The following is a 57,086-nucleotide window of genomic DNA, read 5'->3' on the forward strand; positions in this document are numbered from 1 at the left end:
TGCTCGGCCCTCAAGCGCCACTACCGCGACCACATCGCCCGCGAGGCGCGCGGTCCCGTCACCTTCGTCCACCTTTCCGGCAGCAGGGACCTGATCGCCGCCCGCATGTCGGCCCGCGCCGGCCATTTCATGCCGACGAGCCTCATCGACAGCCAGTTCGCCGCCCTCGAACCGCCGGCGCAAGACGAGAATGCCATGACCGTCGATATCGACGACACGCTCGAAAGCATCGTCGACCGTATCGCCGCGAAACTGGAGGAGACCCCATCATGACGAACACCGTCGCGCTGATCGGCGCGGGCGCCATGGGCGGCGCCATCGGCACGCGGCTTGCCGAAACCGGCAACCGCCTGACCGTCTTCGATCCGAACCCGGAAAAGGTGCACGCACTGGTCGGCAAGGGCGCGGCCGCGGCGCCCACGGCCGCCGCGGCCGCCGCCGCCAGCGACTATGTGATCCTCAGCCTCAATTCGCCGGCCATCGTGCGCCGCGCCGTCTTCGGCGAGGCCGGCATCGCCGCCGGCGCGCGGGCCGGCACGCTCATCATCGACATGTCCTCGATCGACCCGGACGCCACGAAGCAGCTGGCCGCCGATGCGGCGGAAAAGGGCCTGCGCTGGGTGGACAGCCCGCTGTCCGGCGGGGCACCGAAGGCGCTGCTCGGCCAGCTCACGCTGATGGCCGGCGGAACGGCGGACGACGTGGCGGATGCGCATAAGGTCCTGCGACATGTCGCCAGCAACTACACCCATATGGGCCCGGTCGGCGCCGGCCAGACGACCAAGCTGATCAACCAGGTCCTGTGCGGCCTCGGCTTCCTTGCCGTCGCCGAGGCGACGCAACTGGCGCTCGATGCCGGCGTCGACGCGGCAAAGATCCCCGAGGCGCTGAAGGGCGGGCGGGCCGACAGCGCCATCCTGCAGGAATACATGCCGCGCTTCGTGGCGAAGGACTACCGCCGCACGGGCCGCATCGACAACATGGTGAAGGACCTTTCCGGCGCACAGGACCTTGCCCGCCGCACCAACACCGCCATGCCGCTGACGGCGGCCTGTGCCGAGATCCACCGCATGCTGACGGCCGCCGGCCTCGGCGGCGAGGACCAGGCGGCGCTGATGGAATTCTTCCGGGGCCCGAACAAGGAGAACTTCGAATGATCACCCGCTACGCGCTGTTCGAGGGCAAGGTGAAGGAGGGCCGGACCGACGCCTTCCGCAAGGCCGTCATCGAGCGCATCCTGCCGAAATGGCGGCAGTTTCCACATGCCACCGACGTGCGCGTCTCGTTTGCCGAGGCCCGCGACGAGGGTGCGCCGGAACTGCCGATGATCCTCGCCATCAACTATCCGAGCCTTGCGGCCGTCGAGGAGGCGTTGGCAAGCCCGGTGCGCGCCGAAGCCCGCGCGGCGACCGAGTCGGTTCTGGCCGAATTCTTCGAAGGCCGCATCCACCACCATGTGACGCTCGCCAGCGAATACAGGCTCTGAGCCCCGCCTCCCTCGCATCCGGAATGTTTTCGGCCGAAGTGGAATCGCGTCGGCGCCGGACCTGCCCTAACCCTTTTCCCCGTCCCTTTTTCCGTCCTCACGCTCGCCCGCAAGGGTGAGCATGTCGGCGAACAGGGCCGCCCACTGGGCCTCGGTGATATCGATGAGGCCGAAGGCCTTCAGCAGGAAGGCGCCTTCGCCGGCGAGGAAGGCGAGCGCGGCCTGCCTGTCCTCCGCCTTATCCATGTCCAGCCCCGCCAGGCGATGCGTGTACCAGACGCGGCTCGCCGCAACCTGTTCGGGGCTTTGCAAGAGCGCCGTCATCATCACGGCGGAGCGTGAATATTCCGCCTCGTCGCTGTCGCGGGTCGCCAGCAGGTGCCCGCGGATGACGGATTGCGGCGAGCGGTCGTTTCCCGCATGCGCCATCACTTCCGCCTCGAACGTGCTGCCCCAGCGTTCGATCATCGAGCGGATCAGGTTCTCCTTCGTGCCGAAGCAATATTGCACGCCGCCCTTCGTGATGCCGGCGGCGCGCGCAACGGCATCGAAGGTCAGCCCCGCCGCGCCGTCGGCGGCCACGATGGCCTCGGCGGCGTCCAGAACGCGGTCGCGATCTATGCTGCGCGGTCGTCCTGCCATCTCACCTCTTCCATTTCAATACGAATGTATTTATATAGCGCCCCACGCGCATGCAACCGCGAAACACCATGCCCAAGGATCATACCGATGTCCCGTGGTAAACGCTGGCTCGTCCTCGCCGTCGTCTCCAGCGCGCTCTTCCTGATCGTCATCGACATGACGGTGCTCTATACGGCCCTGCCCAAACTGACGCACGCGCTTTCCGCCACCGCGGCCGAGAAGCTCTGGATCGTCAACGCCTATCCCCTCGTCGTTGCCGGCCTCCTGCCGGGCCTCGGCACGCTGGGCGACCGGCTGGGCCACAAGCAGATGTTCATGGCCGGCCTCATCGTGTTCGGCCTCGCCTCCCTCGGTGCGGCCTTCGCCCCCTCGCCCGCCTTGCTGATTGCCGCGCGCGTCGCCCTGGCGGCCGGGGCGGCGATGATGATGCCTGCCACGCTGTCGCTCATCCGCCTCACCTTCACGGATGAGAAGGAACGGGCCTTTGCGATCGGCATCTGGGCCGCGGTCGCTTCGGGCGGGGCGGCGCTCGGCCCGGTCGTCGGCGGGCTGCTGCTTGAATATTTCTGGTGGGGCTCCGTCTTCCTGATCAACGTTCCGGTCGTGCTCGTCGCGCTGGCGGCGAGCGCCGTGCTGCTCACCCGTGGTGCGGGAGACCGCAGCCGCCCCTGGGATCTCCTCGGTTCCGTGCAGGTGATGTTCGGCCTCGTCGGCCTCACCTATGCCGTAAAGGAAGCGGGAAAGCGCGATCCCTCCTGGGAAAGCGCGGTCATCGCGCTTGTCATCGGCCTTGCGGCCATGGCGGTGTTCATTCGCCGCCAGCGCCGCAGCGCGGCGCCGTTGATCGATTTCGCGCTCTTTGCCGATCCACGCTTTACCGCGGGCGTCGCCACAGCGCTCGTCGCCTCCGCCGCCCTTATCGGCGTGGAGCTGGTCTTCAGCCAGCGGCTGCAGCTCGTGCTCGGCTATTCCCCGCTGGAGGCCGGCGTGCTCATCCTGCCGATCCCTGCGGCCGCCTTCTTCGCCGGGCCGCTCACCGGGCTCGCCTTGCCGCGCCTTGGCGGCGAACGGGTGCTCTGGGCCGCGCTGCTGCTGTCCGGCCTTGCGCTCGCCGCCTTCCTCGCCACCCACCAGGGTCCGACAGTCTACTGGATCGCGGCGCTCGCGGCGATGGGCTTCGGCGCCGGCGCCTCCATGACGGCGGCGTCGACCGTCATCATGCTCTCGGCGCCCGAAGAGCAGGCCGGCATGGCCGCCTCGGTGGAGGAAGTCTCGTTCGAACTGGGCGGGGCACTCGGCATCGCGCTGCTCGGAAGCCTGATGTCCGCCCTCTATTCAAAGGCGATGGTCGTGCCGCAGGGCATGGCGCTCGCCGACGAGGCCCGCGACAGCCTCGACGAGGCGCTGGTGCTTGCCGATGGCCTCAAGCCGGACCAGGCGCAGCAGGTCATCGCCCTCGCCCAGTCCGCCTTCGACCACGCCTTCGTCGGCGTCGTCGGCGCCGCCGTGGCGATGCTGATTGCGGTCGCCTTCACGCTCTACTGGAAACTGAGCCCGCGCTGAGCCTCGAAAAGGAGGCCGTGCAGACGTTGCATGGCCTCACGCCACCCAGGTGCCGTCGCGCGCGACGATGCGGCCGCGCTTGACCACCAGGCTGCGCTTCGGCCGGTCGACGAGGATCTGCGCCCGGTTTTCGCCCTCGATCAGCACGAGGCTGCCCTCGCAGCCGACATTGAGGCCGTGGCCTTCGAGCGCGAGAAGGTCCGCGCCCCGCCCGGTGCCCATGTCGAGCGCGGCGACCAGCTCCTCGTCCGTGCGGCAATAGGAACGGTAGGACAATAGCCAGCAGCGCTCCAGCATGTCGCCGTTGCCATGCGGGTTCCAGGTGTCGCGCAGGGAATCCGAGGCGACGGCGCATTTGACGCCGCGGCGCGCCAGCTCGAACATCGGCGGGAAATCGATCTCGCCCGGCACCGCCGAGATGATGCCGATGCCGTTTTCCGCGAGGATATCGATCATTGCGTCCACCGCATCGGCAGGCCCATCACCGAGACAGAAGGCATGGCTGACGACGACGCGGCCTTGCATGCCGTTCGCCCTGGTGCGCTCGGCGATCATCTTCAAGGCGGACAGGCCGAGTTCGCCCGCCTCGTGCAGATGGATGTCGATCTTCGCGCCCTTGCGGCTGGCGATGTCGAAGATCGTGTCGAGGTGTCCCTTGGGGTCGCCGTCGATATCGGTCGGGTCGATGCCGCCGATGACGGAAGCGCCCTCGTCGAGCGCCGCCTCCATCAGGTCCGCCGTGCCGGGATCGATCATCATGCCGAGCTGCGGGAAGGCGACGAGTTCGAGGCCGACGGCGTGGCACGTCTTTTCATGGGCGCGCAGCACCGCATGGAGGTTGTCGAGCCTGTAGCCGCTGGAGATATCGACATGGCTGCGGATATGGGTGGAGCCCATGGCGACGCACTGGCGCATCAGGTTGCCGGCCCGTTCCTCCGTGTCCCAGGGCAGGTTCTTGCGGATCTCCACCTCGTTGTCGATCATCGCGCGCAGCGAGGGCGGCACGTTGATGCTGTGCCACGGCAGGCCCCAGAGGATCTTGTCGAGATGCACATGCGGCTCGACGAAGGGGGCGATGGCGACGGCATTGCCGCCGTCATGCACGGGAACGCCCGCTTCGCGCGGCAGGTTCGCGCCGATGGCGGCGATCCTGCCGCCCTTGATCAGGATGTCGGCGGTCTCGCCGCCATCGGGCCGGACATTGGTCACGAGCAGGTCGGTCATTTCTGAGAATCCTGAAATCAGCACGGATGCGGGCGGAGAACAGCATTCTTTCCCCGCTTTGCCAACCTCCGCTCTCACGCTATCCGCCCGGCAACCGATGACGGCATCAGCCCTCAATCGACCTGGGCGACGAGACCCGCTGCCTCGATGCCGGCGACCGCGCAGATCTCGTCATTGTCGGAGGTATCCCCGGTCACGCCGACCGCGCCGAGCAGCGTTCCGGCCGCATCGCGGATCAGCACGCCGCCGGGAACGGCGACGATCCTGCCGCCCGAGACGGCAGTCAGGCCCTCGATAAAATGCGGGCGTTCCTTCGCATTCTTGTCCAGCCAGCGCGAGCCCATGCCGACGGCGAGCGAGCCATAGGCTTTGCCGAAGGCGATCTCGTAGCGCAGCATGGAGGCGCCGTCCTGCTTCTGGAAGGCCTTCAGGTGGCCTCCGGCATCGAGCACGGCCACGGTGAGCGGCTTGAAGCCGGCCTTTGCACCAGCCTCAAGGGCGGCGGCGATGATGGTGTTGGCGGCAACAAGGGTGAGTTCGGCCATGTCTGTCCTCGTAGGGTTGCGGTTTTCCATGAGGTCCCGGCAGCCTGCCGCCGGGACCTGAATTATCGAAAGATTCGTCGTTCTTCTATCAGGCGGCGATGGCGCAGTCTGCCGCCATCTCGCCGGCAATCGTGTCCGTCACCATCTGCGCGGTCGCCGCCGAAAGCGTCCAGCCGAGATGGCCGTGCCCGGTATTGTAGAACACGCCGGGCTGGCGCCCCCTGCCGACCCGCGGCATCATGTTGGGCATCATCGGGCGCAGGCCCGCCCAGGGCACGACACGATTGGTGTCGACCTCGGGAAACAGCATGCGCGTCCAGTCGACGAGCGGCTTGACGCGGTCGTGGCGGATGTCGCGGTTCATGCCGTTGAATTCGGCCGTGCCGGCGACGCGGAAGCGGCCCGGGCCGAGGCGGCTGGTCACGATCTTCGCCCGGTCGTCGAGCAGGCTCACCCAGGGCGCCGCCGCCTGGCTGCGCTCGTCATCGAGATGCACGGTGATCGAATAGCCCTTCACGGGATAGATGTTGACCCGGTCGCCGAGCATGGCGGCGATCTGACGGCTGGCCGTGCCGGCGCAGACGACGACGCCATCCGCCTCGACCTGGTGCGCCGCGCCCTCTCCCGTCGCATAGCCGATGCGGAACGCGCCGTTCCTGCCGATGGCCGTGACGCGGGCATCGAAGAGGAAACGGGCGCCCCGGCGCTGGCAGGCCTTCGCAAGGCCCGAGGTGAACTTGTGGATGTCGCCGGTAGAATCCGAGGGCGTGTAGAAGCCGCCGTGGAAGGCCCCGTGCAGCGTCGGCTCGATCGACTTGACCTCTTCGGCCGTCACCGCCCGGCGGTCGAGCCCGCCCTCGGTCAGCAGGGCATTGACCTTCGCCGCATGGTCGAAGCTCGCCTTGTCCCAGTAGATGTGCAGGATGCCGCGGCGCACATGGTCGAAATCGATGTTCTCGCGCTCGGCGATGGAGAAGAGATGCTGCCGGGCGGCGATCGCCAGCCGCGTCGTCTCCACCGTGTTGTCGCGATAGCGCATGATGTTCGAGACGAATTCGGCGAGCCAGGAATATTTGTGCCAGGTCGGCCGCGGGTTCATCAGCAGCGGTGCGTCGTTCCGCATCATCCATTTGACGCCCTTGAACAGGGTGGACCAATGGTTCCAGACCTCGGCATTGCTGGCGGAAAGCTGGCCGCCATTGGCAAAGGAGGTTTCCATGGCGGCGTAACGCTGGCTTTCGAGCACGGTCACGTCGAAGCCGCGTTCCAGAAGGGCATAGGCAGTGGTGACGCCGGTGATACCGGCGCCGATAACGGCGATATGGGGCATATTAAGTCTCTCGCTCCGTATGACATCAGGGTACGGGCCGGAGCCCGCGTTTTCCCCAATCTGTCACGGTACCTGAGAGTTTACCCGCCACAGCGGCTTTCCCCTTCGGTGGGCGCCCGCAGCGCCTCTCTCCAGATCGTTCAACTGCACGGTCACTGGTGCCTGAGAGTTTCCTGGGGGGTTGCTCCGTCGGCGCCGGCCTTACGGCCGATCTCTCCCATGCAGTCTTGTCGAACGCGCGCAGGCTACCGCAATCTTGAAGAGAATCAAGAGGGACGGCGGCGATGTCCCGAAACTTCCGCCCCGGCGCCGGCCGGCAGCGCGAGGAAACGCAGGGCCGAGACGAGGCCGATGGCGGCGATGCACAGGAAGGCGGCACGGATGTCCGTCAGCATGCTGCCGCCGGCGGCCTCGGGGAAAAGGGCGGCCGAGAGGCGGATGACGGCGGCGGCCACGGCGACGCCGAGAAGCTGCGCGAGCTGCTGCAGCATGGCCGAGATCGTCGTCGCCGCGCTTCGCTGGGCGGGCGTGACATCGGCAAAGGCGATCGTCGTCAGCGCGGTGAACTGCATCGAGCGGGACAATCCGCAGGCGATCAGCAGCGCAAACAGCAGGAGGCGCGGCGTATCGCCGTCGACAAGGGCAAAGGCGCCGATCGTCAGCGCGGCGACGAGGCCGTTGACGACGAGCAGCGTGCGGAAACCGAAAAGGCGCAGCGCCGGCGTCGTCACGCTCTTCATCAACAGGTTGCCGAGGAAATAGACGAGCACGAGCGAGCCGGTCTCGACGGCATCGAGGCCGAGGCCGACCTGGAACAGGAGCGGCAGCAGGAAGGGCGTGGCATTGACCGCAAGCCGGCCGGCGGTGCCGGCCGAGAGCGTCGCGAAGGCGAAGGTCGGCACCTTGAGCACCGCCATGTCGAGCAGAGCATGCGGCGCGCGCCTCAGATGACGGATGGCGACCCAGCCGGCGGCAAGGCCGAGGGCGAGAACGGCAAGCGTACCGGCACCGCCCGTCGGCGCGCTGGAGAGCTCCAGACCGGCAAGCGTCAGCGCGAGCGCGCTTCCCGTCAAGAGGAAGCCCTTCAGGTCGAAAGGTCGCGCGCCTTCGGCCGGCGCCTGCGGTACGAAGAACAGGACGAGCAGCACGCCGACCAGGCCGAGCGGCAGGTTGATGAAGAAATTCCATTCCCAGCCGGCATGGGTGGTGACCCAGGCGCCGATCAGCGGCCCGACCACCGGCGCGATCAGCGCCGGCCAGGTGATGGTGGCGATCGCCCGCACCAGTTCCGCCTTCGGCGCGCCGCGCAGCACGAGCTGGCGCCCGACGGGCGTCATCAGCGCGGCGGATGCGCCCTGGAGGAGCCGCGCCGCGGTGAATTCGGCAAGCGAGCCGGAAAAGCCGCAGGCGACGGAGGAAAGCGTGAAAAGAACGATCGCCGTCAGGAAAACCTCGCGTGCGCCGAACCGGTCGGCAAGCCAGCCGGCCGGCGGTATGAACACGGCCATGGCGAGCAGATAGGCCGTGAAACCGATGTTGAGCGCCACGACATCCGTCGAGAAGGCCTGCGCCATCGCCGGCAGCGACGTCGCGATGATCGTGCTGTCGAGCATCTGCATGAAGAAGGCCACGGCGACGACGGCCGGGACGATGCGGGTACGGTGAAGCGGTATCGGCGGAGAGGGAATGGAGGACATCGCAATCGCAAAACGGGCGACGACGTTCGAACGCCGCCGTCCCGTCCTATAGAGCAATTCCGGCGAAAGCGCGAAGCGGTTTCGCCGGAATGACGCTGAGATGAAAGAATAAAACGTTTCCGCAATCGGGAGAATGCGGAAACGCCCGAAAATCAGTTGCTGGCATCCACCTTCTTGACGGCTGCGTCGTAGAAGGAGCGGTCGATCCAGGTGTCGTAGTTCACCTTGCCCTTCAGGAGGCCGGCATCGGCCATGAAGGCCTCCTCGCCCTGAAGCGCGCGCACCGCCTCTTCGGTGATCTGGGGATCCTGGAAGAACTTGCCGTCCGGATAGGTCGCGCGCACCGCATTGTCGCTGTTGCCGGTTTCCTTGACGAAGATCGCGATCGTCTCTTCCGGGTTGGCATCGGCCCAGCGCGCCGCCGCGATATCGACGGCCAAAAGGCGCGTCACGATGTCGGGATACTTGCGGGCGAAATCGCCGTTGACGCTGAGGAGATGCGGCACGGCCCATTCCGGGCTGCCGGAAACGCCGGCATCGAAGATCACCCGGGCCTCGCCTTCCTCGACCAGCTTCTGCACGGGGCCGGTGCTCTCGACCACCGCATCGACATCACCGCGCGAAAGGGCCGGGCCGGAGCTCTCGATGCCGAGGTTGAGGCTTTCCACGTCATTGATCGAGAGACCCACCGTCTTCAGCGCCTTGGCGAAGGTCGAGTGGCGCACCGTGCCGGCGAGATAGGCGACCTTCCTGCCCTTGAGATCCTCGATCTTCTGGATCGGCGAATCCGGCTTTACGACGATCTGCGTCTCGTTGGAACGGTTCCAGCTCGACAGGCCGACGAGCTTCACATCGGCGCCGGTGGCCGCAAGGCGCAGCGACGGGTTGTTGCCGATATAGGTGAAGTCGATTGCGCCCGAACCAAGGGCGACAGTCGCCGCCGAGCCCCCGTCGAAGGTTGTCAACTCGATCTTGATGCCGTCCTTGGCGAACTCGTCCTCCAGCAGCTTCTTGTTGCGGTAGAGAATGAACTTCAGGTGGCCCGGCGCAGTGGAGCCGATGCGGATGACGTCGGGCTTCGCCTCGTCGGCCAAGGCCGGCGCAAGGCCTGCAACGGGCAGGATCGACAGCGCGAGCGCGATTTTCAGGAGCGTCCGGCGCAGCGGACGGATGGAAAACGATGTCATGGATGGGTCCTTTCGGAACAGGCCGTTGATTGAGGAAGCAATGCGATCGGGATCAGTTCGGGCCGCTTTCGCCGCTGCCGCGCCAGTGCGTCGCACGCCGTTCGCCGGCGACGAGCAGGTAGTTGAGCAGGAGTCCGATGATCGTCAGCGTCAGGATGCCGGCATACATGCGGTCGGTTTCCAGCATCAGCGACGAATTCTGGATGAGGTAGCCGATACCGGACTGGGCGGCGAGCATCTCGGCGGCGATCACCGAGAAGAGCGAGGTCTTCACCCCGAGCCGGGCGCCGGCGACGATCGAGGGTATGGCGGAGGGGAAGATCACCTTCTTGAAGAGGTCCCAGTCCGAGGTGCCCATGGAGCGCGCCGCCTTGACGAGCAGCGGATCGACGGACTTCACCCCGACGATCGTGTTGATCAGCAGGAAGAACACCGCGGCATAGAAGGTGATGGCGATCTTGGAGGCCTCGCCGATGCCGAGAACGAGGATGAAGACCGGCAGCAGCGCGAATTGCGAGGTGTTGCGCAGCGTCTGGACGAGGAAGTCGGAGGCCTTCTCGAACAGCGAATAGCGGCCCATCAGGAAGCCGAGCGGCACGGCGGTGACGACGGCGAGCAGGAAGCCGATCGCGGCACGCTGCAGGCTGATGCCGATATGGTCGGCAAGCTGGCCGGAGACGATCATCTCCCAGAGCACCGCGAGCACCTGGCTCAGCGGCGGGAAGAACAGCGCGTTGATCCAGCCGGCGCGCGGCGCGATCTCCCAGAGCAGCGCGAAGGCGACGAGCGCCGGCAGGCCGAGCGTGATGGTGGAGACGGTCTCGCTGAAAGCGCTCGGCGCCTTGGAAGGGGTGCGCTTGCGGCGCAATGAAAAGGTGTTGCGGAGCGGCAGGTTGCGGTCGACGATGAGGCTCATCGGATCCTCCCTCAATTGGCGTAGGTGGAAGCAAGGGTCCAGTCGCGCTGGGCCTTGCCGACTTCGTCGCGCAGGCTTTCCCAGACGCGGCCGCGATAGGCGTTGAAGGCCTCGCTGTTGCGGATTTCGAGATCGCGCGGGCGCGGCAGGTCGATCGTGACGATCTCCTTCACGCTCGCCGGCCGGGCGGTCATCACCACGACGCGGTCGGCAAGATAGATCGCCTCGTCGATGGAGTGGGTGACGAAGACCACCGTCGTCTTGATCTGCTCCCAGATGCGCAGGAGCTCGCTTTGCAGGATGTCGCGGGTCTGCGCGTCGAGCGCGGCGAAGGGCTCGTCCATCAGGAGGACCTGCGGATCGGTGGAAAGCGCCCGGGCGATCGCCACGCGCTGCTGCATGCCGCCGGAAAGCTGCGAGGGGAAACGGTCCTCGAAGCCCTTGAGGCCGAAAAGATGCAGGAAATCTTTCGCCCGCTCGCGCCGCTCGGCCGCGGGAACGCCTCGCACTTCCAGCGCGTATTCGACATTCTGCAGCGCCGTGCGCCAAGGAAAGAGCGCATATTGCTGGAAGACATAGGCCGTGCGGGCGTGGGGCTTGGTGACTTCGACGCCGTCGATGCGGGCGACACCCGAGGTCGCCTCGGTCAGCCCGGCGATCACGTCGAGCAGCACCGACTTGCCGCTGCCCGACGGGCCGACCAGCGTGATGAACTCGCCGCTGTCGATGGTGAGATCGACGCCGTCCAGCACCGCGATGCGGCTGGACGTGACGCCGTCGACGGTCACGGTCTGGCCGGGCTTCAGGTTGAACGATTTGCGCACGGCGCTGACGGCGATGCGTTCCATGGATATCTCCTTTTCAGACCTGCGCCACGCGGATGTGGCGGGTCGGGTCATTCCGTGTTCCCCCGGCGCGCCCGCGATTCCAGCCGAGCGCGCGGGCATAGGCACCGAAGAGGTCGCGCTCGAGGACGTCGGGCTCTGTGATGCCTGTCGGTCCATCCGCCTGTTCGGCGACATAGAGGGCATCGGTCGGGCAGTAGATTTCGCAGAGGAAGCAGGTCTGGCAGTCGTCCTGCCGGGCGATGACGGGAAGCCCCGTCTCGTCCCGGTCGAAGACGAAGGCCGGACAGATGCGCTCGCAGATGTCGCAGCGGATGCAGCGGTCGGCCGAGACGACTTCGATCATGCTTAGCCCTCCTGCGCTGTTTCGAGGGCAAGGGTCTCCCGCACCGCCGTCACCCGGTCGAGGCCGGAAACGATTATGCGGCTCGCCTGCACCTCGCTCTCTCCCGGAAAATCGCGCCGGCGGTGCACGCCGCGGCTCTCGGTGCGCAATGTCGCTGCGGCGACCGTCCAGCGGGCGCTGGCGGTGACGGCGGCGACCTCGCGGGCCTGCAGGCGTTCGATGCCCGTCGCCGGCCGCGCCCGGTTCAGCCGGGACCAGATGTCCTCCAGCGTCCTCTCACTCGCTTCAAGCGTTGCCGACGTGCGCCAATAACTCTTGTCGAGCGGGGCGATCTCGTCGTGCACCGTGCGGGCGGCCGCGGCAAGGTCGATGGCAGGCCCGGCCATACCGCCGCGAAGAGCCGTCGTGCCGAGCGGGCGCAGGCGGCTTCCATCGCGCCCCTGCCGGCGGTGGGCGTGCCGGGCCGCGCCGTGGCCGGCCCACCAGCCGCTGGCGATCGCCCAGGAGGCGTTGATCGCACCGCCGCCGGAAATGCCGCCCGTCACGTTCTCGCGGCTCGCCGCGTCACCGGCGGCATAAAGGCCGGCAATGCCGGTGCCGCAATCGGAGGAGACGATGCGGATGCCGCCGGTGCCGCGCACCGTGCCCTCGTATTTGAGATCGACACGGAAGAGGTCTGTGAAGGGATTGATGCCCATGCGCTCATAGGGCTGGAAGCAGTTGGGCTGGCCGCGCCGCAGCCAGTCCTGCATGGCGGGCTCGGCAAGGTCGAGCCGGGCATAGACCGGGCCGGCCAGCAGCGCTTCCGCCACCTGCCGCTCGCCGCCGCCGATGCCGTTCGTCAACGGCTCGCCGCGCGCGTTGCGCAGCACCTCGCCGTCCGCGCCGTAGAAGGTGGCCCAGCGGAACGGCAGGCCCTTGTTCAGCGACGAGCCATGGGGAGCGAGCGTATATTTGCCGGTGAATTCCATGCCGGACAACGATGCACCGGCCTCCGCGGCGAAGAGGTAGCCGTCGCCCGTCAGCCCCGTGCCGCCGAGGATGCGCTCGAAAAAGGCGCAGCCGCCCGTGGCCAGAACCACGGCCCCCGCCAGGACCTGGAAGCTCGCCCCGTTGCGGCGCGCAAGGCCCGCGGCGCCAGCGACGTGATTGTCGTCGCCGAGCAGTTCGAGGATCGGATGATGATCGAGGATCGTAACGCCGGCCTTCTGCACGCGCTGGCGCAGGAAGCGCATGTAGTCCGGCCCGCGCAGATTGGCGATATAGAGGCTGCCGTCCTCCTCGCTCGGGAAAGGATAGCCCCATTCCACCAGCTTCTGGAGGTTCTCGTAGGCCTGGTCGGCGGCGCGCAGCATCCAGCGACGGTCGGCAAGGCCGGCCGTGCGCTTGAAACGCTGCTCGACGGAAGCCGCCCGCCCCTCGCCCGGCGGCACGCACCAGGTTCCCGTGTTCGACGGCGCCGTGGCGCCGCTCGTGCCATGATAGCCCTTGTCGGCCAGGACGACGCGGGCGCCGGCCTCGGCGGCCGACAGCGCCGCCCAGCCGGCGGCGGGACCGCCACCGACGACAAGCACGTCCGTTTCGATGAGGCGCCCCTCTTCGGGGGACTGTTCCTTGCGACGCGATGCCATGATGCTCCGGTTTCGTGCGAGGGATGCGGGTATCGGTTCAGGCGGCGGTGGAGAACCAGGAGGGCTCGTTGCCGGCGGTCCACTTGATGTTGCAGCCGATGGAAGGAACCTGGGTCGCCTGAGCGGGGCCGCCCTTCAGCACGGCCTCCACGGCCGCCCGCAGGTCCGCACCGGTCACATCCTTGCCGTTGCCGGGGCGGGCATCGTCGAACTGGCCGTGATAGGCGAGCCGGCGCTCGCCGTCGTAGAGGAAGAAGTCCGGTGTGCAGGCCGCGCCATAGGCCTTGGCCACCGCCTGCGTTTCGTCCTTCAGGTAGGGGAAATCGTAGCCGTAGGTCTTCGCCTCGATGCCGAGCCGTTCGAGCGTTTCTTCCGGATGCGCCTCCGCGTCGTTGCTGTTGATCGCGACGACGGCAAGTTCCTGCCCGCCATGGTCGCGAGCGAACTGCGCCAGCGCCTCGCGGATCAGCACCACGAAGGGGCAGCGGTTCGAGATGAAGGCGACCAGCAAGGCCGGGCTGTCCGCGAAGTCCTTGAGGTTGAACTCGGCACCGCTCGCATCGGGCAGAACGAAGTCCGGAGCGCGGGTTCCAAGCGTGATGGGATTGGATTCGGTCTTGGGCATGATATCCTCCTGGCAAGTCAACGGGATCATTAAAAGATATAATCCATAGATTTTATAGGCAATAGATTGCCACAAACCCCTGTGCGCGGAGTTATTGTTCGCGCCCTATCCCCGGCATCGGGGAATTTTTTCCGCCTGGCTGGCCATTCCTGCCTGCCCGGCGCCAAGCAGCCGCCAAGGAGAGTCCGGGCCTGTCATTTCCGCGAACAGAGCCGGCCGGCCGGTCGAATTTCTACGCAACACACCGATCCGCACCGGCGAGGCGGTCCATGCCGCGCATCAACCGATGCAAAGGCTGCCGGCCTCGAAAATGAGCGATGCCTCAAAGCCTGCCGTGCACCGCCTATTTTTTGTGCAATCCGCCCCTTCTTTCAGCGGCATCGCCGCCTTGCCCGAAGGCAGCCGCAGGCCGGGCGGATGAATTTCTCGCGAATATCGGCGCCCGCTTCGATCTGGCACGGTTGATGCATTTCATTCGCTATCCGGCTGCCGGCTGCCCAAGCGTCCGGCGGTCTTGCAAAACCAGCGTCAGTGAGAGACCGAAATGACAAAGTACAAGCTCGAATACATCTGGCTCGACGGGTACAAGCCCACCCCGAACCTGCGCGGCAAGACCCTCATCAAGGAATTCGACGCTTTCCCGACGCTGGAACAGCTTCCGCTCTGGGGTTTTGACGGCTCCTCGACGTTGCAGGCCGAAGGCTCGAGCTCGGACTGCGTGCTGAAGCCGGTCGCCAGCTATCCCGATCCCGAGCGCAAGAACGGCGTGCTCGTCCTCTGCGAAGTCATGATGCCGGACGCCAAGACGCCGCATCCGTCCAACACCCGCGCTTCCATCCTCGACGACGAAAGCGCCTGGTTCGGCTTCGAGCAGGAATACTTCTTCTACCAGAACGGCCGGCCGCTCGGCTTCCCGGACGCCGGCTTCCCGGCTCCGCAGGGCCCGTACTACTGCGGCGTCGGCTACAGCAATGTCGGCGCCGTCGCCCGCAAGATCGTCGAGGAACATCTCGACATCTGCCTCGCCGCCGGCATCAACCATGAAGGCATCAATGCCGAGGTCGCCAAGGGCCAGTGGGAATTCCAGGTCTTCGGCAAGGGCTCGCGCAAGGCGGCCGACGAGATCTGGCTTGCCCGCTACCTGCTGCAGCGCCTGACCGAAAAGTACGGCATCGACGTCGAATACCACTGCAAGCCGCTTGGCGACACCGACTGGAACGGCTCGGGCATGCACGCCAACTTCTCGACCGCCTACATGCGCGAAGTCGGCGGCAGGGACTATTTCGAAGCCCTCATGGGTGCTTTCGCCGAGGCCCGCGCCGATCACATCGCCGTCTACGGCCCGGACAATCACATGCGCCTGACCGGCAAGCATGAAACGGCCTCGATCCACCAGTTCAGCTATGGCGTGGCAGACCGCGGCGCCTCGATCCGCGTGCCGCACTCCTTCGTCAACAACGGCTATCGCGGCTACCTCGAAGACCGCCGCCCGAACTCCCAGGGCGACCCCTACCAGATCGCTTCGCAGATCCTGAAGACGATCTCCACGGTCCCGACCGATATCGAGAACCGCGAAGCAGCCTGACCGGCCTTTCGCGACACAAGACGCAACGCCCCGTTTTCACGGGGCGTTTTTTTGTCCGCCGCGTGCCGATAAGCGGCGCTCATGTCTCCATCATACCTACTTATTTGCGCCGCAGCATGGCGCAACATAGGCTTTCCTCACAGCCCGCGATCAAGACGGGCGGCGCGACGGGCATTTGAATCTGTCTCCAGAGAGGAATTTCCATGTTCAGAAAACCCATGTTTCTGGCAGCGACGACGCTCGCCTCCTGCTTGCTCCTCGGTGCGGCGAACGCCGCCGATCCGCTTTCCGTCATGAGCTTCGGCGGCGCCTATCAGGACGCCCAGCGCAAGGCCGTGTTCAGCGCCTATGCCGAGGAAACCGGCCGGGCGGTGTCCGAGCAGGAATACGGCGGCGAGATCGCCAAGATCAAGGCGATGATCGACAGCGGCAACACGACGATAGACGTGGTCGATGTCGACGCGCCGACCCTGCTGCAGGGCTGCGACGAAGGCATTTTCGAAACGATCGACTGGGAGAAGATCGGACCGAAATCCGAATGGCTCGCCGGCACGACCTCGGATTGCGGCGTCGGCACGATCGTCTATGCGACGGTGCTCTCCTATGACGAGGACAAGCTCGAAAAGGCCCCGACGAAGCTTGCCGACCTCTTCGACCTCGCCACCTTCCCCGGCAAGCGGGGGCTTTGGAAGAACCCGGCGACCAACCTCGAATTCGCGCTCCTGGCCGACGGCGTGCCGTCGCAGGACGTCTATGCGACGCTCGCGACGCCCGATGGCCTCGACCGCGCCTTCGCCAAGCTCGACACGATCAAGGACCAGATCGTCTGGTGGGAGGCGGGTGCGCAGGCCCCGCAATTGCTCGCCTCCGGCGAGGTGACGATGACGACGGCGTGGAACGGCCGCATCTTCAACGCCAACAAGGAAGGCCGCAATTTCGGCATCGTCTGGGACAACCAGATCCTCGATTCCAATTACTGGGTCATTCCCAAGGGCGCGAAGGACGTCGAGGGCTCGCTCGCCTTCATCCGCTTCGCCGTCGAGCCGAAGGTGCTGGCCGGCATCGCGAAATATATCCCCTACGGCCCCGTGCGCTCGACGGCGGCCGCCGAGGTGGCGCCGGAAGACGCCAGGAACCTGCCGACGAGCCCGGCCAACCTGACGACTTCGCTCACGCTCGACAACGCCTTCTGGGCAGACCACGGCGACGAGATCCGCAAGCGCTTTACCACCTGGCTTTCCAACTGAGGGGCGGGCGGATGAACACGATGACGCTGGAAAGGAGGCGGCTCGGCGACGAGCCGCCGCCAACCCCTGCCGCCAGTCCGATGGTCGTCTTCGAGCGGGTGCAGAAGACCTATGACGGGCGCACGCTCGTGGTGGAGGACCTGAACCTTGCCGTGCGGCGCGGCGAATTCCTCACCATGCTCGGCCCTTCCGGCTCAGGCAAGACGACGACGCTGATGATGCTCGGCGGCTTCGAGCAGCCGACGAACGGGCGCATCCTGCTGGAAGGACAGGCGGTGGAACGCCTGCCGCCGGAGCGGCGGGACATCGGCTTCGTCTTCCAGAACTATGCGCTCTTCCCGCATATGACGGTGGCCGACAATGTCGGCTTTCCGCTGCGCTACCGCGGCATCCGCGGCGCGGAGGCGGCAAGGCGGGTTGCAGAGGCGCTCGCCATGGTCAGGCTCGACGGGCTTGGCGAACGCCGCCCGGCGCAGCTTTCCGGCGGGCAGCAGCAGCGCGTGGCGCTCGCCCGCGCCATGGTGTTCAAGCCGAAGCTCATCCTGATGGACGAACCGCTCGGGGCGCTCGACAAGCAGTTGCGCGAGCACATGCAGATCGAGATCCGCAGGATCCAGCAGCAGCTCGGCATCACCATGGTCTACGTGACGCACGACCAGTCGGAGGCGCTGACCATGTCCGACCGGATCGCCGTCTTCAACGACGGCCGCATCCAGCAGCTTTCCGATCCGGTGACGCTCTACGACCGCCCGGAGAACCGCTTCGTCGCCGGCTTCATCGGCGACAACAACACGCTCCCGTGCGAATTCCTCGGCAGCGAGAACGGCCTGGCGTTCGTGCGGATGAAGGATGGAACGCGCCTTGCGGCGAGCGGGCCGGCGCACCCTGCGCGAAGCGATCTCACCGTCTCGCTGCGCCCCGAACGGCTCGGTCTCGACGACGCGGGAAGCGCGGAAAACCGCATAAAGGCCCGGGTGCTCGACAAGACCTTCCTCGGCGATCGGGTGCGCCTCACCCTCGAAGCCTTCGGCAACGAACGCCTTGTCGCCAGCCTGCCGGCGGCCGAAGGGGCTGCGGTCTTGCCGGGATGCGATGTCGGCATGGCGTTTTCCGCCGCCGATTGCAGATTGCTGGCGAGGTGACCATGACGCAGACCCTTTCCCTCACCTCCCCCGCCTCGGCCCCGAACCTGCGCGCCGCGCTCCGGCGGGCCGAACGGCCGGGCCGGCTCGGCGCGCTGGCGCTGGCGCTGCCGGCGCTCCTCTTCCTCATCGTCACCTTCGCCGCGCCGATCGGGCTCTTCCTCACGACGGCCGTGCGCAACCCGGAGGTGCGCGATACCCTGCCGCAGACCGCCGCGGCCCTTGCCGGCTGGGACGGGCCGGCTGCACCGGGCGAGGCAGCCTTCGCGGCGCTGCTTGCCGATCTCACCCGTGCGAAGGAAGACAACACCGCCGCCGCGCTCGGCAAGCGATTGAACTACGAGAGCGCCGGCATGCGCAGCCGCATCATGTCCGTCGTGCGCCATCTCGGTAATTTCAAGGACGGCGCCCTCGCCCCGCAATTCGCCGCGCTCGATCCCGTCTGGGCAAGCCCGGACCTCTGGGCGATCATCAAGCGCAATGCCGCGCCCGTGACGCCCTACTACCTGCTGACGGCGGTCGACCTGCAGCAGGATGCGTCCGGCGACGTCACCCGCGTGGCAGAAGACCAGGCCGTCTTTCTCGGCATCCTCGGGCGCACCCTCTGGATCGCCGGCCTCGTGACCGGGGCGACGCTCCTCCTCGGCTTCCCGACGGCCTATGTCATTTCGCTGGCGCCCGCGCGCATTGCCGGCTTCATGCTGCTGATGGTGCTGCTGCCGCTCTGGACCTCGCTTCTGGTGCGCACCACCGCCTGGGTCGTGCTTCTGCAGACGGACGGCGTCATCAACCAGGTGCTCCTGGCGCTCGGCCTCACCACGGAGAAGCTGCAGCTGATGCTGACGCGCTTCGGCACGGTGACGGCGATGACCCATATCCAGCTTCCCTTCACCATCCTGCCGATCCTCAGCGTCATGAAGTCGATTCCCGAGGGGCAGATGCGGGCGGCGCGTTCGCTCGGCGCCCCGCCCTTCTTCGCCTTCTGGCGGGTCTATGCGCCGCAGACGCTTCCCGGCGTCGCCGCCGGCTGCCTGATGACCTTCATCCTCTCGCTCGGTTACTACATCACGCCCGCGCTGGTCGGCGGCCCGCGCGACCAGATGCTCTCGAACTTCATCGCCACCTATATTAACCGCGACCTGAACTGGGGCATGGCGGCGGCGCTGGCCGGCCTGCTTCTCGTCATGACGCTTTCCATCTACCTCCTGTTCCTGCGCCTCGTCGGCGCGGAGCGCATCAAGCTCGGATAGAACCATGTGGCTTCCCGCTTACGCGACCCGCAGCGAACGGCTCTGCCGCCTCGCCGTCGTCCTCTTCGCCTTTGCCGTGCTCGCCTTCCTGATCGGGCCGCTCTTCGTCGTCTTCCCGCTCTCGGTTTCGAAGGATCCGTTCTTCACCTTCCCGATCCGGGAATATTCGTGGCGCTGGTATGCGGATTTCTTCCAGAACGCGCGCTGGATGCACAGCCTCGCCAACAGCCTCGTCGCTGCCGCCGCCAGCACCCTTCTTGCGACCTTTCTCGGCACGCTCGCCGCCCTGGGCATCAGCCGCCCCGGCTTTCCCGCCCGCAAGGCCGTTATGGCGCTGATGATCTCGCCGATGATCATGCCGGTCGTCATCGTCGCCGTCGGGGCCTACATGTTCTTCGGTTCGCTGGGACTGACCAACACGCGCACCGGCCTCGTTCTGGCCCATGCGGCCCTTGCCATCCCCTTCGTGGTCGTCACCGTGCTCTCGGCGCTGTCGACCTATGACAGCAATCTCAGCCGGGCGGGCGCGAGCCTCGGGGCCGGGCCGGTCAGCGTGTTCTTCGCCGTCACGCTGCCGCTCATTCTGCCCGGCATCGTCTCGGGTGCGCTGCTCGCCTTCGCGGTGTCCTTCGACGAGGTGATCGTCGCCCTGTTCCTCACAGGCGCCGACCAGCGCACCCTGCCGGTGCAGATGTTCTCGGGCATCCGCGACCAGATCAACCCGACGATCATGGCGGCGGCCAGCCTGCTGACCACCGTCTCAATCGCGCTCTTCGTTGTGCTGAACCTGATCGGGCGGGCACGCCGCGCCTGATCAGCCGTCCCGGTTGCTCGCAAGGAATGCATCGGCGAAATGCGCCGCGAAGCTTTCGGCGACCGGCGAGCGCTTGCGATCCGAGCTCAGATAGATGCCGACCACGACATCGGCGAGGCGCGGCAGGCCGAGCGCCTCGTCGAGCGTCGTCAGCTTGTGCGGCACGATGCGGCGGGCAAGCACTGTGTTGCCGAAGCCGGAGCCGACCGCGGCCTCCAGCCCGGCAAGGCTGGGGCTGGTATAGACGAGATCGTAGCCCCGCCCGTCGCGCTGCAGCGCCGTCAGCATCGCACGGCGATAAAGGCAGCCTTCCGGATAGCAGACGATGCGCAGGTTGGCGTTCCCGTCCGTCACGACGGATGTCGGCGTATCGCCGACCCAGGCGAGCGGTTCCTTCCAGGTCATGAACGCGCCCTCCGCCGGCCCGTCCGGCGTCATCGCCACGACGAGGTCGTAGAGCCCGTTGCGCAGGCCTTGCAGCAGGACATGCGAGAGATCGCACACCACCTCGAAGCGGAAGTCATGGCCGCTGCGGGCGAGGCGCGGCATCAGCTTCGGCAGGAAATGGTCGGCATAGTCGTTGGGAATGCCGAGGCGGATCTTGCCGTGCTGGTCGCGCCTCGACAGGCGCAGCACCATCTCGTCGTTGAGCGTCAGCATCTGCCGCGCATAGCTTGCCACGAGCTCGCCCGCCTCGGTCGGCTGGGCGCTGGCATCCTTTGCGAAGAGGGAAACGTTGAGCAGTTCCTGGAGCTTTTTCATCTGCAGGCTGATGGCCGGCTGGGTGCGGCCGAGCTGCTCGGCGGCGCGCGTATGGCTGCGCAGGTCGATGACCGCGAGAAAGGTGCGAAGGAGATCGGTCGGAATGTTTCTCACGGGATCGGCACCGCTCCAAAAGGAAACGGGCCGATCGGGCGGCCCGTTCCAAGTTGCCCGCGGACGGGTCAGGCGGGGAGGATATTATGCTCCGGACCGAAGGGGAAGCCCGTGAGGTTCTCGCTGCCGGTCTCGGTCATCACGAGGATGTCGTGCTCGCGGTAGCCGCCGGCGCCGGGCATGCCGTCCGGGATGGTCAGCATCGGCTCCATCGACACGACCATGCCCGGCTGCAGCACGGTGTTGATGTCCTCGCGCAGCTCCACGCCCGCCTCGCGGCCGTAGTAGTGCGAGAGCACGCCGAAGGAATGACCGTAGCCGAAGGAGCGATAGCCGAGCAGGCCGTGCGCGCGGTAGATCTCGTTGAGTTCCGTCGCGATGTCGCCGCAGCGCGCGCCGGGCTTCAGCAGCTCGAGGCCGCGGCGATGGACGGCGCAGTTGATTTCCCAGATGCGCAGGTGCTCGTCGCTGGCATGGTCGAGGAACAGCGTGCGCTCCAGCGCGGTATAGTAACCCGAGATCATCGGGAAGCAGTTGAGCGAGAGGATATCGCCCTTCTCCACCCGGCGCGAGGTCACCGGATTGTGCGCGCCGTCCGTGTTGATGCCCGACTGGAACCAGACCCAGGTGTCCATCAGCTCGGCATGGGGAAAGCGGTTCGCGATGTGGCGGACCATGGCCTGCGTGCCCGCCAGCGCCACCTCGTATTCCGGAATGCCCTCGCCAACGGCGTTTGCCACCGCCGCCCCGCCGATATCGGCCGTCGCGGCGCCCTCCTTGATGAGCGCGATCTCCTCGGCCGACTTGATCGTCCGAAGCCACATGGTCGGCGCGCCGATATCGACGAATTCGACATGCGGGAACGCCTCTTCCAGCAGCCGGCGCAGGTCGAGATTGACCTGGTCGAACTCGATGCCGATGCGCGAGACCTTGGGCAGCAGGGTCTGCAGGGCATGGAAGAAGTTGTCGCGCTGCCAGTCGGTATAGGTGATGTTGTCGCCGAAGGTGCGGCGCCAGGGCTGGCCCGCATCGATGCCGGCGGAAACCGAGGTCGCCTTTTCCGGCGTGATGACGAAGGCGTAGCGGCGGCCGAAGGAGCAGTAGAGGAAGTCGGAGAAATAGCAGATGTTGTGGTAGGAGGTGAGGATCGCCGCGTCGAGCTTCAGCTCCTCCAGAATGCGCCGCATGGCGTTCTGCCGCCGCTCCATCTCGCCCGCCGAAAATGTCGGCCGGACCTTCTCGCCATTGTGCATCTCCTGCAGCCGCAGCAGCTGGTTCGGCATCCCTCGCGCAAACATGTTCATTCGAAAAACTCCCTTGACCGCGGCCAATCGCGCCGTTTGACGGGTTCAAGGTAGAAATCTTCGCTGCCGCTGGAAAATTAGAAGTTCCAATGGAGCCATAAGGGGATCGCTCTGGTCGAAAAAGAAAGGGCGGCGCCAGCGGCACCGCCCCCCTCCTTCCGTCAAGGGCCGTCGCTCAGGCCGCCCTTGCGGCCGTCACGAAGGCCTTGATCCTGTCGATGTCCTTGCGGAAGCCGCCTTCGGGCAGCGGCTTGTTGGTGTGGGTCAGCGAATCCACCGCCCAGGGCTTCACCGCGGCGATGGCGGCCGCGACATTGTCCGGACCGAGCCCGCCGGCGAGGATGACCGGCAGCCTGCTGCGCTCGACGATCGCGCGGCTCAGCGACCAGTCATGGGTGACGCCCGCCGCGCCGATGCCGCCGATATGGGCGGCGACGGAATCGAGGATGAAGCTGTCGCAATAGGGCTCGAAGGCGGCGGCGTGATCGAGTGCTTCCGGTCCGGTCATCGGAATGGCCTGCAGGATGCCGAGGTCCGGATAGAGCGGCAGCAGGGTTTCGCGCAGCTGGCGCACATGATCCGGCGTCACCAGCGTGATGTCGCCGCACAGATGCAGCACGTCCGGCCGGACGGCGGCGACCATGTCGGCGATGGCAGCAAGATCGCTCTCCACCGACAGCGCGACGCGCGAGGCCTTGCCCTTCAGCGCATCGGCGATCTCGCGCGCCGTCGCGAAGCTGATTTCGCCCGGCAGGCCGCGATTGGAAGGCGTCAGGCCGAGATAGTCGACGCCCGCTTCTGCCGCGGCGATCGCCTCGGAAACGGTCTGCATGGTGTAAATCTGGATCTTCACGGCAATACCTGTCTTGATGCTAGATGGACTTGGGAAGGATGGCGTTGACCATCCGCTCCTCGGTGAGCTGGGCCCGCTCGGCATTGCGCGCGACGAGGGCCGAATAGAGCGCGTCGATCAGCGCCATCTGGGCGATCTGCGCGGCCATCGGCTCACTGCCCTGCTCGTGGGAGACGCTGACGAGAACGACATCTGCGAGACGCGCGAGCGGCGAGGCGCTGTTGCCGGTGATGCAGAGCGTCTTCGCCCCGCGCGACTTTGCCTCCTGGAGCACGAGCACGGGGTCGCTGGTGATGCCGGAATAGGAGATGACGACGACGAGGTCTTCCGGCCCGGTGAGCGCCGAATGCATGATCTGCAACTGCGAATCCACCGGCGCATCGCAGCGCAGCCCCAAGCGGATGCAGCGCTGGTAGAAGGCCTGCGCGACGATGCCCGACCCGCCGACGCCGCCGACGAGGATATGCCGCGCCCCGGCGATGAGATCGAGCGCGCGGGCGAAGGTCGCCTCGGAAAGCACCCCTTGCGTATCGCTGATCGCCTGCGCCACGGCGCGGAACAACCGGCCGGCCGCCTGGAGATCGCTGGCATGCGGCTCGCTGGAGATGGTTTCCTGGCTCTGGCGTGGCTCCTGCGCCAAGGCCAGCTTGAGGTCGGTAAAACCCTCGAAGCCGGCGGTGCGACACATGCGCAGCACGGTCGTGTCGCTGACATCCACCGCCTGGGCGATGGCCGACATCGAGTTGCGGATGGTCGCCTCGGCATTGTCCAGCACCCAGAGCGCGACGCGGCGCTCGGAGTCCGAGAGTTTCGGCAGCACGCTGCGCAGCCGGCTGCTCGCGGGATTGGACGGACCACGCAGGTCAACGGTCATGGCGGCTCTTTCGCGGTCTGACGCTGTCGATTGAAGCGGACGCTAGCATGGGCATGTTGTGGTGTCACTATGGACAGCATGTTTTTGTTGTGGCATCACTGCATACGGCGGCGGAGGGCGCTGCCCAACCGTTTCGGGAGGATATCGTGAAGCTGAAACGTCTTCTCATCGCCGGCGCCGCGCTTGCGCTCACCGCATTTCCGGCCGCGGCCGGCGCGCTTTCCTTCTGGCATGCCTATGCCGGCCAGCAGGACAAAATCGATTTCATCACCTTCGCGCTCGACGAATTCGCCAAGAAGCATCCGGATATCACGCTGGATGTCGTCGCCGCAGAACAGTCGGCCTACAAGACCAAGCTCAACACCGCCATGGCCTCCGGCAATCCGCCCGACGTGTTCTACACCCTGCCGGGCGGCTTCCTGAACGCCTTCGTTAAGGGCGGCCAGATGTATGCGCTCGACGCGGACCTCGCCAAGGACGGCTGGCGCGAGAGCTTTTTGGAAAGCGCCATCGCCCAGACCATGAAGGACGGCAAGACCTATGCCGTGCCGGTCGACGTCGACTCGGTGGTCTTCTGGTACGATAAGGCGCTGTTCGCCGAAAAGGGCTGGACCGTTCCGAAGACTTATGACGAGCTGATGGCGCTGGCCGAAAAGGCCAAGGAAGAGGGCCTTGTGCCCTTCTCGCTCGGCAACAAGGATTCCTGGCCGGCCACCTTCTGGTTCCAGTACATGGAAATGCGCCTGAAGGGCTCCGGTGTCGTCGCATCCTTCGTCAATGGCGATGCCGGCGCGACGCTCGGCGCGGAGGGCGAGAAGGCCTTCCAGACCATCGCCGAGATCGCGCAGAAAGACTATTTCCCCATCGGCTTCAACGGCATGAGCGACCAGGAAGCCAACATGCTCTTCCTCAACGGCCAGGCCGCCATGCTGCTCAACGGCACCTGGCAGATCGGTGCCTCGGCCGATGCGCCGGAAGGTTTCGAGCTCGGCTATTTCGCCTTCCCGAGCGTTTCGGGCGGGGCCGGCGACCAGAGCGACGTTCTGGCCGGCGTCGCCGCCTCCTTCGGCATTTCGGAGAAGGCGGAGAACAAGGCCGACGCCGTGACGCTCCTCAAGTTCCTCACCTCGCCCGAGGTGATGACCAAATATGTCGAGCTGCGCAAGACGATGGTGACCGTCAAGGGCGCCACCACCGAGGCCGCCGCCGGCCCCGTGCTCTACGGCATCAGCAACGAGCTGATGAACGCCGCCGGCCATCTCGACTCCTTCTACGACACCGCGATGCCGCCGGCCGCGACCAATATCTACTACACCACCCTGCAGGGCGTTCTCGACGGCTCCGTCGCGCCGGCGGATGGCGCCAAGCGCCTCGAAGACGCGCTGAAGGCCAACAAGTAGGAAGAAGCCCGCCGGCGCTTCTTCGGCGGCGGGCAAATACCTCCAGGAAACGGCGGGATGATGCGCGCGGACATCGGCTTTGCGAAGAGACACAATCGGGCGGCGCTGATTTTCCTCGCGCCGGCCCTCCTCTTCGTCTTCGCCTTCGTCGCCTATCCCGTCGTCTATGCCGGCTGGCTGTCGATGTTCCAGTGGGACGGCGCGTCCGCCCCGGTCTTCGTCGGCGTGGGCAACGTGCTGCGGCTTGCAGGCGACCCGATCTTCTGGGCCTCGCTCGGCCGCAACCTGCTCGTCGCGCTCTCGGCCATCGTCTTCCAGGTCTTCCTGGCGCTGGTCATCGCCTACTGCCTGGTGCGCATCGTGCCGGCCTTCAGCCGCATCTTCCTGTTCTTCTATCTCGTGCCCGTCATGGTCAGCGAGATTTGCATCGGCCTGCTCTGGCGCTTCATGTACAATCCCTATTTCGGGCTGGTGAACGCCGCCCTGAAAGCCGTCGGACTGGACAGCCTGAAGCGCGGCTGGCTCGGCGAATCCGACACTGCCTTCCTTGCCGTCGTCGTGGTGATGAGCTTTACCTATCTCGGCCTCTACGTGCTGCTCTTCACCGCCGCCGTGCGTTCCGTGCCGGAAAGCGTCTACGAGGCGGCCGAGATCGACGGCGCGGGCCATGGGCGCAAATTCGTCTCGATCACCGTCCCCATGGTCTGGGACGCCGTGCGCGCCAATTCGCTGCTCGCCATCATCGGCTCGCTGAAAACCTTCTCGCTGGTCTTCGTGCTCACCAATGGCGGGCCGAACCATGCCAGCGAGGTGGTCTCCACCTATCTCTACAAGATGGGCTTCGGCAGCTTCGAGATGGGCTATGCGGCGACCATCGGCTTCGCGCAGATGGTGCTGACGGCGCTCGCCGCCTGGATCGTCTTCCGCTACATGAAGCGCAAGGGGGACGCATGACGCCAACCGTCGTCCACCGCTGGAACCGCACGAACAGCATCGTGCTGGCCTTCCTCACCCTGCATGTGCTGATGGTGATCTTCCCCTTCGTCTGGATGATCTACAGCACCTTCAAGACCAACAGGGAATTCATGCGCTCCGTCTGGTCCTTCCCGACGAGCCTCAATTTCGACGCCTATATCGGCGCCTGGAGCGGCGGGGCGCTCGGCGGCTATGCGGTCAATTCGCTGATCGTCATGGCCGGCGCGACGCTGATCACCGTGCTCGTTTCGACGCTCGCCGGCTACGCGCTCGCCATCTACCGCCCACGCTGGATGCCGGCGGTCGAACTCTCCCTCACCGCCGCCATGGCGATCCCCGCCTATGTGGCGCTGGTGCCGCTCGTCGTCATGCTGCGCGGCGCGGGCCTGCTCGATACCCATCTCGGCGTCATCCTGCCGACGGCCGCCTTCAACGTGCCGGTGTCGATCTTCATCATGCAGGCCTTCTTCAACACGTTGCCGCGCGAGCTTTTCGACGCCGGCCGCGTCGACGGCGCCTCCGAATGGCAGATCTTCCGCAAGGTCGCCCTGCCCATTGCAAGGCCGGCCATGTTCACCGTCGCCATCGTCAACATGATCTGGGTGTGGAACGACTTCCTCTTCCCGGTCGTCTTCATCAACAACCCAGCGCGGAAAACCCTGCCCGTCGGCCTCACCGATTTCGTCGGCGAGCACATCACCAACTATCCGGTGATGCTGGCGGCCATCCTCATCGCCGCCATCGCCCCGCTTATCCTCTTCATCTATTTCGAACGCCAGATCACGGCCGCCCTCATCGGCGGGGCCGTGAAGGAATGATTTTCCAGGAGTAAAACCATGTCTGCCAAGGACTACCAGTTCGCCAGCCGCGCCGTCTTCTACGAGCCGGAGGAACATTCCCAATCGATCAGCTATCCGATCTACATGTCGGCGAACTTCCAGTATGCCGGCGACATCTACGACCAGATCGTGGCAGGCGCCCGCAAGGAAGTGAACATCTACTCGCGCTGCGGCAACCCGACCGAATACAAGCTGGAGGAGCATATCGCACAGCTGACCGGCGGCACCGCCTGCCTTGCCACCGCCTCCGGCATGGCGGCCATCTCGCACGCGCTCTTCGGCATCATGAAGGCGGGCGACCATATCGTCGCCGACCTCACCACCTATTCCTCGACGCATGAATTCTTCGACCACCGCGCGAAGGATTTCGGCCTGAAGGTCAGCCTCGTCGACTGCACCGACGTGCGCGCCGTCGAGAACGCCTTCACCGACGAGACCAAGGTCTTGTATGTCGAGGCCATCGCCAACCCGACGATGAAGGTGCCGCCGCTCAAGGAACTGGTCGAGATCGCGCACGCCCGCGGCATCGTCGTCATCTGCGACAACACCTTCGCCTCTCCCGCCGTCTGCCGCCCGCATGAATTCGGCGTCGACGTCGTGGTGGAAAGCGCCACGAAATTCATCGGCGGCCACAACGATGCCGTCGGCGGCGTCATCACGCTGAAATCCGACATCCTGCCGGCCGACTGGCTGGAGGACGTGCGCTGGAACACGCTGAACAAGCTCGGCGCGCCGCTCTCGCCCTTCAATGCCTGGCTCCTGCTGCGCGGCGCGCAGACGCTTTCGCTGCGCCTCGAAAAACAGTGCGCCAACGCGCTGGCGCTGGCAAAGCACCTCGAAGCCCATCCGCGCGTCAAGCGCGTCTTCTACCCCGGCCTGCCCTCGCACCCGAACTATGCTTCGGCGAGCGAGCAATTGCAGGGCGGCGGGGCGATGCTGTCCTTCCAGGTCGCCGACGAAGCCTCCGGCGCGCGCCTGCTCAAGCGGCTGAAGCTGTGCTCCTTCGCCGCCAGCCTCGGCGGCCTTCGTACCACCACGCAGGTTCCCGCCACCATGGCCTTCCTCGATATTCCGAGCCAGGAGCGCGAGGCGATGGGCGTGGTCGACGGCCTGGTGCGCTTCTCGGTCGGCATCGAGCATATCGACGACATCATCGCCGACGTGGACCAGGCCATCGAGCAGATGCACATCGATCTGTGAGGCCGGTCCGATGGCCGCGGTCGTCCTGCTCGGCGATGTCAATATCGACCTCGTGCTCGATATTCCCTTCTACCCGCCGGAGGGCGGGGAAGGCATCGCCACGCGCCAGACGGTGGCCCTCGGCGGCTCGGCGACCAACACTGCCATCGCCCTTGCCCGCTCTGGCCACGAGGCACGCCTGATCGGCCGCATCGGCGCGGATGCCTGGGGCCGGCAGGCGCTTTCGGACCTTGCCGGGGCCGGCGTCACCACCCGCTACATCGGCGAGGACCCGGCGGAGCCAACGCAGATCAACGTGGTGACGGTAAGCGCCGGCGGCGAGCGCACTATGTTCGCCTATCGCGGCGCCAATGCGCAGCTGGCGCCTAACGGCGTGGCGGAGGCGGCGTTCGAGGGCGCCGCGCTGTTCCATCTCTCCGGCTACGCGCTGCTGCAGACCCCGCAATCGCAGGCGGCACGCCGCGCCATCGACATCGCGGCGGCGCGGGACATCCCCGTCAGCCTCGACGTGCCCGGCGGCGTCGCCTCGACGATCGCCGGCACGGTGCTGAACCTTCTGCCGAAGCTGGACACGATCCTGCTCGACGGCGCCGACCTTCCCCGCCTCCTGCATCGGCCGCAGGGGAGCGACCTTGAGCCGATGCTCGCCGCGCTGCTGGCGGGTGGCGTGCGACGCATCGCGCTCAAGGGGGACGGTGCAGTATCGAGGCTCTGCCAGCGCGGGGGCGCCGAAAGCGCCCCCTGGTTCCCCGTCGCCGTGGTGGACACGACCGGCGCGGGCGACGCCTTCGCCGCCGGCCACATCCATGGCCGCCTGACGGGCATCGGCGGCCACGACTGCTGCCGGCTTGCCAATGCCTTCGGCGCCGTCACCGTCACGCGCAAGGGTGCAGGCACCGCCATGCCGGGCCTTCCCGATGCCCTGCGGCTGATGAACGATTAAATCCGGACGCGCCTGCCCGCCGCCGCCAAGTCTCATCGAAGAGCGTGACGCGACGGTGATGGCGAGGATATCCGCGTCGCCGTCGATGCATCGCAGCACGAAACATTGCCGGCGGGCACCCAGCAGCACCGTACCCTTGACTGTGCAGTATACTGCTCATAAACTCCTTGCAGCATAGCAGCCTTCATCATTCGACAGATTTCCACCGCGCGTTCCCGGCCGGGACATCAAAGGAGTTGCCCATGAAAATTCGCGATTTCGGCGTTGAAATCTGGATGAACCGCTACGAGAACAACTGCGAGCTGAACATCGCCGAGACCTGCGTCGAATCCCTCACCGTCGCCGAACTCCTGGAGATGGCGGGCAAGACCGACACGATCCTCTCCGAGCTTCTGCCGATGAAGCTGACCTATGGCGCGATCGAAGGCAGCGAGCGCCTGCGCAAGCTGGTCGCCGGCCTCTACGAGAAGCAGGCGATGGAAAACGTCGTCATCACGCATGGCGCGATCGGCGCGAACGCGCTGGTGCACGGCACGCTCGTCGAGCCGGGCGACCGCGTCATCTCGGTGCTGCCGACCTACCAGCAGCACTATTCCATCCCCGAAAGCATCGGCGCCGACGTGCAGATCCTCCGGCTGACGGAAGCGACCGGCTTCCTGCCCGACCTGGAAGAGCTGAGGCGGTTGGCGACAGCGGGCACGAAGCTCATCGCCATCAACAACCCCAACAACCCGACCGGCGCGCTGATGGACCGCGCCTATCTGGAGAAGATCGTCGAGATCGCCCGCGGCGCCGGCGCCTGGATCCTCTGCGACGAGGTCTACCGCGGCACGGACCAGGAGGGCGACGGCATGACCGCCTCGATCGCCGACCTCTACGAGAAGGGCATCAGCACCGCCAGCATGTCGAAAACCTTCGCGCTCGCCGGCCTGCGCCTCGGCTGGATCGCCGGCCCGGTCGAGCTGCTGCACGCGGTCTCGATCCATCGCGACTACAACACGATCAGCGTCGGCATGCTGGACGACCACTTCGCCGCCATCGCGCTGGAGAACCGCGACAAGATCCTCGCCCGCAGCCGTGCCATCACCCGCACCAACCTTGCCACGCTCTCGGCCTGGGTCGACGGCGAGCCGCTGATCTCCTGGATCAAGCCGAAATCCGGCACAACCGCGCTCTTGAAATACCATCTGCCGATGTCCTCCGTGGCGTTCTGCGAAGACCTGCTGGCGCGCACCGGCGTGATGCTGACGCCCGGCAGCGCCATGGACATGGAGGGTTATGTGCGGATCGGCTTCACCAACAACGGCACCGTGCTGGAGGAAGGGTTGAAGCGCATCTCGGCCTTCCTCAAGGACCAGCAGGCGGCCGCCGCCTGACCGACAGGGCGGATGAGCCTATCCCAGCCGCGACGGAATGGCATGATGCATCCCGCTCAGGACGCCGCCGTCGCCTTCCGGTCGCCCGCAGCGGCGATCGTGGCCAGCGCCGAGCGGATGGCCGATGGTGACGACGCCTTGGCGAGGGCGCAGGTGGCCGTGGCGAGCGAACCGACGCGGATCGACTGGCCGCCACGGGCATTGGCCAGCGCGAACATGGTCTCGTCCGTCAGGTCGTCGCCGATCGCGATCGGCAGGCGTCCCGCAAAGGCGGGCTGCTCCAGATAGGTGGCGACGGCCTCTCCCTTGTCGGCGCGCGCGGGGCGGATCTCGAAGACCATCTTGCCGGGCTGCAGCACCCAGGCGGGGCCTGCCTCCTCGGCAAAGTCCCGCATGATCTTCTCGAGCGCCGTGTCATAGGCGGGCGCCAGCCGGTAATGGGCTGCGACGGCGGCGCCCTTGTCCTCGATCAGCACGCCCTCCATCCAGGCCGTCCGCTCGGCCAGGCGCTGCTTCAGCGCGGCGAAGGCGGGCGTCACCGAGACAACCGAGGTCGCTCCGTCCGTCCCCCTGAATTCCGCGCCGTGCAGGCCGGCGATGGGAAAGCGGAAAGGCGCGAACAACCCGTCTGCGAAGGGAAGGCTGCGCCCCGTGACCAGTGCCAGCGCACCGCCAAGGCGGGCGGAAACCGCATCGAGGGTCGCCGGAAGCGAAAGGGGGACCTGGATGGCATCCGGCGTCGCCGCAAGGTCGAGCAACGTTCCGTCGATGTCGAGGAAGAGCGCCCAGCGCTCCGGTTCGTCGACAAGTCGCCGGACGAGATGGCGGGTTGCGGCGTCCGACGGCCGCAATTTGTCCTGTTTGTTCATCGGCAAGCAAGTAGTTCGCTCCGGCCGGGCGGCAAGGGCTGACGGCGAAGTCTCGCCAGGAACAAGTTTTTCTCCGGCGCATTGTGTCCTCGCATCGGGCAGAGGAGACGACATGGGCAAGCAGCAGAAGAAGGCGCAGCGAACGGAAGAGAACAACGCCCCCGTCACTCACGGGGCCGATGATCTGCCGGCCGTCGAGGTGACCAGCTACAATCTCGAATTGCGCGACAAGGAAGGCTTCATTGGCGACAAGGCCAACAAATCCGCCTTCCGCGATGCCATCGAGGCGTGGCGGAAACGGGTTCGCGCGGGCGGACCGGATCCTCTCGGCGACGTGCCGACGGACGGGCTCTCCAAGAAGGAGGTCGATGCGCTGCTCAAGGAACAGGAGACGGAGGCCGCATCCCTGGTGCGCGCGGCGGTCGACGACTTCGCAGCGGATTTCACGGACATTCTTGCCCGCTACCTCAAGGAGGAAACCTGGAAGGGCACGGAACGGATCGTGGTCGGCGGCGGCTTCAAGGATAGCCAGGCGGGCCTCATGGCGATCGCCCGTGCCCAGATCCGGCTCAAGGCCGAGGGCCTGAAGGTGGAGATCGTGCCGATCGCCCATCATCCGGACGAGGCCGGGCTGCTCGGCGCCGTGCACCTCATTCCCTCCTGGATGCTGAAGGGCCACGACGCGATCCTCGCCGTCGACATCGGCGGCACCAACATCCGCGCGGGCGTCATCAAGCTCAACCTCGACGACAAGCCGGATTTTTCCAAGGCCAGGGTGTGGAAATCGGAGCTATGGCGCCATGCCGACGACGAGCCCCGCCGCACCGCGACCATCGAATATCTCGTGCGCATGATCGAAACGCTCATCGCCAAGGCGAAGAAGGCCGAGCTCGCGCTGGCGCCCGTCATCGGCATCGGCTGCCCAGGCGTCATCGCTGCCGACGGATCGATCGCGCGGGGCGGACAGAACCTGCCGGGCGGCAACTGGGAAAGCACGCACTTCAATCTTCCCGAAGCCCTGCGCAAGGCAATCCCCGAGATCGCCGACCAGCCGACCTTCGTCATCATGCACAACGACGCGGTGGTGCAGGGCCTGTCGGAGGTGCCGCGCATGGCGGATGTGAAGCGGTGGGCCGCCGTGACGATCGGCACCGGCCTCGGCAATGCCAGCTTTGTCCGCAAGGAGACATGACTGCCGGGTGGATGCGGCTCGCCACGCCCGGTTCCGCTCGGGAGCCAGATAGACCAAGCGGCATCCGCCGCCATCAGTTTTCGAACAGCACGAAGGCGGCCCAGACAAGCGGATCCCGGGCCGCGGGGATGCGGCCTTCGATAGCGTCGCGACGGGTGCTGCGCAGCGCTTCGGCATAGGCCTGCCCGTCCTTCAGGTGCTCGTAGAAGCGCACCATGAAATCGGCGGTGCCATCGTCGGCGACGGGCCAGAGCGTCAGGAGGGAGCGCCTGGCGCCGGCAAGGTTCGCCGCGGTCGGCAGGCCGCGCAGTCCCCCCACGAAGGCCTCGTCGCCGCGGCCGGTTTCGCAGGCCGACAGCACCAGCAGGTCGAGACCGGAGAGATCCCAGCCCATCAGCTCGAAGGCGTAGAGCCGCCCGTCCTTCTCGTCGCGGCGCATGGCGTGCGTATCGCCCGACCGGGCGAGGATGACCTCGCTCTGCCACAGCGTATCGACATTGCTGGCCCCGCCGTTCTTCGCGCTGCCATAGGCGCCGTGCGTCGCCAGATGGGCGACGGTCGCCCCCGCCATGCGCTCGCGCAGCGCCGCCTCGCCGACGGCCTCACCGGAAAGGGTCTCGATCTTCAGGCCCGGACCGGACAGGATCTTGCCGATCGCCTCCACCTCGCGCAGCGTTCCCGGCAGCGGCATGGCGCCCGCCTCCTCGCCCTTCGCATAGTCGATGCCGCCCGCCAGCACGATCCGGCCGTCGGACGGCAGCGCACGATCCTCCACGGCCCGGTAGAGCGCTTCCGGCTCGGTCAGGAGCCTGAGCGTGAAACGCTCTTCGAGCAGCGTGCCGGCCCGGTCCTCGAGAAGGGAGAAGGGCAAGGCGAACAATTGCCCGTCCGGCACGATGAAGACGGTCCCGGCGCCGGCGATGTCGGCATCGATCGGCGTAATCAGCGCGTCATGCAGCCGCGCGAAGGCGCGCTTGCTCGCCTGGACCAGCAGCCCCCTGCCCTCGTCAGCACTGCGGTCACGCGTCTGGAGCGCCGCCACCATGTCATCGCCGCCCGCCAGCAGCCTGCGCGGATCGCCGAGCGCCCGCAGGATCGGCGCCGCGTCCTTGCGCCAGACGATGGCGTAGAGCCGCGCATCCGCGACCGGATCGGCGCTCTCTCGGTCCACCCGCCATTTGCGGGTCGTGAAATACTGGACGAGCGCCTGGTCCGCGCCCAAGAGGTCCCCCGGGGTCGGCAACGGCTGGTTCAGGATCGTCTCGCGATCCAGCCGATAGCGCGCGACGATGCGCTCGTGCAGCTGCTGCTCCAGCGCCTTGGTGTCGGAGAGATAGGCATAGGCGAGATCCTGCTCGACATCGGCGGCGAAGATCTCGCGGGCGATGCGCGACAGGCGTGTGATGCGGTCGAGCAGGCGGGCGGTCTCGCTATCCGAGCGATCGATCAAACGGGCAAGTTTCAGCGCGTTGTCCGCATCGGCGGTGGCAAGCGAGGGCCAGCGCCGGGCGGCATCCGCAAAGGCCGGCACGGCGGACGGGTGTTGTTCGGCAAAGCGCGCATAGTCATAGAGCATGCCGTCGGCCATGGCGCGCACCGCCTCGCCGACCTCCCGCCCGCCGGCCACCGAGACCTGCAGATGCACCCAGCGCAGCATGTCCTGGTCGATGCCGGCGAATTCCCCGGCGGCCGTGGCCGCATCCGTCGCGGCCTTCGCATTGGCGATGGCGATGCGCCCGGCAAAGGCGAGCGGATGACCGGTGCTCATCTCGCCCGCGGCGATGCTGTAGGCCTGCTGCAGATGCTTGATCTGCCGTTCCGCATTGCCCGCCCTGGCGAAATGATCCGCCAGCAGATAGGCCGCCTTCATGCTGAGGATCGCCGGATAGTTGGAATCGGTGACGAGCGCCTCGACGCGCCCGACCGCCGCCGCATCCATCGGCCGGGCGCCCGAGATCAGGTCGGTATAGGCGAGCCAGGCCTCCATGCCGGCAATCGTCACGGGATCGCCGAGTGCCCGGGATATTTCCAGGCACAGCGCGAAATAGCGGCGTGCCTCGGCATAGTTGCCGAGATCGAGATAGTTCTGCGCGGTGTTGTTGGCGCTCACCAGCGTGTTGAAATGGTTCCGGCCGTAGTGACGGGTACGGTTCTCCAGCACCTTCAGGTCATATTCCAGCGCCCGCGAGGGCGAGCCCATGCCGCGCAGCATGTCGGCGAGGTTGTTGGCGATGCGCCAGGTGACGGTGTCGTCGTCGCCGAGCGATTTCTGCGCGATCTCGTAATTGCGCCGTTCGAGGTCGATCGCCGTGCCATATTGCCCGACATCCGACAGCGCGCTCGCCAGCTTGTCGGTCGCGTGGATCAGTTCCGGAGACTCATGGCCGTAGAAGCGGGCATAGAGATTGGTCGCCATCGAATAGAGCGGCACGAAATGCTGCTGGCTGTCGGGCACCGCGCTGCGGAACTCCGCATAGGCGAGGTAGAAGTCGGCAAGCTCCTTCACCTCGGCGCGGACGGCGGGCGTCTGCTCCGCTTCCCGCAAGAGCGCCGCCGCGTCGTCGTTGAGTCCGCTCGCCTGGAAGCTGCGCACCGCCTGCGTATAGTGCCGCAGCGTCACGGCATGCAGCTCCGTCTTCGCCGAGGCGGCCAGCGCGGCGCGCAGCCGCCTGCGGCCGTCCTCCAGGCGCTGGCTCTCCAGCAGGCTGTAGGCGGTGCGCACCCGGGCGTCGATGTCCTCGGCGCTGTCCTTGCCGTGGGCCTTGCGGATCCGCTCCTCATAAAGCTCCGCCAGCGCATCCTGCCGGTCCTTGTCGCCGAGCCGGCCCTTCGCGTCCATCAGGAGTTCGAGCAGGAGATTGGCCCGGGTCTCCTCGACCGGCTCGAGCGTTGCGAGCAGCTCCCCCATGCGCGGATAGTAATCGGCATCGACACGCGCCGCATCGCCCACGCGCATCGCATAGTCGACAGCCGAGACCGCATAGCTTGCCGCAAGCCAGGCTTCTCCCTCCGCCTTGAACCGGGCGCTCGCCGCCTCCGCCTTGCGGCGTGCGCCTTCCAGGTCGCCGCCTTCGGCAAGCGCCTTCATCTCCGCCGCGATGACGTCGGAGCGCGCGATGGCCGCCTGCGTCGGAGCTTGCGCGAATGCGGGCGCGGCGAGGAAGACGAGAAAGACGAGGGAGAGACCAATGCGGAAGGAACGGGGGAAAATCTGCATGAAGACACTTCTTGACGATATCGAACGGCCTGACCGGTCACGGGCGCGACCCAGATAAGACGATCAACATAACCGGCTTATTTCAAATTCAAGGCCGAAACGCATGCCGGTCTTCGCTTTTGACGGCCCTGCCGGCCGGTCAAGCCAGCCGCCGGTCTTCATGCTCATGGTTCCGGCAGGCCTCCAGGAACGCCTCGGCCGTATCAGGGTCGGCGCGAAACCGCTCGAACGCTTCGGCGCTGATGCGGAAATAGGCCTCGTATTCCGCGGCGCGGTTGAAACCGCTGACGGGCGTTGAAAGGTAAAGGGCACCCGTTTCCGCGTCCCGCCCCAGGCTGAAGCGATGCGCGCGAAAGACAGCGATATCGACGAAACGGCCCATCCCCTCGCTCCCGACAATTGCAGGACCGGACGAGCCTCGCAGGCGGCCGGCGGCCGCGCAAGATGGCACCGCGCCTTTCGTGCGCAACACGCGTTTCGCGAAAAACGACAGTCGGCCAACCGAAGAGTCTGCCGGCCTCATCCGTTGAATAGGCAGTCGCTTAAAATTTGGCCTTGAAAGCACCAATGAAGTGCTTTATATATTTAACCATGGCAACGAAGTTCACATCCAGCCTCAGGCTCGTCCTTCAGCCCACCCCGGACATGCGCCAGGCGCTGTCCGAGACGCTGGAGGCCTATCAGCAGGCCATGGCGATCCTGGACCGGACCAAGGGCGCCAATGTCGTGGCGCTGCACCAGGCGGCCTATGAAGAAATCCGCGCGGCGACGGGTCTTCCCGCCCGCCTCGTCACGCTTGCGCTGCGCGACCACGGCCGCCGCAAGCCGGGGGAAATCGTCGCGGACATTCCGCTCGATTCCAAGCTATTCGCCGTCAAGGGCCCGGACAGCGTGAGCATCGCGACGCTCGGCGGCCGCATCGTGCTGCCCTACGCGGCGAGCGGCTATCGCGAGGGCTGGGTGGATTTTGCCGAAGCGCGGCTCGTCTTTGCCGGGTCGTCCATCTGTCTCTATGCCGGCATCCAGGCCGGCATCCATTCGAAGAAGGAGGCTTCCATGTCCAACGAAGGTATCCTCGCCCGTCTCGGGCGCGTCATCGCCGGCGTCGTCAACACTGCGGTCGATGCCGCCGAGGCATCGAACCCGGTCGCCGTGGCGCAGCAGGCCGTCCGCGAGATCGGCGCGATCGCCGAGGAAGCCCGCGCGGCGCTCGGCGTCGCCATGGCCGCCGGCCACCGGCTGAAGGCCAAGGCCGACGACCTCGACGCGGAGATCCGCGACCTCGACGAGAAGATCAAGGTCGGGCTGGAAAGCGGCCGCGAAGACCTCGCCCGCGCCGCCACCGGCGTCCAGATCGACCTCGAAGCCCAGCGCGACGCGCTGTCCAAGGCCATCCTGGAGAATGCCGGCGAGATCGCCGATGCCGAGGCGACGCTGCGCAGCATCGCCTCGGCCCGCGCCGACGCGATGAAGCGGCTGGAGGATGCACGGCGCGCCGAGCGCGCCGCCCCGCCGGCCGCCACCCCGTCCCAGCGCAACGACCGGCGCCTTGCCGATGCGCTCGAAGCCGTCGAGCGCGTCACCGGCGTGCCTTCCAAGCCGGCCATGGACGGCACGGCGGAGGTCGAGGAACTGGGGCGCCTGCAGCGCCAGAAGGCGATCGAGGCGCGCCTTGCCGCCTTCAAGCACGGTGAGCGCTGATGGATTCCATCGTCCACCCGGGCACCGCTCCCTTCTGGATCGCGCTCCTGACGGTGGCGGGCCTCGGCATCGTCGAACTGGTCTCGGTGCTGCTCGGCGCCTCCGCCTCCGGGCTGATCGACGACGGCCTCGACTTCAACGGGCCGGGTGACGCGGAATCGGGCCTTCTCGGCGGGTGGATGTCCTGGCTCAACGCCGGCGGCGTGCCGATCCTCGTTCTCGCCGTCATCCTGCTTTCCGCCTTCTCGGCGACCGGCTTTGCCCTGCAGGCGGTCATCTCGCAGTTCCGCGATCCGCTGCCGCTCTATGCCGCCGTCACCGGCGCGCTCGCCGTCGCCATCCCCGTCACCCGCTGGTCGTCCCGCGGTCTGGCGCGGATCATCCCGCGCGACGAGACCAGCGTGCAGGAACAGGCCGATTTCATCGGTCTCGTCGGGACGGTGACGCTCGGGCCGCTCGACCAGGGCCATCCCGGCACGGTGCGGATCAAGGACCGCTACGACAACATCCATACGCTGCGTGCCCGGGCCGTGCCGGGGCATGTGATCGAGACGGGCGCGTCCGTGCTCATCGTCGATGGCAAGGACGGCCTCTTCCAGGCCATTCCCGCCCCGGCGGTGCTCGAAGACGGCCACTATCCCAACAACGGAGGGTAAACGATCATGGACTTCCTTTCGGTAGGAATCATCGCCGGGGTCATCGTGACGGCTATCGTCGTCATCGGCATCATCATGACCTCGCTCTACACCCGCGCCACGCGCGACAAGGCCTATGTGCGCACCGGCCTCGGCGGCAAGAAGGTCGTGCTCGACGGCGGATCGGTCATCCTGCCGATCTTCCACTCCTATTCCTGGGTGTCGCTCAGCACGCTGCGGCTCGAGGTCAAGCGCGCCGAAAACGAATCGCTGATCACCAAGGACCGCATGCGCGCCGACATCACCGCGGAGTTCTATGTCCGCGTGAAGCCGGATTCGGAGAACATCGCCCTCGCCGCCCAGACGCTCGGCGACCGCACGAACGACGCCGATGCGCTGAAGACGCTCGTCGAGGCGAAGTTCGTCGACGGCCTGCGTTCGGTCGCCGCCACCATGTCGCTGCGCGACCTGCAGGAGCAGCGCGCCGAATTCGTCAAATCCGTGCAGGCCGCCGTTGCGCACGACCTGCAATCGAACGGCCTCGAACTGGAATCGGTGTCGCTGACCCGCCTCGACCAGACGGATATCAAGCATTTCAACCCGAACAACAGTTTCGACGCCGAAGGCCTGACCGCACTCACCAAGATCACCGAGGAGCGCAAGCGCGAGCGCAACCAGATCGTCCGCGACAACGAGGTGGAGATCGCCACCAAGGACCGCGAAGCCACGCTGCGCCGCCTCACCATCGAGCGCGAGCAGCGCGACGCCGAGCTGACGCAGGAACGCGACATCGCCAACAAGACCGCCGAGACGCGCGCGGAAGCGGCCAAGGCCGAGCAGCTTGCCCGCCTCAGCGAGGAAACCGCCCGGCTCGACACCGAAAAGGGCATTGCCGAACGCGACTCCCAGGCGCGCCAGGCCCGCGAGACCGCTCGCATCGATGCCGAGCGCGGCATCGCCGAGCGCGAGGCGGAAGCCCGCCGCGTGACGGAGACGGCCCGCATCGACGCCGCCATCGCCGTCGCCGAGAAGAGCGAGCAGGAACAGGCCGCCCGCGCCAAGGCCGACGAGGCGAAGGCCGCCGCCATCACCGCCGAGGAACAGGTGGCGACGGCACGGGAAGTCGAGATCGCCGAGCGCGCCAAGCGCATCGCGGTGCTCGATGCGCGCAAGGCCGCCGAACAGGAGGCGACCGCCATCACCGTCAAGGCCGAGGCCGAGCGCCAGGCGGCGGAAAACCTCGCCGCCGCGACGAAGATCCAGGCCCAGGCCGATGCGGAAGCCGCCAAGATCAAGGCGACGGGTGTCATCGAGCTCGGCCAGGCCGAAGCCCAGGCCGAACGCGCGCTCAACGAAGCCCGCAACGCGCTTTCTGCCAGCATCATCGAGTTCGAGCTCGCCCGCGCCCGCGTCGCCATCATCCCGCAGGCGCTGGAACAGGCCATGAAGCCGATCGAGAAGATTTCCGACATCCGCATCTTCAGTGCCGGCGGCCTCGCCGGTGCGCTGGCGGGCAACGGCAGCAATGGCGGCGATGGTGCGGGGCATGCCGTCGGCGACCTCAGCAGCCAGCTTCTCAGCTTCACCGCCCAGAAGCCCATCCTCGACGAGATCCTCGCGCAGGCGGGCTTCAAGGGTGCGGACCCGACGCAGGCCCTGCTCGCCGCGTCGGTCGGCAACGCGGCGGCAAGGGTGCCCGCCGAAGGCGCCAAGGCAAGAACCGGCGACGCCGATTGAGCGCCTGAAGAAAACGAGGCCGCCGGATGAACCCGGCGGCCTTGCGCTTTTGACGGAAGGAGACAGATCATGGCAACCACCCGTTCGATCAGCCGCCCCGCCCGCCATCTCGGCATCGCGCTCCTCGCGCTCGTGCTCACGGCGACATCCGCCCTTGCCCAGGCCACCGATGTGCTCGGCATACCGGGCCCTATCGATTTCGAAGGCGACGCCTACAAGCTCGCCTGGAGCGCGCAGCCCTCCGCAACCTACATCAAGCAGGAATATCTTCCGGACGGACAGCGCGCCGAGCGATACGACCAGATGATCCTGGTCGAAACCGTCACAAGCGGCATCACCGTCATGGATGCCGTGCGCGCCCAGGTGACGATGCTGAACCAGCGCAAGGCGACGGACCCGCTCGTCAACATGGACGTCATCCAGAACGAGGCGGCCGGCGAGGCGCTGCTCGACTTCATCGTCAGCAGCAAGGACACCGACGGGCAGTACATCGTCGAATGGAACGCCTACCGCTATGCCCGCTACAGCGATGCCGGCGGCAAACCCGGCGTCATGCTCTTCGGCATCAGCCGCCGCGCCTATGGCAACGCCGCCGCCAAGGATCTGCTGACGCAGCTGAAGGGGCTCCGGCCCGGCCGGGTCAAGTCGCTGACGCAGGTGCGCCTGCCAAGGCCTGCGCGGTGAACCGACACGGCTTTCACCCGGCCTGTGCCGGGGCCTCAGCGCAGCGAGGACCGGTGATGGCGGCCCTGCCTGGCCAGCGCTTCCGCCAACGCCCGGCGCGCGTCGGCACCGCCCGTCCGCAAGGCTTCGAGTTCCGCCGCCGTGATGATCGTCACCGGCACCACGCGCACCGGGGAAAGCGGCATGCCCTCCACGGCCGTGGAAAACCCCTCGACCGGCATCCCGATCAGGACGCCGAGACTGTCATCGGCCGTCACATAGCGCGCCGGTACCTGCTTTCCGATCGCGTGCGATTGGCTGACGCCGGGGAGCTCCATGGACAGGACGCCATACTGGTCGAGCTGGGCGGAGATGCCGCCGACCCTTGCCACCGTGCCGGCGACATGGCTGACGAGCTCGAAGGCCCAGCTTTCGGAAAGCCTTGAAATATCCCCGGGCCGGCCTGCATGGGCCGGCAGGATGTCCGCCGTCTCGACGAAAAGCTCCATGCCGAAGCCATTGCCCTTACGGCCATCTTCGAACGGATCGGAAAGGCCGTCCGTCGCGATGACGATGGAATGTGCCCGCCGGACGACCTTGTAGGCCTGGCGGGTCGTCGGCCATTGCGGACCGCCCATCAGGCCGGGGCTGATCAGATGGCCGAGCACATCCTTCTCGACGCTGCCGACGCCCGCCCAGAAGGCATCCCGCTTCTGCCAAGACTGCTCGAAGGCAGCATCCGCCGCCTCGCCGCCCTCCTCTGCCGCGGTCGCCGCCTTGTCCTGTGCGGCGGCAGGCGATACGCCGATGCCGGCGCCTGCAAGCTGCCTGATCCGATCCCAAAATCCCATGATTACATCCTTTTCCCTGTCGGCCGGCCGCAGCTCCGCCGTGTCGGAGTGGACGCCGATCCGGCGCTTGCATGCATGCCCCCTGCGTTCACCTGCGGCATCAGCCGACGGGCGGGCGCAGTCGAGGCCAGCCCGCGCCTTTCCGTCATCAAGGCGAGTAGCAAAGTCGGATTGCGCCGGAATGACGATCGTGCCGCAGGCCTCGAGATAACCGTAGAGTCCCGGAGGCGCATCGAGAAAGAACGGGCACAGGGACAAGGTGGCCGCGAGGAAAACGCTTTGCATGATCTTTATCTTTCCAGTAGCGGATCGCAAAAGGTGGGATCCACGCTCTGCGACCCCATACCGGAAACCGACGTCCGAGGCGGGCGCGCTATTCGTTTATTCCGGGCTCATTCTGGGAAGGTTGCTTTCACGGCGAAGGCCGAAACGTCACGGCGAGGCCGGAATATAGCTGGCAGGCCCCGTCTTCCTCGCGCACATGCGTTTTGCCCTTCTGCGCCCCTCAGGTCGGAAAAAGCATCGACGGGCGAACGATCCTTTCCATATCCACAAGCGCATCAAAGCTCAGAAAATTTCGCCAATCAATCCGATCGCGAATTTTTCGAACAAAAACTTGACTCAAGTACTCCTGTTAATATAGGTCAGCATCACTGACACATCATGACAGGAGGATGCACGTTGGACCCGCGCGAAGAAACCTTCGGCCTTTACGATCCCTCGCAAGAGAAGAGCAGTTGCGGCGTCGGTTTCATCACGCGAAAAGACGGCAAACAGACGCATGACGTCCTGAAGAAGGGCCACGGGGCGCTTTGCGCCGTGCCGCATCGCGGCGGCACGTCGGCCGAAGGCGTCGGCGACGGCGCCGGTGTTTCCGTCGATATCTCCCTCGGCTTCTTCCGCAAGCTGACGGGCCGGGACGACCTTCAGCCGCGGCGCTTCGGCGTCGGCAACTTCTTCCTGCCGAACGACCCCGTCTTCCGGCTGGAGGGTGAGCGTATCATCGAGGATGCCTTCTGCGCGCAGGGATTTCCCGTCTTGCTAACCCGCGACGTGCCGATCGACGAAAGCGCCATCCGCCCGGCGGCGATCCGCCACCAGCAGCCGATCCGCCAATGGGTCTTCGGATGCCATGACGAAAAGGCGAGCCAGGCGGAATTCGATGTCCACATCCACAGGGCGCTGCTGGCGATCGAGGCGCGCGCCTATACCGAGCCGCAGCTCGCCGGCCTCTATCCGCTCTCGCTGAGCGCGCGCACGCAGGTGCTGAAGGGCCGGCTGAACTCCAACGAGGTGATGCCCTATTTCCGTGATCTCGTGGACCCCGACCACACGGTCAACACCATGTATTTCCACACGCGGTTCTCGACCAACACCGACCCGCATCCCTCCATGGCCCAGCCCTTCCGGCTGATGGCGCATAACGGCGAACTCAACACCGACCGCAAGAACCGCCTTTCGGAGGCCGCCATCGCGCTCGCTAGGAACGCCTCGATCATCCGCCCGAAGGGCCAGTCGGACAGCTGCCGGTTCGACCAGACCTTGCAGGCGCGTGTGTTGGAGGACGGTCTCGACCTCGTCACCGCCGTCGTCTCGATGATGCCGCCGGCCTGGGAGAACGACGACACGCTGTCGCCCGACGTCGTGGCGATGCTTGAATATTTCTCGCTCTACGAGGAGAAGAACGACGGGCCTGCCGCCCTCATCTTCGGCGACGGAGACATTATCGGCGCACGGCTCGACCGGCTGGGGCTGCGCCCGCTGCGCACCGTCGAGACCGCCGACTATCTCTGCGTCATGTCGGAGGCCGGCCAGATCGCCTTCCCGCCGGAAAGCGTGCTGCGTCGCGGCCGCATCGAGGCCGGCGGCATGCTCTGCTACGACCATGTGCAAAAGCGCGCCTTCGGCACGAACGAGGCGCTGGAGATGCTGGCCGCCCGCCGCCCCTATCGCGAGCTCCTGCGCGAGGCGCGCGTGACGCTCGCCGAACTGCCGGAAATCCCCGCCGAGGCCCAGGGTTCGCCGCTTCGCTACAACGGCGACCTCGAGCGTCATCAGCGGTACGTCGCCTATTCCTTCAACCAGGAGAGCTTCAAGTTCCTGATGGACCCGATGCTGCAGACCGGCGCGGAGAAGATTTCCGCCATGGGCTACGGCAATGCCATCAACGCGCTCTCCGACCAGGAAGGCGGTGTCGCCAAATACTTCTCGCAGCGCTTCGCGCAGGTGACGAACCCGCCGCTCGATTCGATCCGCGAGGCGGACGGCATGACGCTGCGCGTGGCGCTCGGGGCCAAGCCGAACATCGGCGCGAAGGCCGCGCGCCAGATCGTCGTGCCCTCCCCGATCCTGACGCATCTCGACATGCTGCGCATCCGCGAGCAGGCGGAAACGCCGGTCAAGCGCTTCGAGATGCTCTATAGGCCTGATCTCGAGGATGCCGACGCCAATGAAGCAGCGCTGGAAAAGGCGATCGATAATCTGTGCGAGGCTATCGCGGCCTTCGCCCGGGAAGAGGGCGGCATCGCCGTCGTCACCGACCGGCATGTCGCGCGCGCCCGCGCCGCCCTGCCGATGATCCTCGTCGTATCCGCCGTCAACCAGAAGCTCATCGAGGAAGGCCTGCGCCTCCGGCTGTCGCTTGTCGTCGAAAGCGGGCAGATCGCCTCCTCGCACCATGTCGCCGCCGTGCTCGGCTTCGGCGCGTCGGCGGTCTATCCGCTCGGCGTGCAGTTCCGCGCCGAGGAGAAGTTCGGGGGCGAGGCCGACAAGGCCTTCAAGCGCTTCGCCAAGGCGGCGGAAAAGGCGCTGATGAAGACCATGGGCAAGGTCGGCCTCTGCACCGCCGAAAGCTATATCGGCGGCGAGTTCTTCGAGCCGAACTTCCTCGACACCGGCGACCGCGTGCTGAAGCGCTACTTCCCCAATGTGAAGACGCCCGTCGGCGGCGTGAACTTCAAGGTGATCGCCGCCGCCGTCGCCGACTGGCACGCGAAGGCCTTGACGGTGACGCGCGAGGACGACATTCCCCTGCTCGGCCTCTTCAAGGAGCGCGCGGAGGGCGCGGGCCACTCCTTCGGCACCGCGGCCGTGCGCGGCTTCGTCGACATGACGGAGGAGAAGATCGGCTTCGAAAGCCGGCAGGAGGACGACGACCCGTTCCTGCGCCTCCTGACGCTCAACCGGCTGGACGACGCCTTCGGCCTCGATGACGCGGCCTACCGCAACAACGGCTACGAAAAGCTGACGCCGGAAGCGATAGACCGCTTCGCCATCACCCCCGGCTACCGCACCTTCATCCGCCAGATGACCGAGGAGCGCGCCCGTCGCCCCGCTGCCCTGCGTGACGTGCTCGCGCTGCCGGCTGACGTCACCTACCTCTCGTCGGCAGAGGATTTCCGCAAGGAGATGGGCCGCTTCTCGCGCAAGGGCAACAACAGTTTCTTGGTGCGTGGCCTTGCCTGTGAAACCCTTGCCGGCGATACGTTCCGCCTCACCCTCACCGGCGGCGAATTGGCGCGGCTGGCAGCGCTCGGCCAGTCGCTCGTCATGCGCTTCGGCGGCGATATCCTCGGCCATTGGCTGGAGGGCGGCGCGCTGATGGTGCAGGCGGACGGCGAGGCGCGAAATTATCTCGCGCTCATCCGCACCGCGCCGGACAGCATCCCGCTCGAAAGCGTACAGCCGGCGAGCGAGATCACCCCGCTGCTTGCCTCCGGCGCGATGAGCCACGGCGCGCTGGTGGCAAACGCCCACGAGGCTGTCGCGCACGGCACCAACATGGTCGGCGGCATGTCGAATTCCGGCGAGGGCGGCGAGCACATTTCGCGCTACGGCACCATCCGCGCCTCGCGCATCAAGCAGTTCGCCTCCGGTCGCTTCGGCATCTGGGCCGGCTACCTCGCCGATCCCATGCTGGAGGAGCTGGAGATCAAGATCGGCCAGGGCGCCAAGCCCGGCGAAGGCGGCCAGCTGCCCGCCCAGAAGGTGACGGTGGAGATCGCCGCGGCCCGCGGCGGCACACCCGGCGTCGAGCTCGTCTCCCCGCCACCGCACCACGACACCTATTCGATCGAGGACCTCGCCCAGCTCATCCACGACTGCAAGGCCGCAAGGGTGCGCGTCATCGTCAAGCTCGTCTCCTCCGAGGGCATCGGCACCATCGCCGTCGGCGTCGCCAAGGCGGGCGCGGACGTCATCAATGTCGCCGGCAATACTGGCGGCACGGGGGCCGCCGCCGTCACCAGCCTCAAATATACCGGCCGCGCCGCGGAGATCGGCATCGCCGAGGTGCATCAGGCGCTTTGCGCCAACGGCCTGCGCCAGAAGGTGCTGCTGCGCTGCTCCGGCGCGCACCAGACGGCGAGCGACGTCGTCAAGTCGGCGCTGCTCGGCGGCGACAGCTTCGAATTCGGCACCACTGCACTGATGATGCTGAAATGCGTGATGGCGAAGAACTGCAACATCAAGTGCCCCGCCGGCCTCACCACCAATCCGGAGGTCTTCGACGGCGATCCGCGGGCGCTGGCGCAATATCTCCTCAACATCGCGCACGAGACGCGGGAAATCCTCGCCGCGCTCGGCCTGTCGTCACTGCGCGAGGCGCGCGGCCGCAGCGATCTCCTTCATCTCCTCGACCACCCCGCGAGCGTCGGGCAGCTTGACCTGCGCGCCATGCTCGCCGTCGTCGAGGAGGTGAAGATCGCCGATCCCGTCTACATGGAGAAGGATTTCGCCGTCGACGACAACTTCATCGAACTGGTGCGCTCCGCCCTCGTCGACGGCCGGCGCGCCGACGTGGAGCTTGGCGGCAACCGCCATCTCAACAATTGCAACAAGACGGTCGGCGGCCAGCTCGCCATCGACATCGAACGCCTGCTCAACCACGAACTGACCGGAGAACAGGCGCGGCACCTTCCCGCCGTCCGCCAGGACGACCGGGGCCGCCGCTTCCTCGATGCCGGCAGCGTGCGCATCGCCACCTCGGGTTCGGCCGGCCAGTCCTTCGGCGCCTTCTGCAACGACGGCATGGCGCTGACCCATACCGGCACCTGCAACGACGGCGTCGGCAAGAGCGCCAATGGCGGCGTCATCGCCGTACGCTCGCCGGGCGGCGGCTCGGACGAGGCGGGCGGCAACGTGCTGGTCGGCAACTTTGCGCTGTTCGGCGCGACGGGCGGGCGGCTCTTCGTCGAGGGCCAGGCCGGCGACCGCTTCGCCGTGCGCAATTCCGGCGCGACGGCGGTGGTCGAAGGCGTCGGCGATTTCTGCTGCGAATACATGACGAACGGCGCGGTGCTCAACCTCGGCACCTTCGGCAAGGGTTTCGGCAATGGCATGAGCGGCGGCTTCGTCTACCAGTACGACCCCTATGGCGACCTGCCGAAGAAGATGAGCCACGATTCCATCCTGCTCGGCTCGATCGGCGACGAGACGGAACCGATGGCGGCCGTGCATGCGGACACCGTGCGCCTGCTGCTGGAATGGCACCTGGCGGCAACGGGCTCCCGCAAGGCGCGCTGGCTCCTCGAAAACTGGGAGAGCGAGAAGCACAATTTCGTCTACGGCCTGCCGCGCGCCTTGCTGCTCTACCAGGACAGCGACGCCATCCTGAAGGCGAAGAGCCGCAAGGACCTCGTCGAGGAACTCTCCACGGCGCTCGCCGCCCATCAGGTGCGCAAGTTCAAGCTCGCCTATCGCGACCGCAGGGCGATCCTCAACGGCGCCGTGCCGGGCTATGGCGAGACCGATACGGAGGGCATGTTCGCGCTTCTCAACAACTACACGGTGCTCAGCATGGCGCAGTCGATTGCCCTTGCCCGCGTGCCGGGCGCGCGCGGCCCGTCCGATCCCGCCGTGGAGAAGGCCGTGCGCAACCTCTTGCTGACGGAGGATTTCTCCCTGATGCAGAAGCTCGCCCGCTACGCGCGCGACGCCATCGCGGATTATGACGACGAAGCCTTGGCAGTGATGGTCGCCGCAAAACGCCTCGACGACTACCGCCAGGCGCTGAAGGGCCGCAACACGCGCGCCATCGACAGCCCCGGTACCTATGGCTGGATCCTCCACCAGTCCGCCCGCAACATCGAGCGCATCGGCCGCATCCCCAGCTTCGAGGAGCTGTTCGCGCGCCAGGCGATTTCCGGCTTCGCGCCCGCGAGACAGTGAGACAGAGACGATGAAGATCCCCTACATCCCCGAAGACGCGCCCTTCAACGCCGACCAGCGGGCCTGGCTCTCCGGTTTCCTCGCCGGTCTCCATTCCCGCCTTGCCATCGAAACGCCTGTCACTGCCGCCGCCGCTGCGCCTGTAAAAGCCGCCAGCCTCCACATCCTCTACGGCACCCAGACGGGCAACGCCGAACGGGTGGCGATGGACGCGGCGGCGAACGCCCGCGCGCTCGGTCTTTCCCCCGAGGTCGCCGGCCTCGACGATATCACCATGGAGCAACTCGCCGCCATGGAGCGGCTGATCGTCATCACCTCCACCTATGGCGAAGGCGAGATGCCCGACAACGCGCAGCTCTTCTGGGAGGCGATTTCCGCGTCCACCGCGCCGCGGCTGGAGAGCCTGCGCTTCGGCGTGCTGGCATTGGGCGACACCGGCTATGACGGCTTCTGCCAGGCCGGAAAGCTCATCGACATGCGCCTCGAACAGCTCGGCGCGACCCGCATCCTCGCCCGGCGCGACTGCGACATCGACTATGAGGATCCGGCTGCGGCCTGGGTCGGGCAGGCCCTGCCGCTCGCCGCGGAAAACGCCGGCGGAGTACCGGTTTCCGGCGGGACGCTTGCCGTCGCCGTGCCGAAGACGGCGGGCTGGGGCCGCAAGAACCCCTATCCGTCCCGCCTTGCCGTCAACCGCCGCCTTTCCGGCAGCGCATCGGCCAAGGAAATCCGCCACTATGAATTCGACCTCGGCGACAGCGGGCTGGAATACGAGGCCGGCGACGCGCTCGGCGTCATGCCCGTCAACGATCCCGCCCTCGTTTCGCTGCTCCTCTCACACCTCGGGGCCGATCCGCATACGCCGGCCGGCGAGACGAGCCTTGAAACCGCGCTGACCGAAAAATTCGAGATTTCCACGCCTTCGCGCGACCTGATCGCCGAGGTGGAGCGCCGCGCCGGCAACGAGGAGCTGACCCATGTGCTGCGCAACGGCGACAAGGAGGCGCTGGATGCCTTCCTCTGGGGCAAGGATATCTGCGACCTCCTCGCCCTCGCGCCGCCATCGGCCTTTTCGGCTGCGGACCTTCTCGCCCTGCTGAAACCGCTCCAGCACCGCGCCTATTCCATCTCCTCCAGCCCGCATGCGGCCGCCGGCGGCGTGCACCTCACAATTGCCAGCGTGCGCTACCACGCGGACGGCCGCGACCGCGGCGGCGTCTGCTCGACCTTCCTTGCCGACCGGGTGGCGGAGGGCGCGGAAGCGGGGATTTTCGTCTCGCAGAACAAGTCCTTCCGCCTGCCCGCCGACAATGACGCGCCCGTCATCATGGTCGGGCCCGGCACCGGCATCGCCCCCTTCCGCGCTTTCCTCCAGGAACGCCGTACCCGGGGTGCCAGGGGCCGAAACTGGCTGTTCTTCGGCGACCAGCACCGCGAAAGCGACTTCATCTACGAGGACGAGTTGTCGGAGATGAGCCGCGACGGGCTCCTGACCCGGCTCGACCTTGCCTTCTCCCGCGACCAGCAAGAGAAAATCTACGTGCAGACCCGCATGCGCGAAAACGGCAAGGCGCTTTTCGCCTGGCTGGAGGAAGGCGCCGCCTTCTATGTCTGCGGCGACGCCAGCCGCATGGCGCACGATGTCGACAAGGCGCTTGTCGAGATCATCGCCACCCAGGGCGGCCTGACGGCGGATAAAGCGGCCGACTATGTCGCAGGGCTCAAGCGGGAAAAACGATACCTGCGCGACGTCTATTGACCACGCAGGCTGATTGCCGTCCTTCAACGATAGTGTCGCGGCCGCGTCGGATGCCGGCCGCACGCCACCCTAGGGAAGATATGCGAACAGGCCGCCGGGAGCGCCGCCGAACAGGGAGAGCGAGCCGGCCCCGACGGTGGCCAGAGCGAAGAAGCCGCCTGCCATGGTCACGTTCTTCAGAAGTTCGGTCATGTTGCCCCTATGGGCATCATAGCCCGTAACCAGGCACCAGAGGCCGAGCAGGATGCCTGCGGTACGCGCCGGATAGCCGAGGACGATCGCGATCCCGCCGACAAGCTCGCAGAATCCGATAAGGTAGGCGAAGAACACGGCATCGGGCAGTCCCAAGGCCTGAAGGCCCGGCACCAACTTGGCTTCGCCGCCACGCAGCTTCAATATTCCCCACACGATGAACGGTACGCCCAGGAGCAGGCGTGCAATCAAGAGACCCTCGTTGTACATATTGGCTTCCCCTTCCACCTTGTTTCTCGCTGGCGACAGGGATGAGGCAAAGAGCATACCAACTGAAAAACTTTATCCTTTCAAAGAGATGACTAGAATTCCCCTGGCACGGGCGGACAACATGTCGGACAGAGGAAGGACAAGTCGTCCGGAAGGGCGCCGCCGCCTGCAGGGCGCGCCTTCCGGATGCGCCTGTCTTATCCGGCCAGCCTGCGCGGCTGGAACGCCGCCGGGCGCTGGTCGTGCAGGTCCATCGACCGGCTTCTGCCGCTATCGTCGCCGACGCGGAACTGGCCCAAGAGGTTGAAGAGGGCTTCGGCCTCCCGGGCGAGACTGTGGCTGGCGGCCGTCGATTCCTCGACCATGGCCGCATTCTGCTGCGTGCCCTGGTCCAGCGTGTTGACGGCCTGGTTGATCTCGCCGAGGCCGGTCGCCTGCTCCTTCGCCGCCTCGACGATGGCCGCGACATTGGTGTTGATGGCCTGCACCTGCCGGACGATCTGCTCCAGTGCCTCGCCGGTCTGGCCGACCAGCGACACGCCGTTCTTCACCTGCTCGCCGGACGTGTTGATGAGCGCCTTGATCTCCTTGGCGGCATTGGCGGAACGCTGCGCCAGCTCGCGCACCTCCTGCGCCACGACCGCGAACCCCTTGCCGGCCTCGCCGGCGCGCGCCGCCTCGACCCCGGCATTGAGCGCCAGGAGGTTGGTCTGGAAGGCGATGTCGTCGATCACGCCGATAATGTTGGAGATCTCCCGCGAGGAGCTTTCGATCTGCCCCATGGCCGTGATCGCCTTGCGCACCACCTCGCCGGACTTCTCCGCATTCTCGCGGGTGCTTGCGACGAGCTTTCCGGCTTCGTCGGCGCGGCGGCTGGAATCGGCGACCGTGGTCGTGATCTCTTCGAGCGCCGCCGCCGTTTCCTCCACCGAGGCGGCCTGCTGTTCGGTGCGCCTCGACAGGTCGTCGGCGGCAGAGCGGATCTGGCCCGAGCCGGCGGCAATCGCCTGCGCGTTCTCGCCGACCGCGCTCATGGCCGCGCGCAGCCGCTCGGACGCGCCGTTGAAGTCGGTGCGCAACTGTTCGAGGCTCGGGATGAACGGGTTGGCGAGGTGCAGCGTCAGGTCGCCCTGTGCGAGCCGCGTCAGAGCACCGGCCAGCGTCTCGACGTTCTCGACACGGCCGGTCACGTCGGTGGCGAACTTGACCACCTTGAAGACCTTGCCGTTCATGTCGAAGATCGGATTGTAGGAGGCCTGGATATAGATGCGCCGGCCGCCCTTGCCGATGCGCATGAATTCCTCCGCCACGAACTCGCCGGCCCTCAGCCGGTCCCAGAACTGGCGGTATTGCGGGCTCTGGCAATAGGTCGGGTCGCAGAACATCGAGTGATGCCGGCCCTCGATCTCGGACAACTGGTAACCGAGCGTGGCGAGGAAATTCTGGTTGGCGGCGAGGATGTCGCCGGCCGGCGTGAACTCGATGACGGCCTGCGCGCGCGACAGGGCTTCCAGCTTGCCGGCATCCTCGGCGCCCTTCAGCTTCTGCGCGGTGATATCGGTCGCGAACTTCACGACCTTGAAGGGCCTGCCGCGGCGGAACACCGGATTGTACGACGCCTCGATCCAGATCTCCTTGCCGCCCTTGCCGATGCGCTTGTATTGACGCTGATCGAATTCACCGCGCGCCAGCTTGGCCCAGAAGGCGCGATATTCCTCGGAGGCGGCCTCCGCCGGATCGACGAAAAGGCGATGGTGCTGTCCGATGATCTCCGGCAGCGCATATCCAAGCGCGCGGCAGAAGTTCTCGTTCGCGGTCAGTATTTTACCCGTCAAATCGAACTCGATGATGGCTTGGGATTTGTGCATTGCGGCAAGAATGGCGCTTGCATCCGATGCAAGGCCGAAAGAAAAGGCTGTCATGGTTCCTCCTCGGCAGCGGGTCTGGTTGAAAATTTCGCAGCAGATCGCCCCACGCAAACGTCTTGTCGACCTGCCGGCACTGCGATCCATTCGAATGGTTGAATAGCTGAAGCGCGGCGGGAACTGCCCGGCGCCTCAGGTCCACGAACGTGCGGACGGGCTCAGTGGGTTGGGCCGTCCGGCGTGGAGTCCGTCATGGACATCTCGACCAGCGCCAGATTGGCGAGAAGGCCGTCGAGCATCCTCTTCGCCTCGGTCATGCGGGCAACAAGACGCCGGATGCGCTCGGCCTCCTCGTCGCCCGTGATGACGGACGGAGCTTCAGACGCGGCTGGAGTGGAAGAAGGACTCGACTGCATGGGGCACCTCGGCGGCTTTCTCGATGATGATGTCTAAGCCCCGAATCCGTCTTCATGTCGGACCGATACGATCGCATCTATTCGGATGCCCTAAAGTAGCAAGGCTCCCTTGACAACCATGAAACGAGACCGGCCCCTTTCACTCGCCCTGTCCATGAAAACTGCGCTTATTCTACTCAAAAGCTGAATTCTGCCCGCAACAATTGAATAAGATTGTATAATTCCACGCGTCGACCTCCGTTCAGTCGGGCATGTGCGAATGCCGGAGCCTGAGGCCCATTTCCGTGGAAGAGGAGGTCAGCACGAGGCCATGCCGCGCCAGCGCGGCGACGATGGCGGAGACCGTCGCGTCCTTCATGTGCTCGCCGGTGGTCTCATATCGCCTGATCGTTGCGATGGAGACACCTGCCTCCTGGGCGAGTGTCTCGGCGGACCAGCCGAGCATCACGCGCGCGGCACGCAATTGTTGCGGACGAAGCGTCGGGTCGTTCTGCGACCCCACCGTATCGCGCCGCCATGTTTCCTCGATGAGGCCGATCCACTCGATCGGCGTGCCGTTTTCCTGGCGCACGGGCGTCGTGCGCGCCAGCACCTCCCGGTATTGGCCATCGGCATAGAGCAGCCGATAGGATATGTCGCGCGGAAGGCCGTCGCGCTCGCAGGCTTCCCTTGTCTCCTCGATCCGCTCGCGGTCGTCGGGATGGATCGCCTCCAGCCAGCCTTCCTTGCCGCATTGCACCGGAGGCTGGCCGGTCATGCTGTCCCAGCCGCGCAGGTCCCCCACCACGCTGTTCAGGTCGCGCGCCCAGAAAGCCCCGCCGACCATCTCGATGAAGGCGTTGAGCCGCGCGCGCTCGCGATAGAGGGCGGCCTTCGCCTCCCGCTCCGCGGCGGCATCCTGCACCAGGCCGACGATGCGGTTCATCGTCGTCGGCTCTTCCACGGCGATGCGAATGCGCCGCGGCGGGCGATCCCCGTCGACCAGCCGCACCTCCCGGGAAACCGAGACGCCCATGGTGACGACGGCGTACAGGGAGCGGAAATCCTCGCGATCGTCGGGGTGGAGCAGGCTAACCCAGCGATGGAGGCTGAACGCCTCGTCCCGCGGCAACCCCAGGATCCGGTAGAATCCGTCCGTTCCGCGCACCTCCCCCGTCGTCATGTCGGCGTTCCAGAAGCCGACGTCCAGGAAGCGCTCCGCGACATCCATATAGTGGCGGGAAGAAACGAAGCTCGGTTGTTTCTGCTGCATGCTCAGGTCCGTTTAGGCGGCGTGATCGGCAAGGAGGCCTGCTTGCCCCGGGATATTCCCGCCATATCGCAACCGCGAAACGCCCGCCGTAGCATCCGGCAGGAGCGGGCACTATCGGGTATACACCCGAGGCGGCCGGCTTTTCCGTCCACCACCTGACAAGCGTCAAGGAAATCGCCGGTTCGTGAGGAAACTATGGCTCTATGATCTTGTTGCGGATCGCGAAGAGCGTCACGTCAACGGCCGTATGGAGGCCGAGCTTGCGCATCGCCGCCGTCCGGTGCGTATCGACGGTCTTCACGCTGACATTCAACTGTGCGGCAATGCTCTTGTTCGTCTCGCCGAACGCCACCAGGCGGACGACCTCGATTTCCCGCGGCGTCAGCACGGAGGCGGCGCCCTGCATGGTCTTCCGGTTCGCCGCCTCCGGCGAGATGTGGATATCGCCCGCCGCCACGGCATCCATCGCGGCGAGCAAGGCGGCGTCGTCCTCCGTCTTCAGCACATAACCCCGCGCCCCCGCCTCGAGCAGAGCCGGAAGCATCCGCTCGTCGGCATGCATGGTGTAGACCAGCACGCCGATCCCCGGCATCTCCCGGCAGAGCTGGCGCGTCACCTCCAGTCCGGTGATCCCGGGCAGGGAATAATCCAGCACGGCGAGATGAGGCCGCAGTTCGCGCGCGAGCCGAAGCGCGGCCTCGCCCGTCTCGGCCTCCGCGCAGACGCGCCAGTGCGGACGGGCGGCCAGCAACGCCCGGATACCCGCGCGGATGAGGGGGTGGTCATCCGCAACCAGCACGTCCAGTGCTTCATCCGCCTTCACGCCCTCAGACATCGGCTTCCACCTTCTCCGCCCCGTTCATCTCCTCTTCACCGCCCCGATCCTGCGGCAGGCGAAGCCGGACGGTCGTGCCCTCGCCCGGCTGGCTGAAGATATCGGCGCGCCCGCCGCATTGCCGGACGAATTCCTGCGTCTGGCTCAACCCCATGCCATGCCCCTCCCCCGTCCCCTTCATCGTGAAGAACGGATCGAATGCCTGGCGCCGGACCGCCTCGCTCATGCCGATCCCGTCGTCCGTGACGCTGACATCCACCCAGCTCGTGGCGCCCGACAGGTCCATATCCTCCACCGAACGGACATCGATCGTGATCGTCCCGCCCGAGGGCATCGCGTCGCGGGCGTTCAGCACCAGGTTGACGATCGCCGCCTGGAACTGTGCCCTGTCGATGCGGCAGGCCGCAGCTTCGCCCGCCGAGGTGGTGGCGACCGCGATGCCCGGCCCTGCCGCCTGCCGCGCTATCGGCAGGATTTCCCGGACAAGCTCGCCCGGATCGGCGGCTTCGAGACGGATTTCGGTGTTGCGCGCATAGGCGAGCAGCCGGTTGACCAAGGCCCGCCCGGCGTCGAGCGAGGTGTCGACTTCATCGAGCAGCTTTTCCGCCTCCTGCCGGTCCCTGACCAGGGGGCGCAGGACGACGGTCGCCGAGCGGATGATCCGCATCAGGTTTCCGCAATCGTGCGCGATGCTGCCGGCAAAGCGGCCGATGGCCTCCAGCCGCTGGGTCGTCTCCAGCCGCTGCCGCGCCGCCTCCTCGCGCCGCCGGCTGCGGCGCGACAGCCATTCGAGGCCGGCGAGCAGGGTGAACAGAATGGCCGCGCCGACCAGAAGAACTGTCGCATGGGAACGCCACGACCGCATGACATCGGCCTCGCTGAGCGTCACCACCACGATCACCGGCGCAATGTCCAGCCGTTGATAGCCGGCGATGCGCATCACCCCGTCGATGGGGCTCTTGCGCCAGTCGACGCCGGAAGTGCGCATGGCGAGCAGGCTGCGGAAGGGCTCGACACCCGCAAATGACGTGCCGATCAGCTCGTCCCTGGCCGGCGAGCGGGCAAGCAGGGTCCCCGGGGAAAGAAACAGCGAGACCGTTCCGCCGCCCACCCAGAGCTGCTGGTAGAAGCTCTGGAAATAGAGCGGTTCCACCGCCGCGACGACGATGCCGCCAAAGCTGCCGTCCGCCGTCTCGATCCCCCGGCTCAGGCTGATGAACCAGACGCCGCGCGAACGGCTCTTCAGCGGCCGGCCGATATGCATTCCAACGGAAGGATCGTTCTGGTGGATCCTGAAATAGTCCCGGTCGGCCAGGCTGACCCTGGGCGTGCTCGGGAAATCGGTGTCATGGGAAATGTAGCCGCCGCGGTCGATAACGAAGAGCGCGCGCACGAACGGCATCGACGCCAGTCTCTTGTGCAGGCGGGCGCGGAAGGCGGGATCGTTGTCGGGCATGGCCGGAGCGGCCGCGAGTTCGCCGGCAATGTCCTGCAGGTTGACGTCGACGGACTGGATCGTGCGGGCGACCTGCTCGGACATGACGTGGATGAGGTTCGAGACGTTGCGTTCAGCGTCCTCGCGGGCCGCGGCATAGCTGCGCCAGAGCTCGTAGGAGAGAAGAAGGGCCGCGCTCAAGGCGAGGATCAAGGTCGGCAAGGACCGGAATGACTGCCGTGCCAAGTTGGGCAATGAGCCGGACGCACCGGCAGAACCAACTCGCAATATCAACCTCCCCTTAAGCCTGCCCAGCCGCCGCCCGCCATGGGCGCCGGACAGGAACCATTCGCCGCAGATGTCCGTTCAAGCGCTACGCCCGCTGCTCGGGCATCACGGCATCTGCCATGGGTATACGAACGGCTAAGCCTAACCCTGAAATCCCCAGCCTATCAGTCACTATAATGACTGGTAAAGCTGAAGGTTTACTCATCGCTATGCGGCCCATGCGTATGGCACAGATTTTAGGGGAGAACGTTCGAAAGGTCCGTCTGGAACGCGGCATGACTTTGGAGTCTCTGGCAATCGAGGTCGGTCTTGCCTACTCCTACATGGGCGGCATCGAGCGTGGCCAGAAGAACCCGACGCTCGCCGTGGTCGAGCGGATTGCAGAAGCGCTGAACGTCGAGCCTGTCCTGCTGCTCACCCCGAATGCGGGATAGCGCGTTTGGAACGCCGCTTGGCCTCCGCGGCAGCGTGCTCATCCTCCGCGCGAAAAACCTCGCAATCGACCGCTCCGAGGGTTCTTGAAGTCGCGAAAGCATTGCCCATATCGAACAGGCCAGATGTCCAACTGAAAGGAGGAATTCGATGCTGGCTGACGTATTCTTCTCGACGCCCCTGCATGTGCACCTGTCCAACGGGCTTGGCCGTACCTTCGACAGCGTCAACGATACTCTCGACTTTCTGGAAAACGAATGGCCGCTTCGCCATGGCCAGCGCTACAAGCGCGCCTGCGAGAAGTGCCGCGCCGCACTCCTTCGCCAGGTGCCGGTCGCCGTTGCGCGGGAAGCCTTCGTTGCGGCCTGCCTTGAAGCGGGCTTGCCTGTCCAGGCCATGCCGCCGGTCTGGCAGCGGTCCGGGCCACCCACCCCGCCGCGCATGAGTGCCTGAATGCAGCGGCCGCCCGGGCTGACGCTTCGGGCGGCTCTCTAGCCGCGGCATTCTGGCGGCTGCGGGTTGCAGATGGCCGGTGGCGACCAGACGCCAATCGGGCCGGTGCGCAACGGCGATCAGGACCTTCTTACTTGGCGT

The 57,086-nt window shown here is 66.3% G+C and carries 50 protein-coding genes and 1 riboswitch (2 of these 51 cut by a window edge); of the genes, 24 read left to right on the forward strand and 26 right to left on the reverse strand.

Features of this window, described 5'->3' with window-relative positions; genetic code table 11:
- The 3 genes in view from AABF56_RS28285 to AABF56_RS28295 are tightly spaced (each overlapping or abutting the next) and all read left to right on the forward strand, a layout consistent with a single transcriptional unit that may run on beyond the window.
- Positions 1-273 carry the 3' portion of a gluconokinase gene (locus AABF56_RS28285; protein WP_272808385.1) on the forward strand. 210 nt of this gene lie to the left of the window's left edge, so the window shows 273 of its 483 coding nt (coding positions 211-483); its start codon lies off the left edge, out of view; the stop codon is at positions 271-273.
- A complete protein-coding gene (locus AABF56_RS28290; protein ID WP_272808386.1) occupies positions 270-1,157 on the forward strand; it encodes an NAD(P)-dependent oxidoreductase in 888 nt (295 codons plus the stop codon). Before AABF56_RS28285 ends, AABF56_RS28290 begins: the two co-directional genes overlap by 4 nt.
- A complete protein-coding gene (locus AABF56_RS28295; protein ID WP_064334628.1) occupies positions 1,154-1,486 on the forward strand; it encodes a hypothetical protein in 333 nt (110 codons plus the stop codon). The genes AABF56_RS28290 and AABF56_RS28295 overlap by 4 nt, the downstream gene beginning before the upstream one ends.
- A 66-nt stretch (positions 1,487-1,552) precedes the next feature.
- Here the strand turns inward: AABF56_RS28295 and AABF56_RS28300 are convergent, their stop codons facing one another.
- Entirely contained in the window at positions 1,553-2,128 is a 576-nt protein-coding gene (locus AABF56_RS28300; protein ID WP_133036199.1) for a TetR/AcrR family transcriptional regulator, read from the reverse strand.
- Positions 2,129-2,215: 87 nt separating this feature from the next.
- On the opposite strand from AABF56_RS28300, the gene AABF56_RS28305 reads away from it, so the two are divergent.
- Positions 2,216-3,691, forward strand: a complete 1,476-nt coding sequence (locus tag AABF56_RS28305) for an MFS transporter (RefSeq protein WP_272808387.1) — start codon at positions 2,216-2,218, stop codon at positions 3,689-3,691.
- A 36-nt stretch (positions 3,692-3,727) separates the two neighbouring features.
- On the opposite strand, the gene AABF56_RS28310 is transcribed toward AABF56_RS28305, so the two are convergent.
- From AABF56_RS28310 to AABF56_RS28355, 10 genes are all read right to left on the reverse strand, one after another.
- The gene (locus tag AABF56_RS28310; protein ID WP_272808388.1) at positions 3,728-4,915 is read right to left on the reverse strand and encodes an amidohydrolase family protein; all 1,188 of its coding nucleotides are present in this window, start codon (positions 4,913-4,915) and stop codon (positions 3,728-3,730) included.
- Between the two features lie 113 nt (positions 4,916-5,028).
- Positions 5,029-5,460 (reverse strand): GlcG/HbpS family heme-binding protein, encoded by a 432-nt coding sequence (locus tag AABF56_RS28315; RefSeq protein WP_272808389.1) that lies wholly within the window; start codon positions 5,458-5,460, stop codon positions 5,029-5,031.
- Between the two features lie 88 nt (positions 5,461-5,548).
- On the reverse strand, positions 5,549-6,790 hold the full coding sequence (locus AABF56_RS28320) for a D-amino acid dehydrogenase (protein ID WP_272808390.1): 1,242 nt from the start codon (positions 6,788-6,790) through the stop codon (positions 5,549-5,551).
- A gap of 139 nt (positions 6,791-6,929) precedes the next feature.
- Positions 6,930-7,020, reverse strand: a riboswitch (glycine riboswitch).
- A 36-nt stretch (positions 7,021-7,056) separates the two neighbouring features.
- Entirely contained in the window at positions 7,057-8,487 is a 1,431-nt protein-coding gene (locus AABF56_RS28325) for an MFS transporter (RefSeq protein WP_272808391.1), read from the reverse strand.
- Between the two features lie 152 nt (positions 8,488-8,639).
- Complete coding sequence (locus AABF56_RS28330) at positions 8,640-9,674, reverse strand: aliphatic sulfonate ABC transporter substrate-binding protein (RefSeq protein ID WP_244770158.1); 1,035 nt, start codon at positions 9,672-9,674, stop codon at positions 8,640-8,642.
- A 52-nt stretch (positions 9,675-9,726) separates the two neighbouring features.
- The gene (locus tag AABF56_RS28335) at positions 9,727-10,590 is read right to left on the reverse strand and encodes an ABC transporter permease (RefSeq protein ID WP_064334634.1); all 864 of its coding nucleotides are present in this window, start codon (positions 10,588-10,590) and stop codon (positions 9,727-9,729) included.
- Between the two features lie 11 nt (positions 10,591-10,601).
- Positions 10,602-11,438: an ABC transporter ATP-binding protein gene (locus AABF56_RS28340; protein ID WP_272808392.1), complete on the reverse strand. Its 837-nt coding sequence runs from the start codon at positions 11,436-11,438 to the stop codon at positions 10,602-10,604.
- A gap of 13 nt (positions 11,439-11,451) precedes the next feature.
- Complete coding sequence (locus tag AABF56_RS28345; RefSeq protein ID WP_023516983.1) at positions 11,452-11,781, reverse strand: 4Fe-4S dicluster domain-containing protein; 330 nt, start codon at positions 11,779-11,781, stop codon at positions 11,452-11,454.
- Between the two features lie 2 nt (positions 11,782-11,783).
- Positions 11,784-13,412 (reverse strand): FAD-dependent oxidoreductase, encoded by a 1,629-nt coding sequence (locus tag AABF56_RS28350; protein WP_272808393.1) that lies wholly within the window; start codon positions 13,410-13,412, stop codon positions 11,784-11,786.
- Between the two features lie 37 nt (positions 13,413-13,449).
- Complete coding sequence (locus AABF56_RS28355) at positions 13,450-14,037, reverse strand: thioredoxin family protein (protein ID WP_272808394.1); 588 nt, start codon at positions 14,035-14,037, stop codon at positions 13,450-13,452.
- Between the two features lie 544 nt (positions 14,038-14,581).
- Between AABF56_RS28355 and AABF56_RS28360 the strand changes: the two genes are divergently transcribed.
- The 5 genes from AABF56_RS28360 (at position 14,582) to AABF56_RS28380 (ending at position 20,075) form a co-directional block, all read left to right on the forward strand.
- Positions 14,582-15,622 (forward strand): glutamine synthetase beta-grasp domain-containing protein, encoded by a 1,041-nt coding sequence (locus tag AABF56_RS28360; protein ID WP_272808395.1) that lies wholly within the window; start codon positions 14,582-14,584, stop codon positions 15,620-15,622.
- 203 nt (positions 15,623-15,825) lie between these two features.
- Positions 15,826-16,869, forward strand: coding sequence for an ABC transporter substrate-binding protein (locus AABF56_RS28365; RefSeq protein ID WP_244770151.1), 1,044 nt, complete (start codon positions 15,826-15,828; stop codon positions 16,867-16,869).
- 11 nt (positions 16,870-16,880) lie between these two features.
- Positions 16,881-18,011, forward strand: a complete 1,131-nt coding sequence (locus tag AABF56_RS28370; RefSeq protein ID WP_272808396.1) for an ABC transporter ATP-binding protein — start codon at positions 16,881-16,883, stop codon at positions 18,009-18,011.
- Positions 18,012-18,013: 2 nt separating this feature from the next.
- Complete coding sequence (locus tag AABF56_RS28375) at positions 18,014-19,261, forward strand: ABC transporter permease (RefSeq protein WP_272808397.1); 1,248 nt, start codon at positions 18,014-18,016, stop codon at positions 19,259-19,261.
- Positions 19,262-19,265: 4 nt separating this feature from the next.
- The gene (locus AABF56_RS28380; RefSeq protein WP_272808398.1) at positions 19,266-20,075 is read left to right on the forward strand and encodes an ABC transporter permease; all 810 of its coding nucleotides are present in this window, start codon (positions 19,266-19,268) and stop codon (positions 20,073-20,075) included.
- Here AABF56_RS28380 and AABF56_RS28385 read toward each other — a convergent pair whose 3' ends face one another.
- From AABF56_RS28385 to AABF56_RS28400, 4 genes are all read right to left on the reverse strand, one after another.
- Positions 20,076-20,951 (reverse strand): LysR family transcriptional regulator, encoded by an 876-nt coding sequence (locus AABF56_RS28385; protein ID WP_272808399.1) that lies wholly within the window; start codon positions 20,949-20,951, stop codon positions 20,076-20,078.
- A gap of 68 nt (positions 20,952-21,019) precedes the next feature.
- A complete protein-coding gene (locus tag AABF56_RS28390; protein ID WP_272808456.1) occupies positions 21,020-22,234 on the reverse strand; it encodes a M24 family metallopeptidase in 1,215 nt (404 codons plus the stop codon).
- 196 nt (positions 22,235-22,430) lie between these two features.
- Positions 22,431-23,108, reverse strand: a complete 678-nt coding sequence (locus AABF56_RS28395; protein WP_272808400.1) for a phosphoribosylanthranilate isomerase — start codon at positions 23,106-23,108, stop codon at positions 22,431-22,433.
- Positions 23,109-23,127: 19 nt separating this feature from the next.
- Positions 23,128-23,982: a MurR/RpiR family transcriptional regulator gene (locus tag AABF56_RS28400; protein ID WP_244770137.1), complete on the reverse strand. Its 855-nt coding sequence runs from the start codon at positions 23,980-23,982 to the stop codon at positions 23,128-23,130.
- A 146-nt stretch (positions 23,983-24,128) separates the two neighbouring features.
- Between AABF56_RS28400 and AABF56_RS28405 the strand changes: the two genes are divergently transcribed.
- The 6 genes from AABF56_RS28405 (at position 24,129) to AABF56_RS28430 (ending at position 30,715) form a co-directional block, all read left to right on the forward strand.
- The gene (locus AABF56_RS28405) at positions 24,129-25,382 is read left to right on the forward strand and encodes an ABC transporter substrate-binding protein (RefSeq protein WP_272808401.1); all 1,254 of its coding nucleotides are present in this window, start codon (positions 24,129-24,131) and stop codon (positions 25,380-25,382) included.
- 57 nt (positions 25,383-25,439) lie between these two features.
- Positions 25,440-26,336 carry a carbohydrate ABC transporter permease gene (locus AABF56_RS28410; protein ID WP_244770135.1) on the forward strand — a complete coding sequence of 299 codons (897 nt, stop codon included), beginning with the start codon at positions 25,440-25,442 and terminating at the stop codon, positions 26,334-26,336.
- Entirely contained in the window at positions 26,333-27,175 is an 843-nt protein-coding gene (locus AABF56_RS28415; RefSeq protein WP_244770134.1) for a carbohydrate ABC transporter permease, read from the forward strand. The genes AABF56_RS28410 and AABF56_RS28415 overlap by 4 nt, the downstream gene beginning before the upstream one ends.
- An 18-nt stretch (positions 27,176-27,193) precedes the next feature.
- The gene (locus AABF56_RS28420; RefSeq protein WP_272808402.1) at positions 27,194-28,396 is read left to right on the forward strand and encodes a trans-sulfuration enzyme family protein; all 1,203 of its coding nucleotides are present in this window, start codon (positions 27,194-27,196) and stop codon (positions 28,394-28,396) included.
- Between the two features lie 10 nt (positions 28,397-28,406).
- Positions 28,407-29,339 carry a carbohydrate kinase family protein gene (locus tag AABF56_RS28425; protein ID WP_272808403.1) on the forward strand — a complete coding sequence of 311 codons (933 nt, stop codon included), beginning with the start codon at positions 28,407-28,409 and terminating at the stop codon, positions 29,337-29,339.
- Positions 29,340-29,581: 242 nt separating this feature from the next.
- Complete coding sequence (locus tag AABF56_RS28430) at positions 29,582-30,715, forward strand: aminotransferase (RefSeq protein ID WP_272808404.1); 1,134 nt, start codon at positions 29,582-29,584, stop codon at positions 30,713-30,715.
- A 56-nt stretch (positions 30,716-30,771) separates the two neighbouring features.
- On the opposite strand, the gene otsB is transcribed toward AABF56_RS28430, so the two are convergent.
- Positions 30,772-31,584 (reverse strand): trehalose-phosphatase, encoded by an 813-nt coding sequence (gene otsB / locus AABF56_RS28435; protein WP_272808405.1) that lies wholly within the window; start codon positions 31,582-31,584, stop codon positions 30,772-30,774.
- A 112-nt stretch (positions 31,585-31,696) separates the two neighbouring features.
- Between otsB and AABF56_RS28440 the strand changes: the two genes are divergently transcribed.
- Positions 31,697-32,776 carry an ROK family protein gene (locus AABF56_RS28440; protein ID WP_272808406.1) on the forward strand — a complete coding sequence of 360 codons (1,080 nt, stop codon included), beginning with the start codon at positions 31,697-31,699 and terminating at the stop codon, positions 32,774-32,776.
- A gap of 73 nt (positions 32,777-32,849) precedes the next feature.
- On the opposite strand, the gene AABF56_RS28445 is transcribed toward AABF56_RS28440, so the two are convergent.
- Positions 32,850-35,993 carry a CHAT domain-containing tetratricopeptide repeat protein gene (locus tag AABF56_RS28445; RefSeq protein ID WP_272808407.1) on the reverse strand — a complete coding sequence of 1,048 codons (3,144 nt, stop codon included), beginning with the start codon at positions 35,991-35,993 and terminating at the stop codon, positions 32,850-32,852.
- 139 nt (positions 35,994-36,132) lie between these two features.
- Positions 36,133-36,375 carry a hypothetical protein gene (locus AABF56_RS28450; RefSeq protein ID WP_272808408.1) on the reverse strand — a complete coding sequence of 81 codons (243 nt, stop codon included), beginning with the start codon at positions 36,373-36,375 and terminating at the stop codon, positions 36,133-36,135.
- Between the two features lie 209 nt (positions 36,376-36,584).
- On the opposite strand from AABF56_RS28450, the gene AABF56_RS28455 reads away from it, so the two are divergent.
- The 4 genes from AABF56_RS28455 to AABF56_RS28470 all read left to right on the forward strand — a co-directional run bounded on the left by AABF56_RS28455 (position 36,585) and on the right by AABF56_RS28470 (position 40,750).
- Positions 36,585-37,694, forward strand: a complete 1,110-nt coding sequence (locus tag AABF56_RS28455) for a PspA/IM30 family protein (protein WP_272808409.1) — start codon at positions 36,585-36,587, stop codon at positions 37,692-37,694.
- Entirely contained in the window at positions 37,694-38,350 is a 657-nt protein-coding gene (locus AABF56_RS28460; protein ID WP_244770125.1) for an OB-fold-containig protein, read from the forward strand. Before AABF56_RS28455 ends, AABF56_RS28460 begins: the two co-directional genes overlap by 1 nt.
- A 6-nt stretch (positions 38,351-38,356) precedes the next feature.
- Positions 38,357-40,066: a flotillin family protein gene (locus AABF56_RS28465; protein WP_272808410.1), complete on the forward strand. Its 1,710-nt coding sequence runs from the start codon at positions 38,357-38,359 to the stop codon at positions 40,064-40,066.
- A 69-nt stretch (positions 40,067-40,135) separates the two neighbouring features.
- Positions 40,136-40,750 (forward strand): hypothetical protein, encoded by a 615-nt coding sequence (locus AABF56_RS28470; protein WP_272808411.1) that lies wholly within the window; start codon positions 40,136-40,138, stop codon positions 40,748-40,750.
- Positions 40,751-40,785: 35 nt separating this feature from the next.
- Here AABF56_RS28470 and AABF56_RS28475 read toward each other — a convergent pair whose 3' ends face one another.
- Positions 40,786-41,580, reverse strand: a complete 795-nt coding sequence (locus AABF56_RS28475; RefSeq protein WP_272808412.1) for a suppressor of fused domain protein — start codon at positions 41,578-41,580, stop codon at positions 40,786-40,788.
- Positions 41,581-42,261: 681 nt separating this feature from the next.
- Here AABF56_RS28475 and AABF56_RS28480 point away from each other — a divergent pair.
- Positions 42,262-47,748 carry a glutamate synthase-related protein gene (locus AABF56_RS28480; protein ID WP_272808413.1) on the forward strand — a complete coding sequence of 1,829 codons (5,487 nt, stop codon included), beginning with the start codon at positions 42,262-42,264 and terminating at the stop codon, positions 47,746-47,748.
- A gap of 10 nt (positions 47,749-47,758) precedes the next feature.
- On the forward strand, positions 47,759-49,507 hold the full coding sequence (locus AABF56_RS28485; RefSeq protein WP_272808414.1) for a sulfite reductase subunit alpha: 1,749 nt from the start codon (positions 47,759-47,761) through the stop codon (positions 49,505-49,507).
- A 69-nt stretch (positions 49,508-49,576) separates the two neighbouring features.
- On the opposite strand, the gene AABF56_RS28490 is transcribed toward AABF56_RS28485, so the two are convergent.
- From AABF56_RS28490 to AABF56_RS28515, 6 genes are all read right to left on the reverse strand, one after another.
- A complete protein-coding gene (locus AABF56_RS28490) occupies positions 49,577-49,969 on the reverse strand; it encodes a DoxX family protein (protein ID WP_272808415.1) in 393 nt (130 codons plus the stop codon).
- A gap of 197 nt (positions 49,970-50,166) precedes the next feature.
- Entirely contained in the window at positions 50,167-51,891 is a 1,725-nt protein-coding gene (locus tag AABF56_RS28495) for a methyl-accepting chemotaxis protein (RefSeq protein ID WP_272808416.1), read from the reverse strand.
- Between the two features lie 161 nt (positions 51,892-52,052).
- Positions 52,053-52,250, reverse strand: coding sequence for a hypothetical protein (locus tag AABF56_RS28500; protein ID WP_272808417.1), 198 nt, complete (start codon positions 52,248-52,250; stop codon positions 52,053-52,055).
- 241 nt (positions 52,251-52,491) lie between these two features.
- The gene (locus AABF56_RS28505) at positions 52,492-53,502 is read right to left on the reverse strand and encodes a PAS domain-containing protein (protein ID WP_272808418.1); all 1,011 of its coding nucleotides are present in this window, start codon (positions 53,500-53,502) and stop codon (positions 52,492-52,494) included.
- A 193-nt stretch (positions 53,503-53,695) separates the two neighbouring features.
- Complete coding sequence (locus AABF56_RS28510; RefSeq protein WP_272808419.1) at positions 53,696-54,337, reverse strand: response regulator; 642 nt, start codon at positions 54,335-54,337, stop codon at positions 53,696-53,698.
- Complete coding sequence (locus AABF56_RS28515) at positions 54,330-55,973, reverse strand: hybrid sensor histidine kinase/response regulator (protein WP_272808420.1); 1,644 nt, start codon at positions 55,971-55,973, stop codon at positions 54,330-54,332. Before AABF56_RS28515 ends, AABF56_RS28510 begins: the two co-directional genes overlap by 8 nt.
- Positions 55,974-56,335: 362 nt before the next feature.
- Here AABF56_RS28515 and AABF56_RS28520 point away from each other — a divergent pair, with 362 nt between their 5' ends.
- Both AABF56_RS28520 and AABF56_RS28525 read left to right on the forward strand, forming a co-directional pair.
- Positions 56,336-56,494 (forward strand): helix-turn-helix domain-containing protein, encoded by a 159-nt coding sequence (locus AABF56_RS28520; RefSeq protein WP_244770113.1) that lies wholly within the window; start codon positions 56,336-56,338, stop codon positions 56,492-56,494.
- Between the two features lie 148 nt (positions 56,495-56,642).
- On the forward strand, positions 56,643-56,945 hold the full coding sequence (locus tag AABF56_RS28525; RefSeq protein WP_272808421.1) for a DUF982 domain-containing protein: 303 nt from the start codon (positions 56,643-56,645) through the stop codon (positions 56,943-56,945).
- A 140-nt stretch (positions 56,946-57,085) separates the two neighbouring features.
- Here AABF56_RS28525 and AABF56_RS28530 read toward each other — a convergent pair whose 3' ends face one another.
- Position 57,086, reverse strand: a 1-nt sliver of a protein-coding gene (locus tag AABF56_RS28530; protein ID WP_272808422.1) for an ABC transporter permease. The gene runs 1,112 nt beyond the window's last position; a 1-nt sliver of its 1,113-nt coding sequence is all that appears in the window; the start codon falls outside the window, past its right edge; the stop codon is cut by the window's right edge — 1 of its three bases falls inside, at position 57,086.

The organism is Shinella sp. WSC3-e (assembly GCF_945994535.1).
GTDB lineage: Bacteria > Pseudomonadota > Alphaproteobacteria > Rhizobiales > Rhizobiaceae > Shinella > Shinella yambaruensis.

Bases quoted from the DNA above. Each gene is read 5' to 3' on its own strand.
- AABF56_RS28500 (WP_272808417.1), bottom strand. From the start codon at position 52,250: ATGCAGTCGAGTCCTTCTTCCACTCCAGCCGCGTCTGAAGCTCCGTCC.
- AABF56_RS28400 (WP_244770137.1), bottom strand. From the start codon at position 23,982: ATGACCGTTGACCTGCGTGGTCCGTCCAATCCCGCGAGCAGCCGGCTG.
- AABF56_RS28430 (WP_272808404.1), top strand. From the start codon at position 29,582: ATGAAAATTCGCGATTTCGGCGTTGAAATCTGGATGAACCGCTACGAG.
- AABF56_RS28485 (WP_272808414.1), top strand. From the start codon at position 47,759: ATGAAGATCCCCTACATCCCCGAAGACGCGCCCTTCAACGCCGACCAG.
- AABF56_RS28320 (WP_272808390.1), bottom strand. From the start codon at position 6,790: ATGCCCCATATCGCCGTTATCGGCGCCGGTATCACCGGCGTCACCACT.
- AABF56_RS28335 (WP_064334634.1), bottom strand. From the start codon at position 10,590: ATGAGCCTCATCGTCGACCGCAACCTGCCGCTCCGCAACACCTTTTCA.
- AABF56_RS28330 (WP_244770158.1), bottom strand. From the start codon at position 9,674: ATGACATCGTTTTCCATCCGTCCGCTGCGCCGGACGCTCCTGAAAATC.
- AABF56_RS28380 (WP_272808398.1), top strand. From the start codon at position 19,266: ATGTGGCTTCCCGCTTACGCGACCCGCAGCGAACGGCTCTGCCGCCTC.
- AABF56_RS28340 (WP_272808392.1), bottom strand. From the start codon at position 11,438: ATGGAACGCATCGCCGTCAGCGCCGTGCGCAAATCGTTCAACCTGAAG.
- AABF56_RS28450 (WP_272808408.1), bottom strand. From the start codon at position 36,375: ATGGGCCGTTTCGTCGATATCGCTGTCTTTCGCGCGCATCGCTTCAGC.
- AABF56_RS28525 (WP_272808421.1), top strand. From the start codon at position 56,643: ATGCTGGCTGACGTATTCTTCTCGACGCCCCTGCATGTGCACCTGTCC.
- AABF56_RS28355 (WP_272808394.1), bottom strand. From the start codon at position 14,037: ATGCCCAAGACCGAATCCAATCCCATCACGCTTGGAACCCGCGCTCCG.
- AABF56_RS28505 (WP_272808418.1), bottom strand. From the start codon at position 53,502: ATGCAGCAGAAACAACCGAGCTTCGTTTCTTCCCGCCACTATATGGAT.
- AABF56_RS28390 (WP_272808456.1), bottom strand. From the start codon at position 22,234: ATGCCGAACCAGCTGCTGCGGCTGCAGGAGATGCACAATGGCGAGAAG.
- AABF56_RS28360 (WP_272808395.1), top strand. From the start codon at position 14,582: ATGACAAAGTACAAGCTCGAATACATCTGGCTCGACGGGTACAAGCCC.
- AABF56_RS28475 (WP_272808412.1), bottom strand. From the start codon at position 41,580: ATGGGATTTTGGGATCGGATCAGGCAGCTTGCAGGCGCCGGCATCGGC.
- AABF56_RS28495 (WP_272808416.1), bottom strand. From the start codon at position 51,891: ATGACAGCCTTTTCTTTCGGCCTTGCATCGGATGCAAGCGCCATTCTT.
- AABF56_RS28375 (WP_272808397.1), top strand. From the start codon at position 18,014: ATGACGCAGACCCTTTCCCTCACCTCCCCCGCCTCGGCCCCGAACCTG.
- AABF56_RS28410 (WP_244770135.1), top strand. From the start codon at position 25,440: ATGATGCGCGCGGACATCGGCTTTGCGAAGAGACACAATCGGGCGGCG.
- AABF56_RS28490 (WP_272808415.1), bottom strand. From the start codon at position 49,969: ATGTACAACGAGGGTCTCTTGATTGCACGCCTGCTCCTGGGCGTACCG.
- AABF56_RS28305 (WP_272808387.1), top strand. From the start codon at position 2,216: ATGTCCCGTGGTAAACGCTGGCTCGTCCTCGCCGTCGTCTCCAGCGCG.
- AABF56_RS28510 (WP_272808419.1), bottom strand. From the start codon at position 54,337: ATGTCTGAGGGCGTGAAGGCGGATGAAGCACTGGACGTGCTGGTTGCG.
- AABF56_RS28365 (WP_244770151.1), top strand. From the start codon at position 15,826: ATGTTCAGAAAACCCATGTTTCTGGCAGCGACGACGCTCGCCTCCTGC.
- AABF56_RS28295 (WP_064334628.1), top strand. From the start codon at position 1,154: ATGATCACCCGCTACGCGCTGTTCGAGGGCAAGGTGAAGGAGGGCCGG.
- AABF56_RS28420 (WP_272808402.1), top strand. From the start codon at position 27,194: ATGTCTGCCAAGGACTACCAGTTCGCCAGCCGCGCCGTCTTCTACGAG.
- AABF56_RS28290 (WP_272808386.1), top strand. From the start codon at position 270: ATGACGAACACCGTCGCGCTGATCGGCGCGGGCGCCATGGGCGGCGCC.
- AABF56_RS28520 (WP_244770113.1), top strand. From the start codon at position 56,336: ATGACTTTGGAGTCTCTGGCAATCGAGGTCGGTCTTGCCTACTCCTAC.
- AABF56_RS28470 (WP_272808411.1), top strand. From the start codon at position 40,136: ATGGCAACCACCCGTTCGATCAGCCGCCCCGCCCGCCATCTCGGCATC.
- AABF56_RS28370 (WP_272808396.1), top strand. From the start codon at position 16,881: ATGAACACGATGACGCTGGAAAGGAGGCGGCTCGGCGACGAGCCGCCG.
- AABF56_RS28425 (WP_272808403.1), top strand. From the start codon at position 28,407: ATGGCCGCGGTCGTCCTGCTCGGCGATGTCAATATCGACCTCGTGCTC.
- AABF56_RS28440 (WP_272808406.1), top strand. From the start codon at position 31,697: ATGGGCAAGCAGCAGAAGAAGGCGCAGCGAACGGAAGAGAACAACGCC.
- AABF56_RS28445 (WP_272808407.1), bottom strand. From the start codon at position 35,993: ATGCAGATTTTCCCCCGTTCCTTCCGCATTGGTCTCTCCCTCGTCTTT.
- AABF56_RS28300 (WP_133036199.1), bottom strand. From the start codon at position 2,128: ATGGCAGGACGACCGCGCAGCATAGATCGCGACCGCGTTCTGGACGCC.
- AABF56_RS28325 (WP_272808391.1), bottom strand. From the start codon at position 8,487: ATGTCCTCCATTCCCTCTCCGCCGATACCGCTTCACCGTACCCGCATC.
- AABF56_RS28350 (WP_272808393.1), bottom strand. From the start codon at position 13,412: ATGGCATCGCGTCGCAAGGAACAGTCCCCCGAAGAGGGGCGCCTCATC.
- AABF56_RS28460 (WP_244770125.1), top strand. From the start codon at position 37,694: ATGGATTCCATCGTCCACCCGGGCACCGCTCCCTTCTGGATCGCGCTC.
- AABF56_RS28345 (WP_023516983.1), bottom strand. From the start codon at position 11,781: ATGATCGAAGTCGTCTCGGCCGACCGCTGCATCCGCTGCGACATCTGC.
- AABF56_RS28310 (WP_272808388.1), bottom strand. From the start codon at position 4,915: ATGACCGACCTGCTCGTGACCAATGTCCGGCCCGATGGCGGCGAGACC.
- otsB (WP_272808405.1), bottom strand. From the start codon at position 31,584: ATGAACAAACAGGACAAATTGCGGCCGTCGGACGCCGCAACCCGCCAT.
- AABF56_RS28315 (WP_272808389.1), bottom strand. From the start codon at position 5,460: ATGGCCGAACTCACCCTTGTTGCCGCCAACACCATCATCGCCGCCGCC.
- AABF56_RS28465 (WP_272808410.1), top strand. From the start codon at position 38,357: ATGGACTTCCTTTCGGTAGGAATCATCGCCGGGGTCATCGTGACGGCT.
- AABF56_RS28455 (WP_272808409.1), top strand. From the start codon at position 36,585: ATGGCAACGAAGTTCACATCCAGCCTCAGGCTCGTCCTTCAGCCCACC.
- AABF56_RS28415 (WP_244770134.1), top strand. From the start codon at position 26,333: ATGACGCCAACCGTCGTCCACCGCTGGAACCGCACGAACAGCATCGTG.